Here is a 45,854-nt window from a genome sequence, read left to right as displayed (position 1 = left end):
AACCGGGACAACTTCCCCAATGAAGCGGGAGATTTGGGTCATGGACAACCGGAGTCTCCCGCTTCAACTCCTTTGATTTAGCGGACTACTCCGACGCCATCTGGCGATTCAACGCAGCCGATGAACCCAAAGAGGAAACTATCGATGACTTAGTTGTTTTGGGAAGGGCTGGGCCGGAATTAATCAGTGACGGCAGACACACTGTTTGTCTCGGTGGGTGGTCTGATTCTAAGGGATTTGTCAGAATCTATCCGACTCATCTATACACCAACCAGGCCAAGCGGTGGAACGTAATTAAGGTTCCTGCTGAACAGGACAAAAGTCACGATTGGAGGGATGAGAGCTGGAAGATTCAAGGATCCAAGGAAGATTGGGACGATCTCTATGAGAAAGTTGAAGAGGTGGATAGACTATCTCGTGAGGACCAGATTCAATTAACTAAAGACATGCCGAAAACGTGTCCGAATAAATTGAATGATGAAAAAAAGAGCATGGGGTTAGTAGAGCCGGAAGAAATCCATAATGTCTCGCTCAAACCCGTGGAAGACCCTGATCCCATTCAGACAGATATGCAGGGTCACGAATTGAAATCTAAAGGAAGCTATCCTCAGAAGCTCTACATAGAATATACCTGTAGTGACTGTCATGCAAAGGGAAACCATAACCAGCACTGCATCGAGTGGGGAATTTTCCGTTATTGGGACAAGAATCCAGATAATCCAGAAGGTGTCATAGATGCGCTGCGACTTCGTGATGACGATTATAAAAAATTCTTTTTCGTAGGGAATCAAAAAAACAATCCAACTGGGTTCATCATCATTAGTATACTACGCTGGAAAAAAGATGAAATGCTCCAAAGCCGGTTAGATTCCTGGTGACATTTAGGGTCTTGGCAAAGGTTGGTTGCTGGCATCTAAACGTCCTTCGAGATACCGAAGTCCGATTCCTGTAATATCGTAGTTCTCTCGTTCTTGAGTCAGCGGTTCAATCATCTTTGCTCGGGTTAAATATCGGCACCTCTCTTCAACGCGACCGATTGAAGCAAATAGTGACACCTTTCGAGCAATATAGGGTGGTGATGACCACCCCTCTGCACGGAGTATCTCTAAAATCCGTTCATCAAGCGGGACCATCCAGTCTGCTGGTTTGCGCGACATGATTGGAGGGATTCGAGTTAGCTGTTGATTCCGGGACCATCCGTAGCGCCAGCTTCCCCATCGTCTTCCGACGAGCCGCCGCCGTTGATAAAGCGGTGGTTTTCAGCATCGTACTTGCCTTCGAGATAGGCTTTCCCCTCATCGGTAATTACGTACACTCCATTACCGATTCTGCGGAGTAGGCCGTTTTCAGCAAGCTTAGAACATCGACGAGACACCTGTGATTGTCCTACTTGGATATTCTCGTGATTTTTGAGATTCGATACCTTTCCGATGCCGTCATCGTCTGATTGGATGATCTCCAAGATTCGGTCGTCCCAGATAGTCATCCACGATCCGGATTGTCTCATTTAGTGCATAACTAGGCTAATTAACCAAGTTTGCTGGTTATTGAGATTGTTTGCAAGTGTGTACCTAATATGGGTTAGCGATGGATTTATGCATAAGTGGTGAAATTGTGCTGATGCGAGGCCCTGACTCGGTTGGCGAAGACTCTCCTCGGTCAGTGAAGGCGGGCGGTGCTGGAACACCGCCCGAAAAGGGGCTTCGTGTGATCGCCATGCACGAAACCTCTACGGGGAACAATCCCCGCACGAGAGTAGACGCATCGCCAACCGAAAGTTCTGACGTTGCCGAGTGTACGTTGTGCGGCGCGGGGGCCGATGGACTCGACGCCCGGATCTCGGCGGCTGTCTGTACCCGGTGCGCCAACCAGCCCATCGTGCTGGCCGACGGGGGTGTCGTCCAGGAGCGCCCACGGCTGGCGAGCCTGAGCGCGTTCCAGCGGGACATCCTCTGGGTGCTGAACCACCACGGCGGACTGAAGGGACTCGCTATCAAGTCGAAGCTGCAGGAGTACTACGACGAGGACGTGAACCACGGCCAGCTCTACCCGAACCTCGACCAGCTCGTCGAAGGGGGCTACGTCGAGAAGGGTGAGCGGGACAAGCGGACGAACGAGTACCGGATCACCGCCGACGGCAAACAGGCGCTCTCTCGCCGGCGCACGTGGACCGAAGCCGCGGAGGTGACGGACGCATGAGCCAGGGCGTCACCCTCGAAAAGTGCCCGGACTGCGACTCCGAACTCGTCCGTGTCTCCGCGGACGACGACGCGAACCCGCACGGCGTCCCGGTGGTCGCGTGTCCGGACTGTCTGGATGTCGTCCGAAAGGAGGGTCCGGCGTGAGCGAACGCCCGCAGTTCCCCATCGGCGCGCTGAAGGAACTCGAATGGCCGACAATCAAGATCGGCGAGTGCCCGGTCACCGGCGACGAGGCGTTCGTCATCGTTCACGACGACGAGCCGGACGAGTGCTACCACTGCGGCGCGGAGGTGAGCGCGTCGTGAGCGACGATCTGGAGCCGCTCGAACCCCGCGAGGCGTTCGAGATGTGGCTTGACCGCCAGCGGACGGAGAAGTCCGAGGCGACGGTGCAGTCGTACTACTACCGCGTGAAACAGTTCGTGGAGTGGTGCGAGGACGAGGACCGCGGCGACATCCAGAACCTCAACAACCTGACTGGCCGCGACTTTTTCCGGTACGACAGCGACCGCCGGAGCGACGGCCTGACGATCAACACGATCAAGAACCAACTGAACACGACGCGGCTGTTCTTGGAGTTCTGCGTCAGCATTGAGGGCGTTCCCCAGGGGGTACCACAGAAAGCGAACGTCCCGAAGGTCTCCAAGGACGAGCGGTCCGACGACACGACGCTGCAGCCGGACCGGGCGGAGGAGATCTTGGAGAACCTGTCCCGGTACCGCTACGCCAGCCGGGACCACGCGATGTTCGCGCTCGCGTGGTACACAGGGGCCCGCGTCGGCGCACTCCGTGGGCTCGACGTGGGCGACTGCTTCCTGACTGAAGACGATCTCGTCCCGCTCGACATCGACGACGACGAGGATATCCAGGCGCCGTTCGTGTTCTTTCGGCACCGCCCGGAGGAAGACACGCCGCTGAAGAATCAGGAAGCCGGTGAGCGCCCGGTGAGCCTCCCCGACGAGGTGGGCGAGGTACTGCAGGAGTACATCGACATTCGACGGGAGGACATCACCGACGAGCACGGCAGGGAGCCGCTGTTCCCGGCGCCGAAGACGGGGAGCCGCGTCACGAAGGGCGCGCTTAGGACTCGGATGTACATCTTGACCCAGCCTTGCCGGTTCGGAGACTGTCCGCACGGCCGGGATCCGGACGAGTGCAAGGCGCTCGAACACGGCTAAGAGTCGCAGTGTCCGTCAGCTCGGTCACCCCATCCGATCCGGTCGGGGAGTATCACGCACCAGCGAGACCAGGGTATCCCGCCGGAGGTGGTAAGCGCGCGGGTGAACGCGTCGGCCGAGGTGATCCGGACCCACTACGACCGGCCCAACCACCTCCGCCGGATGGAATCGCGCCGCCGACACCTCGATAAATTGGAATAGTAACTATGGAGAAAGAAACTGACTCAGCGGTCCATACCGCGCAAAATCCGGCGCGCTCGGCTCGGCGGTCCCACTCCAACTTTCCCTCTTCGGGATTTCCGCACAGTCCGAACCCGTACTGTCGAGTCCAGATACGGCCAGCGACGGCGGCAGTACCGTCCGGTCGTGGCCCCAGCCAAGTCCCACAGTAGACGACATCACCGCCACTCGTCTCGCACCTGATCTCGCACGACTCCACGAACAGATAACTGATTGATGTGAACTGGAGCGGCGCCGAAGTGCCCGCGCTTGCCGACGGTTGGCGAGCGGCACTGACGGAAGGTCAACGTATTAATCTATCTGGTTGAATTATTGACTACTGCACTATTCTCCCTGGGCCGAAATCTGTTTTTCCAGGTATAAACTTTTTCGCGGCGGTTCAACGGTATCTTGATGCGATTGTCTTGCTGTGTAATAGCCCGAAACTCGGGACTGAATACACAATTAGCAGAAACGACAGGGTGTCTTTAATATGGTATCCGGATAGTTGCGAGTTGCACACATGCAGCTGAAGCAGCTACTCAACGACGACGACGCGGTGTCGCCGGTCATCGGCGTCATCCTGATGGTGGCGATCACGGTCATCCTCGCGGCCGTCATCGCGTCGTTCGTCCTCGGGCTGGGTAATCAGGCACAGCAGGGCGCACCGACCTCGACTATCGGCTTCGAGTACGAGCAGATTGACGAGAACACTGCTAGTGGTCAGAGCAATTGGGGTGTCCTGAGCGTCTCCCACGACGGTGGTGATTCGATCTCGAATGAAGAAATCTACATCCGCGGGAGTGGATTCAATTCGAGTGGGGCAAACTACGCACCGGGGGCTCCGTTCATGGACTCGGTTGGCAGTGGACCGAGCGAACCACTCGAAGATTGGATCATCGATCAGGGGGGCTCGCAGATCCACCACGTCGACAGCGGCGCTTGGAACGGTACTGCCAGCGGCGACGACAGTGCAGTCGTCTCGGGTGACCGCGCAAATGTCTACGTGAGCTCGGACTACGAGATCAGCGTCGTCTACCAGGCTCAGGAGGGGGACACCTCCTCGACGCTGAACGAGCAGGAAGGTCCCGACGCCTAATTCGCGTCATTTCTTCCGTTTTATCGACCGTCGACCGCGTAGTGACATCTCCATCGACGACAGCCTCAAAACCGTTCGAGAACGTCCTCTAGAGCGGTAGCCCATACACAGATACGACGACTCGAGTGGGACACTACCCGCTACAACCCTTCTCTCGCTCGGACGACACCGCAATACCCTACAGAAATCCAAACCCGCAGTCACTCCCCGTCCGGAATCTCCAGCTCGCGCTTCCGCACGCTCCCGTTGCCCCGCCGTTCCAGCGCGACCACCTCCTCGTCGGTCTCGACCAGCACGCCCTCGCCGCCGGGGGTCTCCAGATTCGCGCGGATCACGTTCTCGCAGACGACGTTGCCCTTCTGGACGGCCTGCTGCTGGCGGGTGTGGCCCACGATCTGCGGCGGCGCGGACTCGCTGAGGAACTGGAAGTCGAGCCAGGCGATGCCGGCGCCGAAGGCGCGGCCGCCGCCGCGGCCGATGCCGAGCACTTCGCGGTACTCGTCGACGAGCCGTTTCTGGGTCGCTTCGTCGTCGTCGGTGCCGATGGCATCGCGGAGTTCCGTCGCGGCCTCGACGAGGCGGTCGTTGAGCCGGGCGGCGTCGTAGTCGCTGACGCGGCCGGCGTGGGCGTAGGTGAACGCGTGGCCGTCGTAGGCGGCGACGACGTGGCCGTCGGCGATGGCCTCGCAGAGCCGGCGGCGGTCGTCGTCCGTCCGCCGGCCGGAGAACCAGCTGTCCCAGCCCACCAGGTCCTGGAAGAGGACGCCCCACTCGTGGTTGCCGAGGGTGACGCGGACGTGGCCGGGCGGGGCCTCGCGGGCGAGGCGTTCGACGAGGTCGACGACGGCGGCGTTGTCGGGGCCGCGGTCGACCAGGTCGCCGTTGAACACGAGGACGGACTCGTCGCCGCCGACCCAGTGGAGCCGGCCGTCGCCGTCGGTCTCGACGAGCGGGTCGAAGTCGGGGTGGTCGCCGACGGCCGCCAGCGCGGAGCGGGCGGCGTCGAGGTAGCCGTGGATGTCGCTGATGCTGACGATACGCGGGCTGGACGCGTCGAGCGTGCCGGCGCCGTCGCGGGCAGCGCGGGGCATCGAGTCGTCGGAGCCGGGAGTGAGATCGAGCATGGCGGCGAGGGGATCGTCTGTCAACTGCGGGATACACCGCAGGGTGTCAAAACGGCTTCGGAGGGAAGCGGCCCGTGGCCCGGCAAACACAAAACTCATATCGCGGGGCTGAAAGAACGTAACCAGATGGACAGAGTGCGGCAGTGGGCGCGCGGCGCGTACGAGCGGCTGCTGGAACTGGAGCTGTCGGGGACGCCGAGCCACGTCGCGGTCATCCAGGACGGCAACCGGCGCTACGCGCGCCAGCGGGGCGACGACGCCTCCGACGGCCACCGCGCCGGCGCGCAGACGACCGAGCAGGTTCTGGAGTGGTGCCGGGAGGTCGGCGTCGACGAGCTGACGCTGTACGCCTTCTCGACGGAGAACTTCGAGCGCCCCGAGGAGGAGACCGAGGCGCTGTTCGACCTCCTCTGCGAGAAGCTCCGGGAGTTCGCGGACGCGGACCGCGTCCACGACTCGGGGGTCCGCATCCGGGCGATCGGCGAGACGGGGAAACTGCCGGAGCGGGTGCGCGACGCGGTCGACTACGCCGAGCGCCGCACTGCGGGGTACGACAACCTCCAGCTGAACATCGCGCTGGCCTACGGCGGCCGTGCCGAACTGCTCTCGGCCGCGCGGGACGTGACCCGCGAGGTCGAGGACGGCGCCCTCGGGCCCGACGATATCGACGTCGAGACGGTCGAACGGCGGCTCTACGAGGGACCGACGCGGGACGTGGACCTCATCGTCCGGACCGGCGGCGACGAGCGCACGTCGAACTTCCTGCCGTGGCACGCGAACGGCAACGAGGCGGCGGTCTACTTCTGTACGCCCTACTGGCCGGAGTTCCGGAAGGTCGACTTCCTGCGGGCGATCCGGACCTACGAACACCGCGAGGAGTCCTGGCGGAAGACTCGCGCCCGGCGGGCGCTCGCGCTCGTCCGCGCGCTCGGCGGTGCCGAAGTCAACGACGCTCGCCGCGTCCTCCGGCGGTTCAAGGACGCGCTCCCGAGCGCCGAACGCGAGGCGGTCGAGGCGGAGACCGACGCCGAGTTCGAACGTACCGCCGACTGACTGTTCTCTCTTCCGGCCGGGTTCCGATCCGACCCGGCTCGTTCCGATCCACCCGGTCCGACTCGGTCCGATCCGACCCGAGCTGTCCCAGTCCGTTCCGGGGCGCTCCGACCCGGCGGTTCGGTTCCCGACCGCGTGTCACTTGCACCCGTGTGACGGTACGCTTAAGTACGGGTGGCGTGTGACATCATCTATCATGGCACACTCCGGGTCGGACGCCGACGCGTTCGTGACGCACGGCACGCGGCCGCGCAGCGTCGCGCGGGCGAGCCGTCGGCTGGGGCTCGCGCTCCTCGGCGCGGCGGGACCGGCGGTCGTGACGGCGTTCCTGGTGGCGCTGACCCGTCCGGGGACGGTCGGTCCGGTCGCCTGGGTCGGCGAGGCGATGGCGACGCCGCTGGTCGGCACGACCGGCCTCGCCTGGGCGTTCCACGTCGCAGCGGTCACCGGACTCGCCGGCGTGTGGATCGTCGGCTTCGCGCTCGTCGTCGAGGGGTACTTCGGCGTCGAGTAGCGGCAGGGAACATCGAACGTCGCCACGCGGATTCTCCCGTCTATCGGCCGGTCAGTCGTTGCTGCGCGCTTCCGCCTGCGCGTCCTCCGAGTCGGCGGCGGGGCCGGCCTCACCGCGGACGTGGAAGCCGCCCGTCTCGGCGCGGCCGGTCAGTTCCCGCTGAGGGAAGGGGATCTTGATCCCCTCGTCCTCGAACGCCGACTTCACGGCGGTGACGACGGCGGAGACGGCCTTCCACTTGCGCGGCGGCGTGGGGTGGTCGATCCAGAACCGGGTCTCGAGGACGACCGCCGAGTCACCGAACGCCTTGGGGAACACCTGCGGCGGCGGGGCGTCGACGACCTCGTTGCACTCGGAGATGGCCTCGACGGCGACAGTTCGGGCGTGCTCGGGGTCGGCCTCGTAGTCGATGCTCACGTCGACGCGGATGCGCAGCAGGCCCTTCTGACTGCGGTTGGTCACCGGGCGGTCGGAGACGCGGTCGTTGGGGATGATGACGAACTCGCCGTCGAAGTTCTCCAGCCTGGTGTGGAAGATGGTGATGTCGGTGACGATACCCTCCTGGTCGCCGATCTCCACCCAGTCGCCGATCGTGAACGGTCGGGAGAACATGAGGACGAACCCGGCGATGAGCGAGCCGAGGGTCTGGCGGGCGGCGAACCCGACGACGATGCCGAGGAAGCCGGCGCCGACGAGGAGGCCGCCGAGGTTGGTGTCCCAGATCCCGAGGATGACGATCCCGGCGAAGCCGAACAGGAACAGCTGGGCGGTCCGCAGGAGGATCTCCTCCTGGTGGTCGGTCAGCCACTCCGCGTGTTTGCCGAGGTTGGCGACGGCGTTCGAGAGGTACCGGGCGACCGCGTACGCGGCGAAGAACACCGCCACGGAGCCGATCGCCCGCCCGAGGACGCGCAGCTCCTGGTCGTTGGTCGCCTCGTCGGCCAGCGACGAGAGGGCGGGGCCGTACCCCCAGAGATAGACGAGCGAGAGGCCGCTGCCGACGAGCAAACACAGCTGGGCGGCGCGCAGCACCGCGCCGCTGACGGCCCACTGGATCGCGGAGTCCTGTGCCCCCTCGACGAGCCGCGGGGCCACCAGCCAGCCGAAGCCCGCGACGACGACGAGCACTAGCACGGTGACGCCGAGCCGGGCGCCGAGCGACTCGAAGCCGGTGAGGAACGACCGGGCGGCGTCGACCGGCGTCGCCTGTAGCATACACCGCCCATCGTGAGTGAACGGTATTGGGCGTTGCGTTTGTTTCCCCCCGAGCACGGTGCGGGATCCGCCACCGTCGGGACTCGATCCAGGAGCATCGACCGCCGTGTCGCCCACCGTCTCTCATCACGCCGCCGCTCACGTCGGCGACGGCGTGCAGTACCGGTCCGGACAGCGAACCGACAAACGGGTGGGCGTCGTCCGGGCCGTATGAACCGCCGGTCGGGGTCGGGGCCGTGGTGGGACAGGCCGATCGTGGTCGGTGTCGTCTACGGGCTGACCGCGACGGCGTACACGGCCGCGTACGTCACGTTCGTGAGTCCGTACGGGCTGTTTCTCGTCTCGGCCGGGATGCTCGTCGCCTCGGCGACCGTCGCGGCGTTCCTCTCGGGCATCGCGGTCCGCCGACTGGAGGCTGCCGTCGACCCCGTGTCGAGGGTGCGAACCGACGCGTTCTCGGGGACGTTCGTCGGCTGGCTGACGCTGGTAGTCGCGCCGGCGCTGGCGCTGCTCGGGATGACGATCCCGATGTACGCCGGTCCGGTGACGAACGTCTCGCCGATCACGCCCCTGCTGATCGCCGGCTATCTCGTTACCATCGTCGGATACGGACTCTTCGGGACGCTGATCGCGCTCGTCGCGACGCTCGGGACGCCGATACTCGTCACGGGCGCGGTCGGTCTCGCGTTCGGTCACCTCCGCCGCCGGTCGAGTGTCGTGTCCGCCGCCCCGGCGGACGGGTCCGACGGCTGATCGGGTGACGCCGCGATCCCCGGTTCGAAGACGGAGCGAGAACTGAGCCGACGGCCCCGCTCAGACGCCGCGGTCCTGCATCTTCTCTTCCTCGGGCAGGTCGACGTTGGCGTCGCCCTTCATGCCCGCCCCGGTGTTGGAGGCGATCTCGGCGAGTTTCTCGGGGTCGTCCCAGTTGTTGACGGACTCGACGATGGCACGGCCCATGGCCTCGGGGTCCTCGGCGCCGAAGATGCCCGAGCCGACGAAGATGCCGTCGCAGCCGTGGTGCATCATCAGGGCGGCGTCGGCCGGCGTCGCGATGCCGCCGGCGGCGAAGTTGACGACCGGGAGTCGGCCCATCTCGGCGGTCTCGTGGACCAGGTCGGCGGGCGCCTCGTTCTCGCGGGCCCACTTTTCGCGCTCCTCGTGACTCGCCCCCTTCAGCTCGCGGATGGCCGATTTGATGTTGCGCTGGTGGTGGACGGCCTGGTTCACGTCGCCGGTGCCGGCCTCGCCCTTCGTGCGGATCATCGCCGCGCCCTCGTCGATACGGCGGAGCGCCTCGCCGAGGTTGCGCGCGCCGCAGACGAACGGCGAGGTGAAGTCGCGCTTGTCGATGTGGTAGCGGTCGTCGGCCGGGGTGAGGACCTCGCTCTCGTCGATCATGTCGGCGCCGGTCGCCTCGAGGATCTGGGCCTCCTTGGTGTGGCCGATGCGGGCCTTGCCCATCACCGGGATGGAGACCTCGTCGATGATCTCCTCGAGCGACGCGGGGTCGGCCATGCGGGCGACGCCGCCGCGCTTGCGGATGTCGGCGGGGACGGCTTCGAGGTTCATCACCGCGACTGCGCCCACGTCCTCGGCGATGCGGGCCTGCTCGCGGTTCACGACGTCCATGATGACGCCGCCCTTCTGCATCTTCGCGAACCCGCGCTTGACCAGGTCGGTCCCGCGGCGGAGTTCCTCCAAGTCCGTTTCGTCGGTCATGACCGCGACTTGGCGTCGGAATCACTTAACGAGTATCTTTCCTGTCGCGTCGGCGGTCGCCCGCCGGAGTCACTCCTCAGTTGTCGACTCCTCAGTTGTCGACTCGCCCGTCGTCGACTCCCCGGGCTCGGCGAGTTCGGAGACGGCGATCAACAGTCGCCCGTCGTCGAGCGAGGTGACCATCTTGGACTCGGCGAAGGTGCTCCCGTCCGACCGGAGGCCCTCGCTCCGGCCGGTCCACTTCCCGCCGTCCTCGACCACCGGCAACACGTGCTCTCTGATGTGGTCGACCTCCGGTTCGGGGTGGAGTTCGGTCCAGTGTTTCCCGACGATCTCGTCCGCGCTGTACTGGTAGTACGACGCGTACGTGTCGTCGGCGGTGTCGAAGCGGTCGTCCGTCCCGACGACGCCGACGCCGTCGAGCTCCGTCTCCGCCTCCGGGTCGAACTGACCGTCGGAGTCGACCGCCCGCGCGACTCGCCGGACGAGTTTCGTGTACTGGTCGCTCCCGAACCCCTTCCTGAGGTAGTCGGTGACCCCGGCCCGGATGATCTCCGCGGCGATGTCGTTGGTCTCCTCGCCCGAGAACAGCAGGACCGGGAGTTCCGGGTGCGTCTCTCGGAGCGACTCGAGGAACTCGATGCCGTTCATCTCCGGCATGTTGTAGTCGCTGATGACGACGTCGAACGACTCGTCGGACCTGATGCGGGCCAGTGCCTCGACCGGCGACGTCTCGGTCGAGACCGAACAGGCGATGTCGTCGTTTCGCTCCAGGTACAGCGCGACGAGCTCGCCCAGGTCCGGGTCGTCGTCGACGTGGAGGATCGTGATCGGTCCGTCGTCGTCGGTCATACCGTCCGGAGGCGATCAGCTAGAATAAGCGTACTGGGCCAGCTATCAGGAGCGAGACCGAGCGGCCGCCGCCGCCGAGCGGTCGCCCTCGGGGTGGTAACCCGACCGCGCAAGGTCGAAGCGGGCGTGCCTGGGTGTGCGTTCGCCCGACCGCTACCGTTTTGCGCACGGCGTCCACAGGGTCGGGCATGTCGGCCGTCTCCCGCGCCGGACGCCGGATCGAGCGGGCCGTCGCCCGGTACTTCGACGCCTCTCTCCCCGAGTCCGAGGGGCTCCCCGTTTACGTCGCGCCGCTGCCCGACTGGCTGGAGGACCTGGGGCTCCGGCTGGCGTGGCCCATCGCCCTCGTCAACCTCGTCGGCACGCTCTTCGGCTTCTGGTACTACGCCGGCCGACCGCTCGAGTTCGCGCCGCCGCTCGTCGAGGGACAGCTCGGCGCCGCCCCGCTGCTCGCGTACCCGCTCGTCCCCGACTCGCCGGTCGCGACCATGTTCATCGGCCTCTCGCTCGCCGCGTGGAAGCTCGACGTCGACGCCGGGCCGCTGCACGCGCTGGCCTTCTTCGGCTGTATCAAGCTCGGCCTGTGGACGCCGTTCGTCCAGCTGGTCCTCAACGGGCCCGGCGGCATCGCCGCCTGGCTCTACTGGTTTCTCGTCCTCAGCCACCTCGCGATGGCCGTCGAGGCGTTCCTGATCCATCGCTACGCCCGGTTCACGGTGGGATCGGTCGCCGTCGCGCTCGCGTGGTACGGGTTCAACGACGTGGTCGACTACTTCTGGCCGGTGCTGGAGGGGCCCCACCACACGTGGCTGCGCGCCGAGCCGTTCGTCGCGCCCGGCGTCCCGGACCACGCGGTCCTCGCACACGACCTGGCCGCGGCCTGGGCGGTCGTCCTCACGCTGGTCGCGACGTTCCTCGCGCTGGCGACCCGCGTCGAGAAGGTCAAGCGCGGCGGGGCCTGAGGGTCCCGCGGCGGGGGCCTCTCCTTCCACGCACCTTCCGCGCTCCATCCCCTTCCTGTCCTCTCAGTCGTCCGCGAGCGGACGCGAGCCCGTCTCGCACCCGCCGCAGTACCGGTACGTCTCGGACGCAAGCGGCGCGCCGCAGTCACGACAGGCCGCGGCGGCCGCCTCGGTGCCGGCCGAGAGGTCGGCGAACGGGTTCGCCCGCTCCCCGTCGTCGTCCTCGAAGAAGTGCGTCCGCTTCGGTCCCGGTCGCCCGTGGCGCGCGACGGTCACGAGCGTCGATACGGCGGCGAGCGACAGGCAGACTCCGGCCGCGGTCGCGAGTGACATCAGTTGGTTCGCCCTTCGAGTGTAGGCGCCTGTGGGTTTCGAACCGGCCAAAAATTACGATTCGGACGATCGATCGGGTCGGTTCGGGTCGCCGGCCGCCCGCGGGATCCGGCGACTGGACGTCCGAGGCTCGATCTCTGTCGGGAACTCCGGGAAGGAGCTTCCGCGGTCCGAAGCTATACCTCCGGGTCGCCCATCTCTGAGGTATGGTATCGTTCACCGATTCGGAGCGCAGGGCGTTCGCGCGCGACGGGTTCCTCGTGCGCGACGACCTGCTGTCCGACGAAGTCGTGGCCGACGCTCGCGCGGCGGTCGTCGACGCGATGGACGCCGACCCGGACGACCCCGACGCGGTGCTCGGTCGTGGGTACGAGGTGGCCCTGGAGGGTGTCGACGGGGCGCCGCTGACGGCGGTCGCCGAGCGGCTCTACCCGGCCGCCGAGGCGCTCGTCGGCGAGGGCGTCCTCGCACCCCCGAGCTCGGGGATGCAGGTGGCACTCGCGTTCCCGGACGGCGACGCCGCGGACCCGGTCCCCCCTGCCAGGACCGTCGAGGGCCACCTCGACGGCTACGCGGCGTTCGACGAGAACCCCGAGGTGACGACCTTCCAGCTCGGCGCGGCGGTCTACTTCGACGACGTGGGACCCCGCGGCGGCGGGTTCACCGTCTGGCCGGGTTCCCACCGCGCGGCCGCCGCGTACTTCGCCGACCACGCGCTGGAGTCGGTCGGCGGGACGCCGAACAACGCACAGCTCCCCGCGACGGGCGACGAGCCCGGCGAGTGGGACTACGACCGCCGGCTGCACGACCAGTGGGACCCCTACGAGATCGCGGGGTCGGCTGGCACCGTCGTCCTCTGGCACGGATTGTTGACCCACGCGGCCGGGATCAACACCGGCGAGCGCGTCCGGATGGCCGGCATCGAGCGGTTCGCCCGCGAGGACATCGAGGACGTTCGTCGGGACGCCGCTGCCAACCTCTTCGAGTACTGGCCCGCGATGGCCGGCGTCCCGTTCGTCGAGGGCGGCGAGCCGGTCGTCCCGGAGTGAGTCGGGGTCGGTCCCGGTCGAACGGTCCGTCTCGGCCGACCGAACGGAACGCCTACGACACTCGCCCGGCTATCGGCCCGCGATGACCGCCACGCTCCTGACGCGCGACGGCGATCCAGTGGCCGGGGAGTTCGTCGAGCGGGCCAACCGCTTCGTGGTCCGCGTCGACTTCGGCGACGAGGGCGAGGTCACCGGCGTCGGCGACGCCTACCTCGGCGACCCGGGGAAGCTTCGGGACATCCTCGTCCCCGGCCACGAGATCCGCTGCGAGCCCGTCGACGACCCCGAGCGGGCCACCGACTACGACGCCGTCGCGGCCCGCGTCGGCGACACCTGGGTCAGCCTCCGCGCGGCGCTGGCCAACGACCTGTTCGCCGCGGCGCTGCACGACGGCCACCTCCCCGCGTTCGACTGGGCCGAGACCGTCGTCCGCGAGCCCGAACTGCCGGACCACGGCCGGGGCGACTTCCGACTCGAATCCACGGACGGCGAGCGCGTCGCCTACGTCGAGGTCAAGTCGACGACGCACGTCGAGGACGGCGTCGCGAAGTTCCCCGACCGACCCACGGAGCGGGGGCGTCGGCACCTCCGCAGTCTCGAATCGCTGGTCGAGGACGGGACCGAGGCGCATCTGGTCTTCGTCGTCCAGCGACCGGACGTGGTCCGGTGGGCACCGTTCCGCGATGTCGACCCCGAGTTCGCCGAGTTGCTCGGGCGGGTGGTCGAGTCGGGGGTCGACGTGCGGGCGGTCGCGACCGAGTTCGACCCGCCTCGATACCGGCTCCGGGAGACGGATCTGCCGGTTGAGACTGTCTGAAAGGACGGAAACGGAGCTGGCCCCGGTCAGCCGACGATCAGGACCGCCGACTCGGTCTCGATCATCTCGCCGTCGCCCGAATACGTCCGTTCCTCCTCGATCTCGTACATCTCCGAATCTAACTCGACGCCGGCGACGTGCAACCGGCCGTCGACCTCCTCGAAGTCGCCGGCCTCGATGGCGGCGTCGATGTCGCCGACCTCGCTGCCGTACTCGGGGCCGACCAGCGAGTAGTCGAGGTCGACGCCGGTAACCTCGGTGGTGACCTCGGGCGCCTCGTCGAGCGTCTCAAGCTCGGCGACGTGCATCGCCTCGGCGACGGCGTCCTCGAAGCCCGCAATGGTGCCGTAGACCTGGACGCGGTCGAGGTCGGCGTTGAGCGCCAGCCCGTTGTCGGTCTTGTAGCGGCGCAGCGCGGCGATGACCTCCATCGCCGTCTCGCCGGCCGCCAGGTCTGCCTCGTAGCCACGCGTCTTCGGCCAGTCCGTCGTGTGGATGGAGTCGAGGCCCTCAGCGCTCTCGGCCCCCGCATCACCGTCCGCGTAGAGGCGGTGCCAGATCTCCTCCGTGACGTGCGGGAGGAAGGGGGCGAACAGCTTCAGGAACGTGCGGTGGGCCGTCAGCAGTGCGTACTCGGTCGAGCGGGCGTCGGCCCCACCGTCTGCGTCGTCCAGCCGCTGTTTCGCGATCTCAAGGTAGTCGTCGCAGAAGCTGTTCCAGAAAAAGGACCGCAGTTCGTTGCGGGCCTTCGAGTACTCGTGGTCCTCGAACTGATCGGTGAGCGAGGCGACGGCGTCGTCCAGCTCGGCGAGCATCCAGCGGTCGACGGCCGCCAGGTCCTCGTCGGCCGGTTCCTCGACCGCGTCGGGCTCCGGGGTCAACTGGTCGATGAGCCGCGAGGCGTTCCAGAGCTTCTGGAGCAGGCGCTCGCCGGCTTCGAGGTCGCCTTCCTTGTACGGGAAGTCGTCGCCGACGGAGGCGCTGGCCGACCAGAAGCGGATAGCGTCGACGGGGTACTGATCCATCACCTCCTCGGGCAGGACGACGTTGCCCTTCGAGGAGGACATCTTCTCGCGGTTCTCGTCGAGGACGTGCCCGTTGATCATGACGCTCTCGAAGGGGACCTCGCCGGTGTGCTCGTAGCACTTGACGACGGTGTGGAACAGCCAGAAGGAGATGATGTCGTGGCCCTGCGGCCGCAGGTCGAACTGGTACAGCTCCGGCCGCTCCATCGTGAACTCCTCGCTCTCGGCGTCCCAGTCCCAGCCCGCGTTGATCAGCGGGGTGAGCGACGAGGTGGCCCAGGTGTCGAAGACGTCCTCCTCGGGGCGGAAGTCGCTCCCGCCGCACTCGGGGCAGGCGTCGACCGGCGGCTCGTCCGCGAGGGGGTCGACCGGGAGGTCGGCCTTCTCGGCCACGACCGTCTCGCCACAGTCGTCGCAGTACCAGACGGGGATCGGGATGCCGGAGTCGCGCTGGCGGGAGATACACCAGTCCCACTCCAGGCCCTCGATCCAGTGCTGGTACCGGGTGAACATCTTCTCGGGGTACCACTCCATCTGCTCGCCGGCCGCCAGGTACTCGTCGGTCCGGTCGAGCATCTCGACGTACCACTGCTCGGTGACGAGGTACTCGACCTCCGTCTCGCAGCGCTCGTGGACCTGGACGGTGTGGTCGTGGTCGCGGCTCTCGACGAGCGCGCCGGCGTCATCGAGGTCCTCGATGATGGCCTCGCGGGCCTCCTCGGTGGACATCCCCTCGTAGTCGCCTGCGAGGTCGGTCATCGTGCCCGACTCGTCGATGGCGATGCGCAGCGGGAGGTCGTGGGCCTGGTACCACTCGATGTCGGTCTGGTCCCCGAACGTACAGCACATGACGATCCCGCTGCCGGTCTCCAGGTCGACGCGGTCGTCCTCGATGATTGGGACCTCCTGGCCGAAGATGGGGACCCGCGCCGTGCCGCCGACGAGGTGGGCGTTGTCCTCGTCGTCGGGGTGGACAAACACGGAGACACAGGCCGGCAGGAGTTCGGGGCGCGTCGTCGAGATGGTGAACGTGGCGTCCTCGTCGGCGGGCCCCTCCCCGGTCTCGACCAGATCGAAGTGGATGTCGTTGAACTTCGTGTGCTTGTCGGCGTCCTCCTGTTCGACCTGGGAGATGGCCGTCTCGCAGTCCGGACACCAGATGGTCGGCGCGCGCTGGCGGTACTCGCGGCCCTGCTCGTAGAGGTCGATAAAGGAGAGCTGGGAGATGCGCTGGACGCGCGGCTCGATGGTCTTGTAGGTCTTCGTCCAGTCGATGGACATCGCCAGCGACTGCATCTGCTCGGTGAACTCCGCCTCGTACTCCTGGCAGACCTCGCGGCATTTCTCCTGGAACTCCCGGCGGGTGTAGTCCTGGTGGCGGATGCCCAGCTCCTTCTCGGTGAGCCGCTCGGAGGCGATGCCGTTGTCGTCGTAGCCGAACGGGAAGAAGGTATGTTCGCGGGCCATCCGGTGGTACCGCGCGGCGAAGTCCTGCAGTGTGTGCGCGTAGAGGTGGCCCATGTGCAGGCTCCCTGAGACCGTCGGCGGCGGCGTGTCGATGGAGTAGACGAGGTTCGAGTCGACCCCCGGCTCGGCGTCGTACTCGTAGGTACCCGCCTCGACCCAGCGGTCCTGCCACTCGGGCTCGACCGCCTCGGGGTCGTACTCGCCGGGGAGCGACCCCCCGGTCTCGCGGGACTCCGAGGCGTCGGCGTCCCCGGCGTCGCTGTCGGCGCTCATCGCTGCTCACTCCCGGGCGTCCCTCGTGCTCGGGGTCCGAGCGCGGCGGCTGTCGGGCGGTGCGTGCTGTCGGTCGGTATCGTGGTGTCGTACATCGGTCTGTCTGTCGGCCGGTCGTCGAACGGTGCGAACGCGGGGTCAGAATGGGGGTGGTGTGGGGCTAGGGAGCCCCTACACGTACGGCGGCTACGGACAGCCAGGGCTCGTTCGCGACGCGAGCGGCGGCTCCGTCGAACGGCCCTGTCATCGGTAGAGAGTGGACGAGGCTCGAAAATAACTCTTACGTCATCGCCACGGCCGCTCCGCCCGTGGTTCCCGCCGGCTCAGTCGTCCCCCGACGGGCTGGGGGTCCATCGCTGGGGACCGTCGTTCCCCCGCTCGTCGCGCTCCCCGCCGTCGTCGCCGCCCCGGTTGTCCCACCCCCCGTCGTCCGACGGCGCGACCGACTCGCTGCCGTCGCGCCGCGACCGATTGCTCTCCGGAGGCCCGAACGCGAGCGCTGACACCCCGTATCCCCCGCTCGCTTCGCGCCCGGGCCCGAACGCCGGGTCGGTCCGCTCTTCGATGAACTCGTGTCGGAGCAGTTCGCCTCGGTCGCAGTCGAACGACCGGTCGCCGCAGTGGAGCGTGGGCATAGCGGTATTTATAATGACAAAACATTATAGTTTTGGGCCCGGATTTAACCGGCTCTCGTCCGTACCGTCGCCCATGCGCGCTGCCAGGCTCCACGAGTACACCGAGGACATGGCGAACGGGCTGACCGTCGAGGAGGTCGACCGGCCCGAGGTGTCGGCAGGCGACGACGTGGTCGTCGAGGTCGAGGGCGCCGGCTGGTGCCAGACGGACAACCACATCATCGAGGGGATGTGGACCGACTACGTCGACCAGGACCTCCCGCTGACACTCGGTCACGAGAACGCCGGGACGGTCGTCGAAGTGGGGGAGGACGTGCGGACGGTCGAACCCGGCGACCAGGTGATCTGCCACCCGGTCCAGACCTGCGGGGTCTGCCGGCCCTGCCGCGAGGGCGAGACGATGTACTGCGAGAACCAGTCGTTCAACGGCCTCACCGTCGACGGCGGCTTCGCCGAGTACCTCCAGACCGGCGAGCGATCGGTCGTCCCGCTACCCGACGGCGTCGACCCCGCCGACATCGCGCCCCACGCCGACGCCGGGATCACCGCCTACCACGCGGCCAAGCGGGCCGTCGCCGACCTGAACCCCGGCGATACCGCGGTCGTGGTCGGCGTCGGCGGCCTCGGCCACATCGGCCTCCAGTGTCTCGACGCGATGTCGGCCGCCGACATCGTCGCCGTCGACCTCAAGGAGTCGGCCCGCGACCTCGCCGAGGACCTGGGCGCCCACCTGACCGTCGACCCCGAGCGCGAGGACGTGCCCGCAGTGGTCGACGACTTCACCGACGGCTCGGGCGCCGAGCAGGTGCTCGACTTCGTCGGCGCCGACGAGACGACCGCGCTCGCGCCCGACATCGTCACCGCCGGCGGCGACCACCAGATCGTCGGCTACGGCGGCCACATCCACGAGCCCTCGCAGGCGCTCGTCAACGGCGAGTTCGCCTACCAGGGCAACATCGTCGGTCAGTACACCGAACTGCAGGAACTCGTCGCACTGGTCGAGCGTGACGAAGTCGACCTGCACACCAGCCGCTACGACCTCGGCGAGATCAACACCGTCGCCGAGAAGCTCGAACACGGCGAAATCGACGGCCGCGCCGTCATCACGCCGTAAGTACTCACTCGAACAGCTTCCGCGGCGGGCGCTGTCGTCTCGGACGCTCACGGGCGGTGCCGTGTCGCGTCTCCCGGGGCGTGGGAGCTACCATTTTATCCGCGCCCTCCGCGTAGTCAGTCCATGCTCTCGCGAATACTCGTTCCGATGGACGACTCGGAGATGGCCCGGCGAGCGCTCGAATACGCCCTCGAGAACCACCCCGACGCGGAGATCACCGTCCTGCACGTCGTGGGCAAACCGTCCCCGTGGGGCCTGGAGGCCACGTCCCTCGCTCTCGAGGAGGACGTCGAAGAAGCCGCCGAGGAGCGCGCGGAGGACGTGTTCGACATCTCCCGGGAGCTCGCCGCCGAGTACGACGCCGAAATCGCCACCGAGATCGAACTGGGGCATCCCGCCCGGGCGATCCTGGACAGGGCCGAGGACGTCGACGCCGTCGTCGTCGGGAGCCACAGCGGTTCGCTGTCCGACCGGCTGGTCGTCGGGAACGTCACCCAGAAAGTGGTCCGCGGGTCGCCCGTCCCGGTCATCGTCGCCCGGTGAGTATCAGCGCCCCGGGTTCGGCGACTCCGCCGAAAGCCAGCGGATTCCCACGAACTGCCCCTTCTACACGGAGTCGACGAACGACTCGTAGGCCCGCTCGACCCGCTCCTCGTCGGGCATCCCGGAGTGGACCCACAGCCCCCAGGTCCACGACCGCGACTCCCCCTCTTCCAGTGTCTCCACGGTCCCCCAGGTCGGGTTCGCCGCCAGGAAGCCGAACGGCTCGTCCATGACGAACCAGTTGACCGGCTCGTCCCCGTTGTCGGGGTGGTCGAACATCGCGATTCCGGCCGACCAGGGGTCGCCGACTGCGGCCGCGCCGGGCCGCCCGTCCAGCGGTCCCGAGTAATCGCACCACCGAGCGGCGGGGCCACTCGCGGCCCGCGGCGGCGACGTTTCGCCCGGGTCCTGCCCGTCCGGCAAGAGGACGCGACCCTCGCGGAGGCTCCGCGCGAACCGCAGGCTCAGGCCGCTGTAGTGGCCGTGCAGCGTCTCGCTGGAGAGATGTCGCCGTTGCTCCAGCGCGGTCAGTTCCTGCTCCCACGTCAGCAGGTACCCTTCGTCGCCGGGCTCGCCGATCCGGATTGTCCGCTCGTCGTCGAGCAACTCCTCCCCGGCGTCGGTCCGCCAGGTGGCCTCCTGTCCGAACTCGACACCACCGTCGCTCGCTTCACGTACCTCGTAGTCGCCCGCTTCGGCGTAGCCGTGAGGGTTCCCGGCGGCGGCGCTGGGTTCGGACTCCCAGCAGTTGACCCCGTCGACGAGCTTCTGGCAGAAGAACAGGCCGAAGTGCCAGGGGTGGTCGTGTGGCGACGACACCACGAGGTTCTCGCCGGGCTTCGTATCCGCGCCGGGCGGCAGCGCCAGGGTGTCGAACCCCGGTTTGCTCCCCGCCGGCTCCGCGTCGTACCGGGCGATCAGCGTCCCGTCGACGGACACCGATACCGCACCGTCCGCGACAGCAGTCTCCAGCGTCATCGCGCGGCCTCCCGTGCGTCGGCCAGCACCTCGTCGGTCGCCACGCGCTCGCCGTCCCGCGCCGCGCTCCGGTAGATCGCCCGGATCGCGGCCATCGTCCCGAGGTTGTCCCGGCCGCTCGTGAGCGGCTCCGCGCCCGGCTCGACGCAGTCGACGAAGTGGAGGATCTCGTTGACGAACGCGTCCGAGGTGGGGAGGCCTGTCCCGCCGCCCTCGACCTCGTCGAAGTCCTTCCGCGAATCGGGGTCGTCCCGGGTGTTGATCCGCGGCGTCGGCGAGCCGACGTAGCCCTCCTGTTGCTGACCGTCCGGGAGCGTGTGGACCGTCCCGTCGTCGCCCAGCAGCCAGAACGACTCCGTGTAGGGCATCGCGGGCGCCGAGAGCGCGACCGAGAAGTCGGCGATGGCGCCCGATTCGAACTCCAGCATCCCCGTCGCGTAGTCCTCGGCGCCGTCGAACGCGTCGTCGACTGTTCGGGTCCACGCCGCGGCCCGTTTCACGTCGCCGAGGTAGTACCGCAGCAGGTCGAGCTTGTGGACGCTGTAGCCGATGACGCCCCCGCCGCCGGCCTTCTCCCCGTCGTAGAGCCAGTGACCCTCCGGGAACAGGTCGGCCTGGTTGACCAGCGCGTCACAGCGGGCGTGGCGGATCTCGCCCAACTCGCCCGCGTCGACACGCTCCTTCAGCGCGCGATACGGCGGGTGATACCGCTGCATCTGCCCGACCATCAGGGTCAGGTCGCGCTCGTCGGCCAGTTCGACGAGTTCGACGCAGTCGCTCAGTGAAGGCACCAGCGGCTTCTCGATCAGGACGTGCTTTCCGGCCTCCAGCGCGGCCTTCGCCACCGGGTAGTGGACGTGGTGGGGCAGCGCGATGTCGACCGCGTCGATGTCGGCCTCCGACAGGAAGGTCTCGTGGTCGGTCCAGGAGTCGACGCCGAAGTCGTCGGCCACCGCTTCGGCCTTCCCGGCGTCCACGTCGCAGACGCCCGCGAGCGTCGCCTGTTCGGGGTGGTCCTCGTAGGCCGGCAGGTGCAACTCCGAGATCCCGCCGGCGCCGATGAGTCCGATCCTCGTCATGGACTCCTCTCGGTCCCCGGCGGTCTTTACCCTTGTCGCGACGGCGGATCTCGCTCGGAAACGTCCACTTCAGTCGTCGGAGTGCGCCCGGACCCACAGCTCGCCGATCCGCGACAGCCGCGTCCGGTAGGACTTGCCGTGTTCCTCCTGTTCGATGTAGCCTTTCCCGCCCGGGCCCAGCCGGTCGACGTTGTAGATGACCTTGGATCGAAAACTGTCGGTGTACTCCTCGCCGAGTTCGCGGGCGAGTTCCTGGGCCAGCTCGGAGACGGACTCGAACTCGCCGTGCTCGCCGAGCGTGAAGAGGATCAGCTCCTCGAAGGGCTTGACGTTCGAGAACGACGCGACTGGAAGTTCGAGGATGTGCTTGCCGTCGAACTCCTTGGCGCCGATGGTGGTGCCGCGCTCGTCGAACTCCGAGAGCAGTTCCTCGGCCGCGTCGAGGCGCTCGTCGACGCGGTCGGCCAGGTCTGGGTCGTCGACCGCGCCCTCCAGGTCCGAGAGCAGGTCGATGCCCCGCCGGAGTTCCTCGGCGAGTTCGGTTTCGAGGTACTTCTCGGGGACGGTGTAGTAGGTGTGGATGCGCCCGCGGTCCTCCTCGCGCTCGACCATGATGGAGTGGGCGGCTGTCGCGAAGGCAAAGGAGACCGTGCGGGGCATCGCGGAGATGTTGACCCAGACGCCGGCGTCGTCCTCGCGGTCGAGTTCGGCGTTGATGAGTTCGAAGGCCTGCTCGAAGGCCTCGTCGTAGTCGTAGACATCCTCGACGACGAACCGCTCGGTCTCGGCGCCCAGGAGGTTGCGGTAGTCCTGCTCAAGCTTGGCGGCGAGATTGCGGGAGTACTCGACGTTGGCCTCGCTGCCGACCGCGCCCTCCAGCAGGACGACGCGGTCCACGTCGAGCCTGTCGCGCACCAGCGGCGCGATCAGCCGGTCGTAGTCGAACCCGACCGGGACGATGTGTGTCTGCATACCCGGTAGGTGGCTCCCGCGGCGTATAAAGTCCGTAGACTCGGCGGACCGGTGGGCTACCCCCCCGGTCGATCAGTCCGCGCCGGTGGCGTACACGGTCGCGTCCGCGTCGGGACTCGCGCTCGTCACCAGGGAGACGCCGACCGTCAGGACGAGCCCGAGGAGCATACACCAGACGGAGATGCTCCAGCCGAGCAACGAGCCGGGGACGAGTCGAACCGTCCCGACGACCGGGAGGTGGACGGGGACGGCCGGCAGTAGGACCCCGGCGACGTAGACGAGTTGGCTCCCTCCGATCCCGGCGTACATCCCCCAGCGGGTCGTCCGTCCCCAGTACAGCGCCACTCCCACGGGCAGCGCCAGTTGCGCGAACCCACCGAACGCGGTGTCGCCGATCTGCAGCAGCGACGCCGGCTGGAACAGGCTCGCGACGAACGCGAGGGTGGCGAAGACGGCGACGCCAACCCGACCCAGGAACGCCTCGCGCGCCTCGGAGGCCTCGGCGACGAGCGGGCGGTAGATGTCGCGGGTGAAATACGAGGAGCCCGATAGCAGCATCGAGTCGCTGGAGGACATCATCGCGGCCATCGCGCCCGCGATGACGAGCGCCGCGAACCACGCGGGCGTGTACTCCGCGAGCAGCAGCGGGAGGACGTTCTCGTTGGCGCCGGCCTGGATGCCAAGGCCCCGGGCCCACGACCCCAGCATGAACGCCGGGACGAACAGGAGCACCACGAGGACGGGCCACAGCGGGAGCGTGCGCTTGATGACGGCCTTCGACTCGGCGACGAAGAATCGCTGGTTGACCTGCGGGAACATCGTGACGCCGAAGGCGATGGAGATGGCCGTCGAGAGGATGTACTCGGGCGTGTACGTCCCGCCGCCGAGCGCGAGGAAGTTCCCCTCCACGTCGCCCAGCGTCGCGGTCGCCGAGCCGACGCCGCCGACCGCGCTCGCGACCCAGACGAACGCGGCCCAGACCATCAGGAGCATGAACCCGCCCTGAAGCGTGTCCGTCCATGCGACGCCGCGCATCCCCGAGAGGGCGACGTAGCCGATCATGAAGAGGGTGATCGCGCCCGCGCCGGCCCAGTAGGGGACGGCGCCGCCGGTCAGCGCCTCAACGGCCGTGCCGGCGCCCTGCTGCTGGAGCATCACGTACGGGAACAGCCAGAAGATGCTGACGCCGGCGACCAGCAGCCGGAGCCGGAGCGACCCGAAGCGGTCGCCCAGCATCTCGCCGAGGGTGACGTAGCCGTTGGCCTTCCCGACGAGCCACTGCTTGTACCCGAGGACGTACCACAGGATCGCGAAGATGACGCCGTCCATCAGGCCCATCACGAGGATCCACTCCGGGCCGGCGCCGTAGCTGATGTTCGGGCCGGCGAAGAACGTGAAGGCCGAGAGCAGCGTCGCGAACGTCGTGAACAGGAGGACGACCGTCCCGAGGGTCCGGCTCGCGAGGTAGTAGTCCTCGGCGGTCCGCTCGGTCAGGCGGTAGGCGACGACGCCGACCCCCAGCGCGACGAGCATGTAGGCCACGATGATCCCGATCTGCAGGGCGGTGTCAGCCATCGCGACCCACCCCCTCGACGCCGAGGCCCCACGCCCGCCGCGTGAACACCCAGAGGGCGACCGCGACCAGACAGAGCCAGCCGACGTGGTAGGCGACCCACACCGGAAGTCCCGCCACGACGCCGTCGGCGCCCCACATGAACCACGGGACCGCCAGCGCCGCCAGCGCGACCGCCACCGCTGCCCAGCCGACCACCCGCGTGCGCTCGTTCATGTACGCCCCTTTGGCTACTCCTCCCTTAACCTTTCGTCGATCGCCTACGAACGATACGTTCGAAGAAGATTTCTCTTCGACTTCGCGGAGGCGGGCGAGCCGCCGCGCCGCGGTGCGGAAATTTCGGGGGCATCGGCAGATATTACAGTCGTCGAGTGACAAGTTACGGGTTGTTCCATGGGCGGGTTCATGGACGGCGGTTCACCATCATCCACACCACCATCACCACGCCCCCGACCGGGGCAGTTCACCGATGTACGACTCAGCCAAGTATCTGATCCACGCGGACATCAGGACGGGCGGGGTGGTCGAGCGAAGTGACGTGGTCGGCGCGGTCTTCGGGCAGACCGAGGGCCTGCTCGGCGACGAGCTCGACCTCCGCGACCTCCAGGAGTCCGGCAAGCTCGGCCGCATCGACGTCGAGATCGAGTCCGAGCGCGGGAGTTCGTTCGGCGAGATCACGATCGCCAGCGGGCTCGACCGCGTCGAGACGGCGATCCTCGCGGCCGCCCTGGAGAGCATCGAGCGCGTCGGCCCGTCGACGGCCGACGTCGAGATACGCGACATCGAGGACGTGCGCTCCGCGAAACGGCGCCGCGTCGTCGAGCGCGCCAAGGAGCTGCTCGCCGAGTTCGACGCGACCACGATGTCCAGCGAGGACCTCGTCGAGGAGGTCCGCCGGAGCGTCCGCGTCGAGGACGCCACCGAGTTCGCCGGCATGCCCGCCGGCCCGCGGGTCGCCGACAGCGACGCCGTCATCGTCGTCGAGGGCCGCGCGGACGTGCTCCAGCTGCTCAAGTACGGTATCAAGAACGCCATCGCGGTCGAGGGGACCGACGTACCCGACGCCGTCGCCGAACTGACCGAGGAGCGGACCGTGACGGCGTTCCTCGACGGGGACCGCGGGGGCGACCTCATCCTGAAGGAGCTGTCGCAGGTCGGCGACATCGACTACGTCGCGCTCGCGCCGACCGGCCAGTCCGTCGAGGACCTCTCGCGCAGCGCGGTCATGGACGCGCTGCGCGACAAGGTGCCCTTCGAGGCGGTCCCGACCGACGACGCGGCCGAGATGGTCGACGGGACCACCGACGAGACGACGGGGCTGGCCGCCACCGACGGCTCCGCCCAGCCCTCGCCGCCGGACGGCGACACCGGGACGGCCGACCCCGAGTCGCCCGTCGAACCGGACGACCCCGGCGTCGAGGCGGCGGTCCCGCCGCTCGAGGCGGGAGCCCGGTCGGAGACCAGCGACAAGTCCGGTCCCGACGCCGCGGTCGGATCGGCCGACGACGCCTCCGACGACGTAGCCGAAACGAGCGAGCCGGTCGACGGTCCCGAAACGCCGGACGCGGGGGAGCGGTCCGCCGAGACGGCGGACACCGAGGCGCCGGACGCCGAGGCGTCGTCGAGCGGGGCGGCCGACGGGACGACCGACGAGACGGCGTCCCCCGGGGCGGAGTCGTCGGCCGAGTCCCGGCCGGACACGCTCGCGAGCCACGTCGAGGCGGTCGTCGACGAGGGAACGGGTCGCGTGCGGCTCCTCGACGCCGCCCACGACACGATCGCCGAGGGCGAGGCCGACGAGGCGTTCGACCTCGTCGAGGGCGCCGAGACGGTCCCGGCGTCGGTCGTCCTCGACGGCGAACTCTCCCAGCGCGTCCTCGACGTTGCCGCCCAGCGCGGTGTCGACCTCGTCGTCACCCGCCGTGAGGGCGAGTTCGTCAAACAGCCGGTCAACGTCCGGGTGCTCACCGCCGACGAGGTCTGAGCGCCGGCTCGTCGCGGGCATCGGCTTTTCCGCGGAACTCGAATCTCAGCCGTCGATCGGTCGCTCCAGCAGGAGCCCGTCCCCCCGTTCGTAGTGGTCGGACAGCCGCTCGACGCGCTCGAAGCCACGCTCGCGGTAGAACGCGCGGGCGTCGTCGTCCACTTCACGGACCGTCACGCGGAGCCGCTCCACCTCCGACGCGCGCAGTCGCTCGACGAGCGCGTCCAGCAGCGCCGACCCGTAGCCCTCGCCCTGGTGGTCCGGGGCGACCGCGAGTTCGGCGAGGTAGCCCGCGTCGTCGTCGCCGTCGGTGACCGCGAGCGCGTAGCCGACGGGCGTGGCCGTCCCGCCGCTCGCGGCCCCGGCGTCTCGGGGTATCGCGACCAGCAATACCGGCGGTCCGTCGGCGGCGACGGCCAGCAGTTCCTCCCAGGGTTCGGCGAGGACAGCCGCCTGGATGGCCCGGAGGGCGGGGAGGTCCGCGGACCGGCCCTCGCGGACGCGTGGGTCGTCGCTCATGCGACAGGGATGGGGAGCGCGGCGGCGGCGACGGCGGCCGCGGCGATCCCGGCCGCGAGCGTCGCGAAGAAGTTGACGCCCTCGTTCTCCAGGAAGACGCCCTCGACGGTGGCGCCCAGCAGGCTGTCGACGGTCATGCCGACGACGCCGCCGAAGACGACGATGCCGGCGCCGACCACGCCGATGCGGCCGAACGTCCCGAGCGCGATAGCCGCGATGAGGCAGGCGCCGGCGAGGCCGGCCACCTCGCCCTGCCAGGTGACCGCGCCGTCGGTGCCGGGTTCGACGCGCTCGAAGGTGGTGATCAGCCGCGGGTTGTCGAAGACGCCGCCGATCTCGCTGGAGAGGGTGTCGCTCATCGCGGCGGCGATGGAGCCGGCGAACGCGAACAGGAACAGCTCCGGGTCCAGCCCCGTCAGGGTCGGGCTCGCCGACCACCCGAGGACGGCGGCGAGTCCCACGAGCGAGTTGGCGAGGACGTTCCCGCTGCCGCGGGCGCCCTCGTTCTCCTCGGCGATGCCCCGGCGTTCCTTCTCCTCGTAGCGGAACTTCGTCGAGAGGCCGCCGACGCCGAAGAAGGTGACCAGCAGCAGGAACCAGCCGAAGTCACCGAGGACGATCGTCTGCAGACAGAGGAAGACGCCGGTGATCATCCCCGGGAGCGACGCCGTCTCCAGCGCGTAGGCGAGGTAGCCGAACAGGAATGCCACGGCGAGTGCGATCGCGACGCCCGTGGGGTCGATCGACAGCGGCAGGTCGGCGAACAGCCACAGCAGCAGGCCGATCGAGACCATCACCAGCGGGTCGTCGCGCTCGAAGAGGACGGCGCGCAGGAGCGCCCCGAGCAGGGCGCCGCTGGCGGCGAGGAAGGCCACGAGGGGCCACTCGGTCGGGGCGCCGAGCAGGACGGCGGCGGCGTACTGGCCGACGGTCCCCGCGAGGAAGCCCGCGAGGACGAACCCGGCGGTGGCGACGAACGGCTCGTCGCGCACCGAGCGGACGAGGTGGCCGCCGAGGTTGCCCCACGCGAGCAGGAAGACGGTGCCGACGAACACGGGCATCGGCAGGGTGAACCGCACGGACAACAGCGCCAGCGCCGCGGCGGCCAGCGCGAAGCCGGCGAGCCCGTACAGCCGGCCGTCGCGGCGGTCGCCCGGGCGGGCGAACAGCTCGAAGACCGGTCCCTCGTCGACGACGTACAGCGCCAGCGCGGCGACGAGGAGGAACGGGCCGGGCGCGGCGACGGTCGCGAGCGCCGCGCTCGTCCGGCCCGCGATCGGCGGGACTGCGAGCGCCAGCGTCCCGACGAGGGCGAACGCGCCCGCACGTCGGACTGTCGGTGTCACGCTATGTCCGGTATCCCCGGTGAGCTACTTACCGTTTCCGAACCACTTCGCCCGCTGGCGGTCGCGTGACACGTTCCCCGCTCCCGGCGGTGGTCGCGCCCGGCGGGCCGCCCGGCCGGGGACCGCGCTCTCCCCCGCGGCGGCCGAGCGTGAGATTTAGGACGCGTCCGGGGAAAGCCGGTGTGTGGGACTGTACGACCGCTATCTCGCCCTCCGCATCCGCTACAGCGACGCCGCCCTTCCGGAGACGGTCGCGGTCATCGTCACCGAGCGGGACCTGCTCGAGGCCGACGCCTACGAGACGCTGGAGGACTGCTTCGAGTGGGCCTTCGCGTTCGGCGCCGAGCGCGTCGTCGTCTACGTCAGCGTCCTCGACAGCGAGGTCGTCGACACCATCCGCCGGGAGCTCGCCGACGTGGACGCGCCCCGCGAACTGGCCGTCCGCGGCCCCGGAGACGACGAGCAGGCCGACGCGCCGATCCAGGTCGGCATCGGCCTCGGCGGCAAACACGAGTTCGCCGCCGCCGTCCAGGGGCTCGCCGAGGAGGTCGAGGCCGGCGAGCTGGCACCCGAGGACATCGACGAGGCCGCCATCGAGGGGGAGCTGGTCTTCCCCGTCCAGCCGGACCTGGTCATCAAGACCGGCGCCGAGCGCCTGTCGGACTTCATGATCTGGCAGTCGGTCTACTCCGAGCTGTACTTCACCGACGTGAACTGGCGGGACTTCCGCCGCCGGGACTACCTGCGGGCACTGCGCGATTACCAGAACCGCCAGCGGCGGTTCGGGCGGTAGCCCGCTCGCGGGCACGCACTCGAACCGCCGCTCAGAACCCGAACACCGGGACGAAGCGGAAGGTGAGGTACGCGCCCAGCGTCGCGATGGCCGGCACGACGTTCTGCATCAGGACGACGCGGGCGGTCGTCGCGGGGTTGAACAGGTCGCCGGGCTCGGGGATGTCCTCGGTGTCCTCCTCGCCGATGGGCGGCAACTCCTCGCCGGGTTCGTCGGCGGTCAGCGCGTCGACGGTGACCGGCGGCGTCTCCTCCGCGGAGACGGCCTCCGGGACGGTCACCGGGCGGGTCGCCCGGCCCCATCCGAGGCCGATGATGCTCACCGTCGCGATGATGACGAAACTGGCGGGGATACCCAGCGCCGAGAGGAAGACGACCAGCGCGGAGCTGACCGCCGCGACGACGATCGCGGCCGTCAGCGGCAGCTCCGTGATGTCGCTGCCCATCGTCTCCAGGGTCCGCCGCGCGATAGTGAACGCGCCGATGGTGACGGCGATCCCACCCAGCACGATCGCGGGATCCATCTCCAGTTCGCCGCTCCCGACCAGCGGCGCGACAGCGTTGGCGATGTTCGACGTGCCGGAGCTGAAGGCCATCAGACAGCCGATCGCGACGACCGTGACCGTCCCGACCAGCTCGCGGCGGTTCGTCGTCCGGTGGGCGCTCACCGAGGGGACGAGCCCGGAGCGCTCAACGTCTAGCAGCGGGCCGTCGCTGCGCTCCATCGCCACCAGCCGGTTGAGCCGGGCGTAGAAGTACCGGCCGATGATCAGCGACACCCAGAAGCCGATGATCGGGGAGACGATCCACCAGGTGACGATCTCCCCCATGACGGCCATGTCGAGCACGCCGCCGGCGAGCGCGAGCCCGGCGATCGCGCCGACCGCGGTCATCGAGGTCGAGGCCGGGACGCCGAAGACGTTCCCGACCAGCAGCGCGATCCCGATGAAAAACAGGACCGCGATCGACGATTCGAGCGTGAACACGGCGGGGTCGGTGACCAGCTCCGTCCCGAGCTTCGTCACGACGTTGCGGCCGATCGTCCAGGCACCCACGAAGAAGAACACGCCCATCAGCGCCGCGGCGGCCGTCTTCGAGATTGCGTCGGCGCCCACGGCCGGCCCGAACGCCGGCCCGGTCGTCGACCCCCCGATGTTGTAGGCGACGAACATCGAGACGAGCACGCCGACGACGAGGAGTAGCTCGACCATCAGTTCCCCTCGCCGTCGGTTTCCTCGTCGTCGCCGGTTTCGTCGGTCTCGGTCCCGTCGGCCTCGGTTTCGCCGTCCTCCAGCTGTTCTTCCAGCGTCTCCTCGACAGTGTCCTCGACCGTCTCCTCGACAGTGTCCTCGACCGTCTCCTCGACAGTGTCCTCGACCGTCTCCTCGACGGTCTTCTCGACTGTCTCGCCGACTTTCTCCTCGACGGTTTCGCCGACCGTCTCTTCGACGGACTCCTCGACGGTCTTCTCGACGGTTTCGCCGACCTTCTCCTCGACGGTCTCCTCGACGGTTTCGCTGACCGTCTCGTCGACCTTCGCCTCGACGGCGTCGCTGACGGTTTCGTCGACCGTCTCGCCGACCGTTTCGTCGACCGTCTCCTCGACGGTCTCCTTGACCGCCGTGGTCATCCAGTCGGGGTCGAAGCGGGCCATCTTCCAGACGACGTGGATGAGATACGCGAGCAGGACCCCAAATCCGAAGGCCAGCCCGACGGCGTTGTCGGCGACGACGATGAGCCCGACCGACAGCGCGATCAGCAGGCCGTAGGTCAGGTCGACCAGTGAGTCGACGCGGCTCGGGTTCATCGTCCACCCGAGCGAGGCGCGGGACACTCGGTTACACGTTCGGTTCGTCGGCCGTCGAGGGAGAGCGGAAACACGTATAGACGTATGGGCGGGCCCTCGGCTCAAGAAGCTTGGCAACGACGGCGGAGAACAGGCGGATCGGTCGCGAACCGACGGCGGTTCGTTGGGTGGTCTCATACGCATTATGCAAGTCGTTCCGGGATCGACCGGACGCAGTCGTGCGGTCGACCCGGGAACGGCTCCCAATAATCCGTATCACTGGTCGGCGAGCTGGACACCTCTGGCGACGACGTAGATGAGCACGACTCCCGTGCCGACGGCGAGCACGAACTGCGTCGCGAGGACGAAGACGAAGCCGAAACCGGAGGTGCCACCGAACAGGAACACGCCCAGAAACGGGACGAGCGCCAGTCCGGCGAACAGCCCGATCAGCCCCGCGAGCGGGCCCGCTTCGGTCCAGATCTGGTCAGTGTCTAACGTTCCCGACTGCTCGATGAACGGGGTGGAGGGCGGCGTCACACGTCGAAGTCGACGGCTCGGTTGAAGGTTCTGTCGGACTCCGGGCAGTCGGGGAAATCGGGGCCGGCGCGCTCGCTCAGTGGAAGGTCGCGCCCTCGCCGATCTCTGTCTGGTAGACCCGGGCCTCGATGCCCTCCTCGTCGAAGGCGTCGACCATGGCGGAGGCGATGGCCCGTCGGTCGCCCTCGTAACATGCGGCGATGACGCTCGGGCCGGCGCCGCTGATGGTGACGCCGGTGGCGCCGGCGTCGAAGGCCGCCTGCCGGACCTCGCTGTACCCGTCGATGAGTTCGGCGCGGGCGGGGGTGACGACCGAGTCCTCCATGCCGCGGCCGACGAGTTCGGGGTCCGAGCGGTGCATCCCGGTCGTCAGGGTCGCGGCGTTGCCGACGGTCTCGACCATGTCGCTCACGCGTGCACCGTCGGGGACGACCTCGCGGGCGTCGCGGGTCGAGACGACGATGTCGGGGAGGCAGGTCACCAGCGAGATGTCGGCGTCAACCTTCGCGATGCCGTCGGGGGTGGCGATGGTGAACCCGCCGAGGATCGCGGGGGCGACGTTGTCGTCGTGGGCGTCGCCGGAGACGACCGCCTCGCCCTCCGCGGCGATGGGGACCAGTTCCTTCCGGGTGAGGCCGCGGTCGTAGAGGCGGTTGAGCGCGACCGCGGCGGCCGCGGCGGAGGCGGCCGACGAGCCCAGGCCCGAGGCGGGGCGGACGCCCTTGTCGATCTCGATGTGGGCGGGGGCGTCCAGCGCCTCGGCGACCGCGCCGACGGTATTGTCCGCGGGGTCCTCCGGGATGAACTGGCTGCCGGCGCCCGTCACGTCGATGGTAGTCCGGGACGCCCGCTCGACGCGGACCACGTCCGCCGGTCTGTCCAGCGCCACGCCGAACACGTCGAAGCCACTCCCCAGGTTCGCGCTCGTCGCCGGCGCCCGCACCGTCACCATATCGAGCGATTTCCTCGACTGCGGGCAAAAAGGTAGCGGACTGTGGGGCCGGTCGCGGGCGCGGACGACGGGACGGTGGCGTGGAGGTCACCGGACCGCGGGCCCCGACCCCGCGGCGTGCGTCCCGGCCGGTGACGGCCTGCCACGTTGACGGCTCTGCCCCGGCGACGGCCTGCCCCGGTGACGGCCCCGACCCCGCCCCGGCTCCGGCGTTGTCTCACGTGATACTGCGCCAAAACGCATAATACGGACAAATTGAAACTACGGGGTCGTGAACCCGTCAGATGGCTGGTGAGGCGCTCGGTCCGGTGGTCGGGGCGACGGCGGTCGGCGGCGTCGTCGAACTCGCGCTCGCGGCGGTCGCGTACCGGAACCGCGAGCGGCCGGGGGCGCGTGCGTTCGGCTGGCTGTCGCTCGCCGCCGGCGGGTGGGCGCTGTTGCAGGTCGCGGTCCTGACGGCGCCGTCCCCGGCCGCCGCGAGCGCCGCCCACGCCCTCGCCGGCGCCGTCTCCTCGCAGGTCCCGATGCTGTGGCTGGTCTTCGCCGCCGTCTACACCGGCCACCGCGAGCGGCTCACTCCCGGCCGGCTGGTCGCGCTGTGGACCCCGCTGACGGCGTACGCGCTCGTCCAGTTGACGGCACCGGTCCACGGCGCCCCCCTCGCGCCGGTGCGGACCGTAACGGAGAACGGGATCACCGCCCCGGCGACGGCGGAGACGCTCCCGTTCGCGCTGTACTCGCTGGTCGCCTACGCCCTGGTTCTGGCCGGCTACGTCCTCCTGATCGCCTTCCTGCTCGACTCGCGGAACGTCTACCGCGCGGAGACGGGTGCGCTCGTCCTCGGGGGGTTGTTCCCGACCGCGGGGGCGGTCATGGTCTCCGTAGCGGGCGGGGTCCATCCCGGCGTCTCGGTCGCGCCCGTGCTGTTCGCCGTTCACGGCGTCGTCGCGGGCCTGGTGCTGTTTCGCTACAACTTCGTCGGGGTCGCTCCGGTCGCGACGGACCTGCTCGCCGAGAGACTCGACGACCCGGTGGTCGTGCTCGACGACGAGGGCGCGGTGATAGACCACAACCCGGCCGCGGGACGGCTCGTCGACGGTGACCTCTCGGGGCGCCACGTCGACGCGGTCGCCGACGGGTTCGCGGCCCGGCTGGACGACGGCGCGCAGGTCACCGTCGACGCCCCCGGCGACGACAGGGAGGTGTCCACCTTCTCGGTCGGGGTGACGACCGTCGACGACCAGTACGGGGCGACGAAGGGGCGACTCGTCCACCTGCGGGACGTGACCGACCAGCAGCGGCGGCTCGACCAGCTGACGGCGATGCAGGCGGCCACACAGCAGTTCATCGGCGCGCGGACCGCGGCGGAGGTCGCCGACATCGCGGTCCGGTTCGCCGGCGACGTCCACGGCCAGGCCTACGCGGCCCTGTTCCGGTACGACGAGGGGGCGGACGCGCTCGTCTCCGAGGCGGTCACCGACCGGCTGGCGACGCAACTCGGCGCCGATCCCGACGAGTCGATCCGGGTCCCGCGGGACTCCGGCCCGCTCTGGACGACCTACGAGGACGAAGAACGCAGGACCTTCGAGGGCGAGCGCGACCTCGTGGTCGGCCCCTACGCGTTCGGGTCGGCGTCGGCGCTGTTCCTGCCGCTCGGCGACCACGGCGTCCTCGTCATCGGCACGGAGGAGGCCGACGGGTACACCGAGACCGACGAGCAGCTCGGCGAGATCCTCGCGCGGACGACCGAGACGGCGCTGACCCGCGTCGAACACGAGGAGCAACTGCGGGCCAGCCGGGCCGCCGTCGAGCGGCGCAACCAGCAGATCGAGTTCTTCAACGGCGTCCTCCGGCACAACATCCGCAACGCAATGCTGGTCGTCGACGGCCACGCCGCGCACCTCCAGTCGCGCGTCAACGCCGACGACGCCGAGAAACTGGAGACCATCCGGACGTGGTGTTCGGACCTGACGGACATGACCGAGAAGATCCGGGCGGTCAACGACGCCGTGACCGCGAGCGAGGACGAGCGGCTCGAACGGGTCGACCTCTCGGCGGTCCTCCGGGAGCAGGCCCGCGAGCTCTCCGACCGCTACGACGTGACCGTGGAAGTCGACGTGGCCGACGACCTCACCGTCGCCGCCAACGAACTGGTCGCAGATGTCGTCGAGGGCCCGCTCTCGAACGCGGTCGAACACAACGACAGCGCCCGGCCGCGGGTGCGGGTCACCACCGACCCCCTGGGCGAGTGGGTCCAGGTCCGGATCGCCGACAACGGGCCGGGCCTCTCCGAGGAGATGCGGACGCAGGTCTTCCAGCGGGAGATGGCGACCAGCCAGACCGCCCACGGGTTCGGCCTCTACTTCGTCTCGGTGATGATGGACCTGTACAACGGCAACGTCTGGTTCGAGGACGGCGAGGGGGTCGGCTCCCCCGACGGGAGTTGCACGGACGGAGGGTCCGCGGACGAGGGATCCTCCGACAGGGAGTCCACGGACGGAGTCACCTCCGACGGGGTACCCACCGACGGAGACGGCCCCGACGGAGGTTCCGCGGACGCGGGGGGCGACGGCGGCCCCCGCGGGACCGTCGTCGTGCTGGAGTTCCGGCTGGCCGAGGAGGCGCCGCAGGTGTCGGCCGACGGGTGACGCCCCCGTTCGGGTCCGAGCGGGTCGGCGGACGGGACCGAGCGAAAGGGCTTTTCCGGTCACCGCGGAACGGTGGGTATGATCGGAGTCGTCGGCGGCGGCATCGCCGGCCTCGCGGCCGCGTACCGCCTCCAGGAGCGCGGCCGCGAGGTCCAGGTGTTCGAGGCGAGCGACGACGTGGGCGGACTGGCCGCCGTCTACGGGACGGCCGGCGACCCCATCGAGAAGTTCTACCACCACCTCTCGGCGTCGGAGGGCACCATCGTCGAGCTGATCGAGGAACTCGGCCTGGGCGAGGACCTGGAGTGGCGCTACAAGACCGACTCCTACTACGTCGACGGCGTCGTCCACCCGATGGAGAAGGCCTGGGAGATCCTCGCCTACCCGCACCTCTCCATCTACGACAAGTTCCGGCTGGCGATGCTCGTCAAGGAGATCGACGTGCGCGGCGGCGTCCCGAAGTTCGACACCTACGACGACATCACCGACTTCGAGGACGTGCCGATCAAGGAGTTCCTGCTCGACCACACCACCCGGCACGTCTACGAGTCGTTCTGGGAGCCGCTGCTGGACGCGAAGTTCGGCTCCCGGAAGGAGGACGTGTCGGCCGCGTGGCTGCTCGGCCGGGTGAAGTTCCGCGGCGAGCGCGACCCGCTGCGCGGCGAACAGCTGGGTTACCTGAGAGGGGGGTTCGGCGTCCTGCTGGACGAACTGCTCGCGGCGGTCGGCGAGGGGAACGTCACCACGGGCGCACGCGTGACGGCGCTGGACACGTCCGGCGGCGCCGTCGACTCGCTGACCGTCGAGCGGGACGGCCGGACGGAGAGCCACGACGTGGACGCCGCCGTCGTCGCGGCGATGCCGAACGTGCTGGAGGAGTTGACGGGCTACCCCTGCGAGATCGATTTCCAGGGGACGGTCTGCTCGGTCTGGAGCATGGCGGAGTCGCTGTCGGACACCTACTGGCTGAACATCAAGGACGACGCCCCCTTCGGCGTGTTCATCGAGCACACCAACTTCGTGCCGCCGGAACGGTACGGCGGCGAACACCTCTACTACACCGCGAGCTACATCCAGGACCCCGCCGAGGACCTCTGGCAGATGTCCGACGAGGAGGTCGAAGACCACTGGGCCGAGGGGATCGAGGGTCTGTTCCCGGACTTCGACCGCGACAGCGTCAACTGGGTCAAGACCGCCCGGAACCCCCGGACGGCGCCCATCTACGAGCGGGGCTACCTCGACATGGTCGTGCCCTACGACCTGGGCGATGAGGTGGCCGAGGGGGTCTACTACGCGGGGATGGCCTCCCGGGCGCAGTACCCCGAGCGCTCGCTCAACGGCGGGATCGAGGCGGGCTACGCCTGCGCGGACCTGATCGCCGACTAGCGGACCCGGCGGCCCGCCGACGGCTGTTCCGTGGTAACAATTGAAATAATCCCGCACGTAAGTGGACGTATCCGGCATTCTCATTCCGTGGGACTGGTGTGTACAGGGCACATACTGATTAGACAGTGAACCGTACGTTCCAGCTGGCGGTAACGAATGCAAGACGACCTCTCTCTGGCGGTCTCGAAGCGGCTCGACGCGGACGGGTACAAGTATCCGTCCGTCAGGATCCGGCTGACGGCGTACGGGGACGGTCCGGTCGCCGTCCGGCTCGCCGAGTCGCTCCCACAGGGCGTGGACGCGACCGCCGTGGGATTCCACGCGGACGAGGGGTACCAGCACTGGTCCGTGGCGGGTGAGGGTCGGATAGTCTACGAGGACGTCGTCGACGCGGGCGAGACGGTCTCGACACTCTACGGGGTCACCGACGCCGACGCGGCCGAACTGTCGGCGTGTCTCGACGAGCCGACGGTACAGGTCGCGCGGCGGGGCGACCTCGACGCGGTCGGACCCGACGAGTGGCGGACGGTCGGCGACGGGCGGCTCGAGCTATCCGTCCCCGACGACTCCCCGGACCCGGACCGACAGAACAGTCCGAGGGACGGGGATTGGGGCGATTCGAACACTACGATGAACGAGGACGATCCGAACGACCGGGGCGAACAGCGCGACCGAACGGAGCGGGACGAGCGGGCCGAACCGACGGGCGGTGACGGACGGACGGAGCCGACAGACGAGGACGGACCCGACGGGTCGACGGACGGGGACGACGAGGCGTCCGTCCTCTACCGCGGCGGGAGCGCCGCCCGGGAGACCGGCGAGCCCGCGGCGCCGTCCGCGGCCGTCACCGAGGGCCAGCCGGACGGCGCTACCGCCGGCGACGGCCAGTCGGACGGCACTGTCGCGGGTGACGACCACCCGGAGAGCGCTACCACCGGGGACGACCAGCAGGACGGGACCACCAGCGACGGGCAGTGGCCGGACGCGGCCCCCGGCGACGACCGGTCGGACGGGAGCGCCAGCGGCGACCGGCCGGACGGGAACGCCGGCGAGGGCGAGCCGGACGGCGTCGCCGGGACGGGCTCGGTCGCGGACCGGGTCGCGGCGGAGCTCCGGCGCGACGAGGCCTCGGCGCAGACGGTAGCGACGCTTCGCCGCCACCTGACGCCCGACAGGCCGGGGACCGTCGAGGCGAAGCTCGACCACTGCATGACACGCATCGGCGAGCTCGACGCGTACGTCGACGCGCTGGAGGAGTTCCTCGACGACGAGGGGACGGCCGAGCAGCTCCTCGCCGAGGTCCGCGAGGACCTCCAGCGGGTCGAGGCGCGGACCGAGGACGTGGCCCGGCGCGTCGAGGCGGTCGAGGCGGCCCAGTCCCGCCTCGACGACCGGCTGGCCGCCGTCGAGTCCGAACTCGACGACCTGGACGAGGAGGTGGAGTCGGTGGACGAGCTGTCGGCCTCGGTAGAGGAACTCGACGCGGGGCTGTCGGAGACGCGGGCCGAACTCACCGACGCAGTCGAGGCGGTCGAGTCAGACGTGTCGCGGCTCGACGACGACGTCGAGAGCATCGAGGAGTGGCGGTCGACGGTCGTGACCGCGCTCTCGGACGCGGAGACGGACCCGTCCGACGCCGACTGAGGGTTTCTCCGAGCCGGCCGACCACCCGTCTCCGGGGCAGTCGACAAGTGTCCCGGGGTGGCCGGGGACGGTGCCGCGGCACCGCCCCGCCAGTTGTCCGGTTACCGGTCGGACTCGCCGACGCCGGGCGCCTCCTCGACGTCCACGTCGTCGGGTTCGTCCTGTCCGCCGACCACGAGCTCGCCGTCGGCCGTCTCGACGTACACGTCGTCGGCGAACCCGCCCTCGGCGTAGGGGTGTTCGGGGTCGTCGAGTTTCCCGGGCGTCGACGGGGCGTCCGCGATCCCGTCGGCGGGCCGGAACTCGCCGAGCGGGTCGTCGATACTGATGTCGTAGCGCTCGAAGAAGTCGCGGTAGCGGTCGTAGTGGTCGCCGAGCTCGTCGCTGGGGAACTCCATCATCTCGGTCCAGCCGTGGTTGTAGAAGTCGAAGTTGGCCTGGATGTGGGTGATCTCCCGCGCTTCGGCCTCGGGGAAGCCGTCCTCGAGCGCGGCGACGTAGGTGTCCATCGTCGCGTCGAAGAAGTCGTCGAGGTGGTCCCGGCGCTCCTCGCGGCGGCGCTCGTCGGCCTTCTCGGCGAAGATGTCCGTGTGCATCCCGACCAGGTGGTCGTTGACCTTCTCCCCGACGACGGGCAGCGTCAACGCCTGCTTGGCGGCGAAGTGGCGGACGTTCTGGCGAATTTTCATCGTAGTATGTCGTTCGGACGCGACCGTATTCAACGTCTCGACCGAACGCGAGCGGATATCCCGACGGAACGCCGACCGGATCGGCGAACCGGTAGTGGTTTCGGCACCTGCCGGCGTTCGACATGGCGGAACGATCAGATATTTCGTTCGAGGGAATGGGTTTGCCAACCACTCGCATGGAGAGATAGCAACCCACATTAACCACGCTTGCGAATACCCTGGGCATGAGCGCATCCCACGTCATCATCGGTGATGGCATCGCGGGGAGTTCGGCGGCCGAGACGATTCGCGAGGAGGACCCCGACGCGGACATCACCGTCATCACCGATGAGGGTGAGGCGCTGTACAACCGCATCCTGATCAAGGAGTTCGCCAAGGGCAAGCTGCCCGAGGCGCCCATCTCGATCCACGAGCCCGAGTGGTACGAGGAACGGGACATCGACCTCCAGCTCAACACCCACGTCACGACGATCGATACGGAGGCCAACGAGGTCCTCACCCACGAGGGGACCGTCTACGAGTACGACAAGCTGCTCGTGGCGACGGGCGGGACGCCCGCGAGCCTGGCGAGTTTCGGCATCGACAACGCCGACGCCGACGGCATCGACCACTTCTGGACCTTCCAGGACGCCCGCTCGATCAAGGAGAACGTCGAGAACGCCGACCAGGGGATCATCGTCGGCGCGGGCCTGCTGGGCATCGACCTGGCGGCCATCTGCGGCGCCCAGGGTCTCGACGCCAACTACCTCATGCGCGGCGAGTGCTGGTGGCGCTACGCGCTCGACGAGGAAGGCGCGGAGATCCTCCACGAGGCGATGCGCGAGCGCGGCGTCACGCCCGTCTTCAACTCCGGCGTCGACGAGTTCGAGACCGACGACGACGGCCGCGTGGAGGCCGCCGTCGACCCCAACGGCGAGCGTTTCGAGGGCGACTGGGCCGGCGTCGCCATCGGCCTGAACTTCAACACCGAGTTCCTGCAGGACACCCCCATCGAGACCAACGACAACGGCGTCGTCGTCGACGAGTACATGCGGACCAACGTCGACGACGTCTACGCCGCGGGTGACCTGACGTGGTTCAACGACACGATCCTCGGCGAGATGGGCCAGAACGGGTCGTGGGGCTCGGCGAAGGAACAGGGCTCCATCGCCGCCAAGAACATGATCAAGGACGTCGAAGCCGGCGGCGAGACCGACGACCCCGAGGAGTTCCGCTGGGTGTCCTCTTACTCGATCACCCACTTCGACTTCCCGTTCCTCTCCTTTGGCCACCCGACCGAGGGCGACGACGACGCCGCCCGCAAGTACAGCGACACCGAGTGGCGCCGCCTGGCGTTCAAGGACGGCAAGATCGTCGGCGGCGTCCTCATCGGCGACCTCTCCCAGCAGTCCAAGTTCAAGAAGCTCATGCGCGAGGAACGCGAGGTCGCCCAGCACAAGGAGCTCCTCCTCGAGGAGGACGTGGACATGGACAAACTCGAAGAGGCCGCCCCCAAGCCCGAGTAACGCCCGGTTCGACGCCGTTTTTCCCCATCACCGATACCGCGTCCGTCCGTACCGTGGCATGCGCTCACCGCCGACGGACCCGGAAGCGCGCTCCTGTCGCTTGCCGGATCGTATCGTTTAAGTAACAGAGGCAAACACTCGGTGACATGTCAGTGTCAGTGGGTGACACGCTGGAAGACGCGGTCAGACGGATCGCGACCGTGCCGGGGGTACTCGTGTTGGTCCTGTTCGCTGTCTTCAGGCTCACGAACCCGGTGGTGTACAACACGTTCCTCGCGCGCGGCGTCGAGTTCGCCCTCGACCGGGCGGGGGGGTACACGCTCGCCGACGTGGAGGACGAACTGATCGAGCGGGGGTACACGGAGCTGCTCCCGGTCGTGGACATGGTCGACACGACGGGGATGGATATCCCCTTCGTCGCGGCGGTCGGCCTGCTCCTGACGCTCCCGTTCATCATGGAGTTTCTGCACGTCGTGGGGGTCCGGGCGCTCGCGGCGCGGGACCCCAACAGCGTCCCGGTCGACGAGATCGTCTCGGGACTTCCGAGCGCGTACGTCAAGTCGGTAGTCGCGAGCTTCCTGGCGCTGTTGCTGGTCGTACTCACGGCCCCGCTCCTCGTGGGGTTCGTGCTGGCGATCCTGTTCCTGTTCGTCCGCCAGCGGGTCGTGCTCGACGGCGACGGCGTCTTCGAGGCGATGTCGAACAGCTACGGGCTGGTGAAGGAGAACGCACTCCAGATGATCGTGCTCGTCGCGGTCTTCTGGCTGACCTGGGTCGTCGTGACGTTCATCAGCGGACTGGTCCCGCTGGGTGACCTGACCGGGCCGTTCAGGCGGACCGTCGAGACGACGGTCGTCGTGTTCGGCGTTTCGGTGTTCACGAGCGCGTACCTGCAGGCGGTCGGCGGCCGGGGGAGCGGGCGGGCGACGGCCGCGGCGACAGGGCAGAGCGATACGCTCGGGGCCTGATCGAAGCCGTTTTCCCCGGGCCAGTACCCGGATCGAGTATGGACAGCGGCGGCAGCAGCGACATGACCCTCGCCTTCGACCTGGAGGCGCTGAAGGCCCTGGCCTACCCCGACCGGGTGTTCCAGGACGCGCGCCAGTGGAGCGAGTACGTCGGCGTCGTCTCCGAGCAACCGACCTACGTGGTGACGAACTTCACGCGCAAACACCGCATCCGCCAGGACTTCTTCTCCGGGCCGCGCAGCCGGGCCGAGAGCCTCGAGAACGTACAGAAACAGTTCGGGACCGAACGGCACGTCTTCGTCGGGACCGGCGAGGCGGACGCGGAGCTGGCCGAGGAAGTCGGCTGGGAGTACCTCGCCGTCGAGGACGCGGCCGAGGCCGCAGAGTGGGAACTGGGCGAACCGGAGACGCCCGACGACGATGCGGGCGACGACGAGCGCGACGACTGGCCCTGAGTTGCGGGCCGCCGACCGCGACGCGGCGGGTCGGCCCAGCGCCGAGCGCTATCGCGGCGTTTAAACGGCTGACGGGGGTACACCGGGTAATGGCAGAGCCGCGCGTTCCCGGGAGCGAGGGGGCGGACATCGAGTTGCCCTGCGGGGAGACCGTCGCCCTCCACGACCTGGACATGGGCCTGCGGGAGTACGACTGCGCCTGCGGCGGGGCCCACGCGGTCGTGATGGACGTGCACCCGCTGGGCCGGTTCGTCCCCGAGTTCCTCGTCGAGGTGCTCACCGAGACCGTCGAGACAGCCGACGAGTTCCCCGAGTTCACGACCGCCCACGTCATGGGCATCGTGATGGAGGAGTTCCCCGAGGACGTGGTCAGCGAGGACCTCTCCGACCAGGGGGAGGTCGGCTACTCGCTGCTGTGGCTGACGGACTTCGACGCCCGCCGGCTCCACGAGGTCGTCGTCGAACTCGTCGTCGAGCTGATGGACCACGCGGTGAGCCACGCCGACGACGAGGCGGCGACCGCGCAGTTCGAGGAGTGGCTCCACGAGTTCGACGTGAGCGCGTTCGTCGACCAGTACCGCGAGGAGCGGGAGTTCGAGACGGAACACGACTCCGCGGTCTGAGCGCGCCAGGTCCCCGTCGGCCCCGCGGGTCTCCGGGCGTCCGCCGGCCCTGTGGGTCGCCGGGACTCTCGATTTTTGCGGAACGGCTGTCCGCGAATACCAAACACTCGTCCCGAACGTTCGGGTCAGTCGCACGTAGTTGCGAGGTGCGTATGACAGCGCCCGACACACCCGGCCCGGCGCCGTCCCGCGATTCTCAGAGATCGCCCGTCTGACGGCTGTCTGACGGCGTTTAATGGTGGGGGAGGCTGTACGTGTGTGTATGCGCGTACGGCAGCGCGACTTCGAGCGCATCCGGTCCGTGCTGGAGGAGGCCGACGCGGAGGGGCCCCTGACGGCCAGGGAGATCCTGAACCTGCTCGACGAGCACGGCGAGGAGTTCGACAGCGCTCACCGCGTGGCGACCGTCCTCGGGCGCCACGCCCAGTCCGGCGAGGTCGAGGTCATCCGCGACCAGCCGTATCGCTACGAGTTCACCGACCGCAACAACTGAGGCCGTGGCTTCTGGGGAGGAGGTCGCGCCGCCAGCCGCTGCCGTATCGTCGCCCCTAAATGTACCCTCGCAGTGTGTCCGGTAGATACCCGACCCCGACCGGGAGGAGACGCGCTCCCCGCGTTCCCAGTCGGCACGGTTCAGTCCCCGTCGGCGCCGTTCCCCGCGCTCCGCCCCCGCACGCGGACCGAACGGTCGGTACGATTTTCGAAACTCGATTTCGATTTCCGTATTCTTTCGCCGGGTTTATTACGATGAGCGGACTCCGCCCGAGTAATGACACAGGACGAGGACCGTACCATTCTGCTGATCGGGAGCGGGCCGATCAAGATCGGACAGGCGGCCGAGTTCGACTACTCGGGGGCGCAGGCGTGTCGCGCGCTCCAGGAGGAGGGCGCGCGCGTCGTGCTCGTCAACTCGAACCCGGCGACGATCATGACCGACCCGGAGATGGCAGACGCCGTCTACATCGAACCCATCAACACCGAGGCCATCTCGGAGATCATCCGGAAGGAGAACCCCGACGGAGTCATCGCCGGCCTCGGCGGCCAGACGGGCCTGAACGTCACCGCGGAACTCGCCGAGGAGGGCGTCCTCGACGAGCACGACGTCGATGTCATGGGCACCCCCCTCGATACGATCTACGCGACGGAGGACCGCGACCAGTTCCGCCAGCGCATGGAGTCCATCGACGAGCCGGTCCCCGAGTCGATCACCATCGAGTCCATGGACGAGGTCGAGGAGGCCGTCGAGGCCGTCGGCGGCCTCCCGGTCATCATGCGCACGACCTACACCCTCGGCGGTGCGGGCTCGGGCGTCATCGACGACATGGACGAGCTGAAAGACGCCGTCCGGAAGGGCCTGCGCCTCTCGCGGGACGACCGCGTGATGATCACGGAGTCCATCGACGGCTGGATCGAGCTGGAGTACGAGGTGATGCGCGACGCCGACGACTCGTGTATCATCATCTGCAACATGGAGAACCTCGACCCGATGGGGATCCACACGGGCGAGTCCACCGTCGTCACGCCCAGCCAGGTCATCCCCGACGAGGGCCACCAGGTCATGCGCGACACCGCCCTCGACGTCATCCGCGAGCTCGGGATCCAGGGCGGCTGTAACATCCAGTTCGCCTGGCGCGACGACGGCACCCCCGGCGGCGAGTACCGCGTCGTCGAGGTCAACCCGCGCGTCTCCCGCTCGTCCGCCCTCGCGTCGAAGGCGACGGGCTACCCCATCGCCCGCGTCACCGCGAAGGTCGCGCTGGGCAAGCGCCTCCACGAGATCGAAAACGAGATCACGGGCCAGACCACCGCGGCCTTCGAGCCGGCCATCGACTACGTGGTCACGAAGGTTCCCCGGTGGCCCAAGGACAAGTTCACCGACGTGGAGTTCGAGCTCGGCCCGGCGATGAAGTCGACCGGCGAGGCGATGTCCATCGGCCGCACCTTCGAGGAGTCGCTGCTGAAGGCGCTCCGGTCGAGCGAGTACGACCCCGCCGTCGACTTCGCGACCGTCTTCAACGACGAACTGGAGGAGTACTACCTCGAACGCCCCTCGCCGGACCGTCCCTACGCCATCTTCGAGGCGTTCAGCCGGGGCTACGACGTCGAGACGATCCGCGAGATCACGGAGATCCGCGAGTGGTACCTCGAACGGTTCCAGCGCATCGCCGACGCCGCCGAGGCCGCGGCCGAGGGCGACTATCAGGCCGCCGCCGACGTGGGCTTCACCGACCAGGAGATCGTCGCCCTGGCCGGCGGCGAGTTCAACGACACCCACGCCTCCTGGCTGCCGACCGTCGAGGGCCCCGACGCGCCCGACGACGACACCGCGATGGCCGACGGCGGCGCCGAAGCCGAATCCGCCGAGGCCGCGACCTCGCCCGGTCCCGACGTGACCGTCGACGAGGTCGAGAGCCAGACCTCCGACAGGGACTTCAAGCTCGTCGACACCTGCGCCGGCGAGTTCGCGGCGACGACGCCCTATTACTACTCCTCGCGTGACCCCATCTCGGGGCTCGGCCGCAACGAGGTGCAGGTCGACCGCGACGCCGAGAGCGTCGTGGTCGTCGGCGGCGGCCCGATCCGCATCGGGCAGGGCGTCGAGTTCGACTACTGTTCGGTCCACGCGGTCCGCGCGCTGGAGGAACTGGGCATCGACGCCACCGTCGTCAACAACAACCCCGAGACGGTCTCGACGGACTACGACACCTCCGACGGCCTGTTCTTCGAGCCCATCACCGCCGAGGAGGTCGCCGACGTGGTCGAGGAGACCGGCGCCGACGGCGTGATGGTCCAGTTCGGCGGCCAGACCTCCGTCGACATCGGCCACCCGCTGGAAGCGGAACTGGAACGGCGCGACCTCGACTGCGAGATCATGGGCACCTCCGTCGACGCCATGGATCTGGCCGAGGACCGCGACCGCTTCAACCGCCTGATGGACGACCTGGGCATCGCCCAGCCCCAGGGCGGCTCCGCCACCAGCGAGCAGGAGGCGCTGGACCTCGCCCACGAGATCGGCTACCCCGTCCTCGTGCGCCCCTCCTACGTGCTGGGCGGCCGCGCGATGGACATCGTCTACAGCGACGAGGACCTCAAGGAGTACATCGAGGAGGCCGTCCGCGTCAGTCCGGACAAACCCATCCTCGTGGACGAGTTCCTCGAGGACGCCGTCGAACTCGACGTGGACGCCGTCTCCGACGGCGAGAACGTCCTCATCGGCGGTATCATGGAGCACGTCGAGAGCGCGGGCGTCCACTCGGGCGACTCCGCCTGCATGATCCCGCCGCGCTCGCTCGGCCGCGACGTGAACCGCAAGGTCCGCCAGGTCACCGAGGACATCGCCCGCGCGCTCGACACCGTGGGTCTGCTGAACGTCCAGCTCGCGGTCAAGGACGGCGAGGTGTACGTCCTCGAAGCGAACCCCCGTTCCTCGCGCACCGTCCCGTTCGTCTCGAAGGCGACGGGCGTCCCCATCGCCAAGCTCGCCGCCAAGGTCATGGCCGGCGAGTCCCTCGACGAGCTGGACGTCAACGAGCAGGTGCCCGAGCAGACCTCCATCAAGGAGGTCGTCCTGCCGTTCGACCGCCTGCCGGGCTCGGACCCGCGGCTCGGCCCGGAGATGAAATCGACCGGTGAGGTCATGGGCACCGCCGACTCGTTCGGCAAGGCCTACCAGAAGGCCCAGATGTCCGTCGGCAAGCCCATCCCGCTGGAGGGGACCGCCGTGGTCGACCTCTCGGAGAGCGAGTTCCCCGGTCGTGAGACCGAGGCCGGCGAGGAACTGGTCGACCAGTACGCCGAGCACTTCGACCTGGTGACCTTCGACGACACCGAGGAGTTCGTCGACGCCGTCGAGAGCGGCGAACTCGACCTCATCGTCTCGCGCCAGCGCGAGCCCCTGGAGGCCGCTGTCGAGGAGGAGATCACCTACTTCTCGACGCTCGCCTCGGCCCGCGCGGCGCTGGAGGCCATCGAGGCCGCCGACGAGCCGCTGGACGTCCAGCCCGTCGGCGAGCGCGTCAAG

The 45,854-nt window shown here is 68.3% G+C and carries 46 protein-coding genes (1 of these 46 running past the window's edge); 25 read left to right on the top strand and 21 right to left on the bottom strand.

The annotated features are described in order from the left end of the window. Positions 1-158: 158 nt before the first annotated feature. Positions 159-878, top strand: a complete 720-nt coding sequence (locus ACMGFG_RS04745) for a DUF8758 domain-containing protein (RefSeq protein ID WP_436929204.1) — start codon at positions 159-161, stop codon at positions 876-878. 3 nt (positions 879-881) lie between these two features. On the opposite strand, the gene ACMGFG_RS24255 is transcribed toward ACMGFG_RS04745, so the two are convergent. Together ACMGFG_RS24255 and ACMGFG_RS04740 are read right to left on the bottom strand one after the other, a co-directional pair. Further along, complete coding sequence (locus ACMGFG_RS24255; RefSeq protein ID WP_495849346.1) at positions 882-1,133, bottom strand: winged helix-turn-helix domain-containing protein; 252 nt, start codon at positions 1,131-1,133, stop codon at positions 882-884. 41 nt (positions 1,134-1,174) lie between these two features. After that, positions 1,175-1,507 carry a winged helix-turn-helix domain-containing protein gene (locus tag ACMGFG_RS04740; RefSeq protein WP_436929203.1) on the bottom strand — a complete coding sequence of 111 codons (333 nt, stop codon included), beginning with the start codon at positions 1,505-1,507 and terminating at the stop codon, positions 1,175-1,177. A gap of 293 nt (positions 1,508-1,800) precedes the next feature. Here ACMGFG_RS04740 and ACMGFG_RS04735 point away from each other — a divergent pair, with 293 nt between their 5' ends. From ACMGFG_RS04735 to ACMGFG_RS04715, 5 genes are all read left to right on the top strand, one after another. Then, positions 1,801-2,199 (top strand): PadR family transcriptional regulator, encoded by a 399-nt coding sequence (locus tag ACMGFG_RS04735; RefSeq protein WP_436929202.1) that lies wholly within the window; start codon positions 1,801-1,803, stop codon positions 2,197-2,199. Then, the gene (locus ACMGFG_RS04730; protein ID WP_436929201.1) at positions 2,196-2,345 is read left to right on the top strand and encodes a hypothetical protein; all 150 of its coding nucleotides are present in this window, start codon (positions 2,196-2,198) and stop codon (positions 2,343-2,345) included. Before ACMGFG_RS04735 ends, ACMGFG_RS04730 begins: the two co-directional genes overlap by 4 nt. Further along, positions 2,342-2,506, top strand: a complete 165-nt coding sequence (locus ACMGFG_RS04725) for a hypothetical protein (RefSeq protein WP_436929200.1) — start codon at positions 2,342-2,344, stop codon at positions 2,504-2,506. The genes ACMGFG_RS04730 and ACMGFG_RS04725 overlap by 4 nt, the downstream gene beginning before the upstream one ends. Further along, positions 2,503-3,378, top strand: a complete 876-nt coding sequence (locus ACMGFG_RS04720; protein WP_436929199.1) for a tyrosine-type recombinase/integrase — start codon at positions 2,503-2,505, stop codon at positions 3,376-3,378. Before ACMGFG_RS04725 ends, ACMGFG_RS04720 begins: the two co-directional genes overlap by 4 nt. A gap of 742 nt (positions 3,379-4,120) precedes the next feature. Next, positions 4,121-4,696, top strand: a complete 576-nt coding sequence (locus ACMGFG_RS04715; protein ID WP_436929198.1) for a type IV pilin domain-containing protein — start codon at positions 4,121-4,123, stop codon at positions 4,694-4,696. A gap of 200 nt (positions 4,697-4,896) precedes the next feature. Here ACMGFG_RS04715 and ACMGFG_RS04710 read toward each other — a convergent pair whose 3' ends face one another. Next, positions 4,897-5,844 carry a metallophosphoesterase gene (locus ACMGFG_RS04710; RefSeq protein ID WP_436929197.1) on the bottom strand — a complete coding sequence of 316 codons (948 nt, stop codon included), beginning with the start codon at positions 5,842-5,844 and terminating at the stop codon, positions 4,897-4,899. Between the two features lie 102 nt (positions 5,845-5,946). Here ACMGFG_RS04710 and uppS point away from each other — a divergent pair, with 102 nt between their 5' ends. Next, a complete protein-coding gene (gene uppS / locus ACMGFG_RS04705; protein WP_436929196.1) occupies positions 5,947-6,873 on the top strand; it encodes a polyprenyl diphosphate synthase in 927 nt (308 codons plus the stop codon). A 196-nt stretch (positions 6,874-7,069) separates the two neighbouring features. After that, the gene (locus tag ACMGFG_RS04700) at positions 7,070-7,387 is read left to right on the top strand and encodes a hypothetical protein (protein ID WP_436929195.1); all 318 of its coding nucleotides are present in this window, start codon (positions 7,070-7,072) and stop codon (positions 7,385-7,387) included. A 51-nt stretch (positions 7,388-7,438) separates the two neighbouring features. Here ACMGFG_RS04700 and ACMGFG_RS04695 read toward each other — a convergent pair whose 3' ends face one another. Continuing rightward, a complete protein-coding gene (locus tag ACMGFG_RS04695; protein WP_436929194.1) occupies positions 7,439-8,602 on the bottom strand; it encodes a mechanosensitive ion channel family protein in 1,164 nt (387 codons plus the stop codon). A gap of 210 nt (positions 8,603-8,812) precedes the next feature. On the opposite strand from ACMGFG_RS04695, the gene ACMGFG_RS04690 reads away from it, so the two are divergent. Beyond that, a complete protein-coding gene (locus tag ACMGFG_RS04690; RefSeq protein ID WP_436929193.1) occupies positions 8,813-9,355 on the top strand; it encodes a hypothetical protein in 543 nt (180 codons plus the stop codon). A 60-nt stretch (positions 9,356-9,415) separates the two neighbouring features. Here ACMGFG_RS04690 and pdxS read toward each other — a convergent pair whose 3' ends face one another. Together pdxS and ACMGFG_RS04680 are read right to left on the bottom strand one after the other, a co-directional pair. Further along, complete coding sequence (gene pdxS, locus ACMGFG_RS04685) at positions 9,416-10,324, bottom strand: pyridoxal 5'-phosphate synthase lyase subunit PdxS (protein WP_436929192.1); 909 nt, start codon at positions 10,322-10,324, stop codon at positions 9,416-9,418. A gap of 69 nt (positions 10,325-10,393) precedes the next feature. Next, entirely contained in the window at positions 10,394-11,176 is a 783-nt protein-coding gene (locus ACMGFG_RS04680) for a response regulator (protein WP_436929191.1), read from the bottom strand. A gap of 188 nt (positions 11,177-11,364) precedes the next feature. On the opposite strand from ACMGFG_RS04680, the gene ACMGFG_RS04675 reads away from it, so the two are divergent. Then, positions 11,365-12,138, top strand: coding sequence for a DUF1405 domain-containing protein (locus ACMGFG_RS04675; RefSeq protein WP_436929190.1), 774 nt, complete (start codon positions 11,365-11,367; stop codon positions 12,136-12,138). A 63-nt stretch (positions 12,139-12,201) separates the two neighbouring features. On the opposite strand, the gene ACMGFG_RS04670 is transcribed toward ACMGFG_RS04675, so the two are convergent. Further along, complete coding sequence (locus ACMGFG_RS04670; protein ID WP_436929189.1) at positions 12,202-12,471, bottom strand: hypothetical protein; 270 nt, start codon at positions 12,469-12,471, stop codon at positions 12,202-12,204. A gap of 206 nt (positions 12,472-12,677) precedes the next feature. Here ACMGFG_RS04670 and ACMGFG_RS04665 point away from each other — a divergent pair, with 206 nt between their 5' ends. Beyond that, the gene (locus ACMGFG_RS04665) at positions 12,678-13,520 is read left to right on the top strand and encodes a phytanoyl-CoA dioxygenase family protein (protein WP_436929188.1); all 843 of its coding nucleotides are present in this window, start codon (positions 12,678-12,680) and stop codon (positions 13,518-13,520) included. A gap of 82 nt (positions 13,521-13,602) precedes the next feature. Further along, on the top strand, positions 13,603-14,337 hold the full coding sequence (sfsA, locus tag ACMGFG_RS04660; RefSeq protein ID WP_436929187.1) for a DNA/RNA nuclease SfsA: 735 nt from the start codon (positions 13,603-13,605) through the stop codon (positions 14,335-14,337). A gap of 26 nt (positions 14,338-14,363) precedes the next feature. On the opposite strand, the gene ACMGFG_RS04655 is transcribed toward sfsA, so the two are convergent. Together ACMGFG_RS04655 and ACMGFG_RS04650 are read right to left on the bottom strand one after the other, a co-directional pair. After that, entirely contained in the window at positions 14,364-17,102 is a 2,739-nt protein-coding gene (locus ACMGFG_RS04655; protein ID WP_436929186.1) for a valine--tRNA ligase, read from the bottom strand. 323 nt (positions 17,103-17,425) lie between these two features. After that, positions 17,426-17,737, bottom strand: coding sequence for a hypothetical protein (locus tag ACMGFG_RS04650; RefSeq protein ID WP_436929185.1), 312 nt, complete (start codon positions 17,735-17,737; stop codon positions 17,426-17,428). Between the two features lie 73 nt (positions 17,738-17,810). Here ACMGFG_RS04650 and ACMGFG_RS04645 point away from each other — a divergent pair, with 73 nt between their 5' ends. After that, the gene (locus ACMGFG_RS04645; protein ID WP_436929184.1) at positions 17,811-18,851 is read left to right on the top strand and encodes an NAD(P)-dependent alcohol dehydrogenase; all 1,041 of its coding nucleotides are present in this window, start codon (positions 17,811-17,813) and stop codon (positions 18,849-18,851) included. 123 nt (positions 18,852-18,974) lie between these two features. Further along, positions 18,975-19,394 (top strand): universal stress protein, encoded by a 420-nt coding sequence (locus ACMGFG_RS04640; protein ID WP_436929183.1) that lies wholly within the window; start codon positions 18,975-18,977, stop codon positions 19,392-19,394. Between the two features lie 63 nt (positions 19,395-19,457). Here the strand turns inward: ACMGFG_RS04640 and ACMGFG_RS04635 are convergent, their stop codons facing one another. From ACMGFG_RS04635 to ACMGFG_RS04615, 5 genes are all read right to left on the bottom strand, one after another. Beyond that, positions 19,458-20,372: a DUF6807 family protein gene (locus ACMGFG_RS04635; RefSeq protein ID WP_436929182.1), complete on the bottom strand. Its 915-nt coding sequence runs from the start codon at positions 20,370-20,372 to the stop codon at positions 19,458-19,460. Then, positions 20,369-21,451, bottom strand: a complete 1,083-nt coding sequence (locus ACMGFG_RS04630) for a Gfo/Idh/MocA family protein (protein WP_436929181.1) — start codon at positions 21,449-21,451, stop codon at positions 20,369-20,371. The genes ACMGFG_RS04635 and ACMGFG_RS04630 overlap by 4 nt, the downstream gene beginning before the upstream one ends. A 69-nt stretch (positions 21,452-21,520) precedes the next feature. Then, on the bottom strand, positions 21,521-22,423 hold the full coding sequence (locus ACMGFG_RS04625; protein WP_436929180.1) for an HFX_2341 family transcriptional regulator: 903 nt from the start codon (positions 22,421-22,423) through the stop codon (positions 21,521-21,523). 72 nt (positions 22,424-22,495) lie between these two features. Then, positions 22,496-23,998, bottom strand: coding sequence for a sodium:solute symporter family protein (locus tag ACMGFG_RS04620; protein WP_436929179.1), 1,503 nt, complete (start codon positions 23,996-23,998; stop codon positions 22,496-22,498). Next, complete coding sequence (locus tag ACMGFG_RS04615) at positions 23,991-24,212, bottom strand: DUF3311 domain-containing protein (protein ID WP_436929178.1); 222 nt, start codon at positions 24,210-24,212, stop codon at positions 23,991-23,993. The genes ACMGFG_RS04620 and ACMGFG_RS04615 overlap by 8 nt, the downstream gene beginning before the upstream one ends. 253 nt (positions 24,213-24,465) lie before the next feature. Here ACMGFG_RS04615 and dnaG point away from each other — a divergent pair, with 253 nt between their 5' ends. Continuing rightward, complete coding sequence (gene dnaG / locus ACMGFG_RS04610) at positions 24,466-25,980, top strand: DNA primase DnaG (RefSeq protein ID WP_436929177.1); 1,515 nt, start codon at positions 24,466-24,468, stop codon at positions 25,978-25,980. Positions 25,981-26,025: 45 nt separating this feature from the next. Here dnaG and ACMGFG_RS04605 read toward each other — a convergent pair whose 3' ends face one another. Both ACMGFG_RS04605 and ACMGFG_RS04600 read right to left on the bottom strand, forming a co-directional pair. Beyond that, entirely contained in the window at positions 26,026-26,499 is a 474-nt protein-coding gene (locus tag ACMGFG_RS04605; RefSeq protein ID WP_436929176.1) for a GNAT family N-acetyltransferase, read from the bottom strand. Next, positions 26,496-27,845 carry a DUF92 domain-containing protein gene (locus tag ACMGFG_RS04600; RefSeq protein WP_436929175.1) on the bottom strand — a complete coding sequence of 450 codons (1,350 nt, stop codon included), beginning with the start codon at positions 27,843-27,845 and terminating at the stop codon, positions 26,496-26,498. The genes ACMGFG_RS04605 and ACMGFG_RS04600 overlap by 4 nt, the downstream gene beginning before the upstream one ends. Before the next feature lie 184 nt (positions 27,846-28,029). Here ACMGFG_RS04600 and ACMGFG_RS04595 point away from each other — a divergent pair, with 184 nt between their 5' ends. Further along, positions 28,030-28,638: an undecaprenyl diphosphate synthase family protein gene (locus ACMGFG_RS04595; RefSeq protein WP_436929174.1), complete on the top strand. Its 609-nt coding sequence runs from the start codon at positions 28,030-28,032 to the stop codon at positions 28,636-28,638. 31 nt (positions 28,639-28,669) lie between these two features. Here ACMGFG_RS04595 and ACMGFG_RS04590 read toward each other — a convergent pair whose 3' ends face one another. From ACMGFG_RS04590 to ACMGFG_RS04575, 4 genes are all read right to left on the bottom strand, one after another. Continuing rightward, the gene (locus ACMGFG_RS04590) at positions 28,670-29,848 is read right to left on the bottom strand and encodes an inorganic phosphate transporter (protein WP_436929173.1); all 1,179 of its coding nucleotides are present in this window, start codon (positions 29,846-29,848) and stop codon (positions 28,670-28,672) included. After that, positions 29,848-30,444 carry a hypothetical protein gene (locus tag ACMGFG_RS04585; protein WP_436929172.1) on the bottom strand — a complete coding sequence of 199 codons (597 nt, stop codon included), beginning with the start codon at positions 30,442-30,444 and terminating at the stop codon, positions 29,848-29,850. The genes ACMGFG_RS04590 and ACMGFG_RS04585 overlap by 1 nt, the downstream gene beginning before the upstream one ends. 255 nt (positions 30,445-30,699) lie before the next feature. Then, positions 30,700-30,963 carry a hypothetical protein gene (locus tag ACMGFG_RS04580; protein ID WP_436929171.1) on the bottom strand — a complete coding sequence of 88 codons (264 nt, stop codon included), beginning with the start codon at positions 30,961-30,963 and terminating at the stop codon, positions 30,700-30,702. 76 nt (positions 30,964-31,039) lie between these two features. After that, positions 31,040-31,915 carry a homoserine kinase gene (locus ACMGFG_RS04575; protein WP_436929170.1) on the bottom strand — a complete coding sequence of 292 codons (876 nt, stop codon included), beginning with the start codon at positions 31,913-31,915 and terminating at the stop codon, positions 31,040-31,042. A gap of 284 nt (positions 31,916-32,199) precedes the next feature. On the opposite strand from ACMGFG_RS04575, the gene ACMGFG_RS04570 reads away from it, so the two are divergent. From ACMGFG_RS04570 to ACMGFG_RS04560, 3 genes are all read left to right on the top strand, one after another. After that, positions 32,200-34,563, top strand: a complete 2,364-nt coding sequence (locus tag ACMGFG_RS04570) for a sensor histidine kinase (protein ID WP_436929169.1) — start codon at positions 32,200-32,202, stop codon at positions 34,561-34,563. Positions 34,564-34,641: 78 nt separating this feature from the next. After that, positions 34,642-35,949 carry an NAD(P)/FAD-dependent oxidoreductase gene (locus ACMGFG_RS04565; protein ID WP_436929168.1) on the top strand — a complete coding sequence of 436 codons (1,308 nt, stop codon included), beginning with the start codon at positions 34,642-34,644 and terminating at the stop codon, positions 35,947-35,949. Between the two features lie 156 nt (positions 35,950-36,105). Next, the gene (locus tag ACMGFG_RS04560; protein ID WP_436929167.1) at positions 36,106-37,593 is read left to right on the top strand and encodes a hypothetical protein; all 1,488 of its coding nucleotides are present in this window, start codon (positions 36,106-36,108) and stop codon (positions 37,591-37,593) included. A gap of 101 nt (positions 37,594-37,694) precedes the next feature. Here ACMGFG_RS04560 and ACMGFG_RS04555 read toward each other — a convergent pair whose 3' ends face one another. After that, positions 37,695-38,282 (bottom strand): DUF6149 family protein, encoded by a 588-nt coding sequence (locus ACMGFG_RS04555; RefSeq protein ID WP_436929166.1) that lies wholly within the window; start codon positions 38,280-38,282, stop codon positions 37,695-37,697. A gap of 224 nt (positions 38,283-38,506) precedes the next feature. Here ACMGFG_RS04555 and ACMGFG_RS04550 point away from each other — a divergent pair, with 224 nt between their 5' ends. The 6 genes from ACMGFG_RS04550 to carB form a co-directional block, all read left to right on the top strand. Continuing rightward, a complete protein-coding gene (locus ACMGFG_RS04550) occupies positions 38,507-39,787 on the top strand; it encodes an NAD(P)/FAD-dependent oxidoreductase (RefSeq protein WP_436929165.1) in 1,281 nt (426 codons plus the stop codon). Positions 39,788-39,933: 146 nt separating this feature from the next. Next, positions 39,934-40,755 (top strand): DUF7847 domain-containing protein, encoded by an 822-nt coding sequence (locus ACMGFG_RS04545; protein ID WP_436929164.1) that lies wholly within the window; start codon positions 39,934-39,936, stop codon positions 40,753-40,755. Positions 40,756-40,793: 38 nt separating this feature from the next. Next, complete coding sequence (locus ACMGFG_RS04540) at positions 40,794-41,210, top strand: DUF7124 domain-containing protein (RefSeq protein ID WP_436929163.1); 417 nt, start codon at positions 40,794-40,796, stop codon at positions 41,208-41,210. An 89-nt stretch (positions 41,211-41,299) separates the two neighbouring features. Continuing rightward, a complete protein-coding gene (locus ACMGFG_RS04535) occupies positions 41,300-41,833 on the top strand; it encodes a DUF5815 family protein (protein ID WP_436929162.1) in 534 nt (177 codons plus the stop codon). Between the two features lie 262 nt (positions 41,834-42,095). After that, positions 42,096-42,326, top strand: a complete 231-nt coding sequence (locus tag ACMGFG_RS04530; RefSeq protein ID WP_436929161.1) for a hypothetical protein — start codon at positions 42,096-42,098, stop codon at positions 42,324-42,326. A 276-nt stretch (positions 42,327-42,602) separates the two neighbouring features. Further along, on the top strand, positions 42,603-45,854 hold the 5' portion of the coding sequence (gene carB, locus ACMGFG_RS04525) for a carbamoyl-phosphate synthase large subunit (RefSeq protein ID WP_436929160.1). It continues 36 nt past the right edge of the window; 3,252 of the gene's 3,288 nt are visible here — the first part of the coding sequence; the start codon lies at positions 42,603-42,605; its stop codon lies off the right edge, out of view.

The organism is Halosimplex halobium (genome assembly GCF_051414055.1).
Classification (GTDB): domain Archaea; phylum Halobacteriota; class Halobacteria; order Halobacteriales; family Haloarculaceae; genus Halosimplex; species Halosimplex halobium.
This window is presented reverse-complemented; position numbering and strand designations above follow the sequence as displayed.

What these genes read in the sequence shown, in the direction of transcription:
- ACMGFG_RS24255 (WP_495849346.1), bottom strand. Translation starts at nt 1,133, where the DNA reads ATGGTCCCGCTTGATGAACGGATTTTAGAGATACTCCGTGCAGAGGGG.
- ACMGFG_RS04740 (WP_436929203.1), bottom strand. Translation starts at nt 1,507, where the DNA reads ATGAGACAATCCGGATCGTGGATGACTATCTGGGACGACCGAATCTTG.
- ACMGFG_RS04730 (WP_436929201.1), top strand. Translation starts at nt 2,196, where the DNA reads ATGAGCCAGGGCGTCACCCTCGAAAAGTGCCCGGACTGCGACTCCGAA.
- ACMGFG_RS04715 (WP_436929198.1), top strand. Translation starts at nt 4,121, where the DNA reads ATGCAGCTGAAGCAGCTACTCAACGACGACGACGCGGTGTCGCCGGTC.
- uppS (WP_436929196.1), top strand. Translation starts at nt 5,947, where the DNA reads ATGGACAGAGTGCGGCAGTGGGCGCGCGGCGCGTACGAGCGGCTGCTG.
- ACMGFG_RS04700 (WP_436929195.1), top strand. Translation starts at nt 7,070, where the DNA reads ATGGCACACTCCGGGTCGGACGCCGACGCGTTCGTGACGCACGGCACG.
- ACMGFG_RS04695 (WP_436929194.1), bottom strand. Translation starts at nt 8,602, where the DNA reads ATGCTACAGGCGACGCCGGTCGACGCCGCCCGGTCGTTCCTCACCGGC.
- ACMGFG_RS04690 (WP_436929193.1), top strand. Translation starts at nt 8,813, where the DNA reads ATGAACCGCCGGTCGGGGTCGGGGCCGTGGTGGGACAGGCCGATCGTG.
- pdxS (WP_436929192.1), bottom strand. Translation starts at nt 10,324, where the DNA reads ATGACCGACGAAACGGACTTGGAGGAACTCCGCCGCGGGACCGACCTG.
- ACMGFG_RS04680 (WP_436929191.1), bottom strand. Translation starts at nt 11,176, where the DNA reads ATGACCGACGACGACGGACCGATCACGATCCTCCACGTCGACGACGAC.
- ACMGFG_RS04675 (WP_436929190.1), top strand. Translation starts at nt 11,365, where the DNA reads ATGTCGGCCGTCTCCCGCGCCGGACGCCGGATCGAGCGGGCCGTCGCC.
- ACMGFG_RS04670 (WP_436929189.1), bottom strand. Translation starts at nt 12,471, where the DNA reads ATGTCACTCGCGACCGCGGCCGGAGTCTGCCTGTCGCTCGCCGCCGTA.
- ACMGFG_RS04665 (WP_436929188.1), top strand. Translation starts at nt 12,678, where the DNA reads ATGGTATCGTTCACCGATTCGGAGCGCAGGGCGTTCGCGCGCGACGGG.
- sfsA (WP_436929187.1), top strand. Translation starts at nt 13,603, where the DNA reads ATGACCGCCACGCTCCTGACGCGCGACGGCGATCCAGTGGCCGGGGAG.
- ACMGFG_RS04655 (WP_436929186.1), bottom strand. Translation starts at nt 17,102, where the DNA reads ATGAGCGCCGACAGCGACGCCGGGGACGCCGACGCCTCGGAGTCCCGC.
- ACMGFG_RS04650 (WP_436929185.1), bottom strand. Translation starts at nt 17,737, where the DNA reads ATGCCCACGCTCCACTGCGGCGACCGGTCGTTCGACTGCGACCGAGGC.
- ACMGFG_RS04645 (WP_436929184.1), top strand. Translation starts at nt 17,811, where the DNA reads ATGCGCGCTGCCAGGCTCCACGAGTACACCGAGGACATGGCGAACGGG.
- ACMGFG_RS04640 (WP_436929183.1), top strand. Translation starts at nt 18,975, where the DNA reads ATGCTCTCGCGAATACTCGTTCCGATGGACGACTCGGAGATGGCCCGG.
- ACMGFG_RS04635 (WP_436929182.1), bottom strand. Translation starts at nt 20,372, where the DNA reads ATGACGCTGGAGACTGCTGTCGCGGACGGTGCGGTATCGGTGTCCGTC.
- ACMGFG_RS04630 (WP_436929181.1), bottom strand. Translation starts at nt 21,451, where the DNA reads ATGACGAGGATCGGACTCATCGGCGCCGGCGGGATCTCGGAGTTGCAC.
- ACMGFG_RS04625 (WP_436929180.1), bottom strand. Translation starts at nt 22,423, where the DNA reads ATGCAGACACACATCGTCCCGGTCGGGTTCGACTACGACCGGCTGATC.
- ACMGFG_RS04620 (WP_436929179.1), bottom strand. Translation starts at nt 23,998, where the DNA reads ATGGCTGACACCGCCCTGCAGATCGGGATCATCGTGGCCTACATGCTC.
- ACMGFG_RS04615 (WP_436929178.1), bottom strand. Translation starts at nt 24,212, where the DNA reads ATGAACGAGCGCACGCGGGTGGTCGGCTGGGCAGCGGTGGCGGTCGCG.
- dnaG (WP_436929177.1), top strand. Translation starts at nt 24,466, where the DNA reads ATGTACGACTCAGCCAAGTATCTGATCCACGCGGACATCAGGACGGGC.
- ACMGFG_RS04605 (WP_436929176.1), bottom strand. Translation starts at nt 26,499, where the DNA reads ATGAGCGACGACCCACGCGTCCGCGAGGGCCGGTCCGCGGACCTCCCC.
- ACMGFG_RS04590 (WP_436929173.1), bottom strand. Translation starts at nt 29,848, where the DNA reads ATGGTCGAGCTACTCCTCGTCGTCGGCGTGCTCGTCTCGATGTTCGTC.
- ACMGFG_RS04585 (WP_436929172.1), bottom strand. Translation starts at nt 30,444, where the DNA reads ATGAACCCGAGCCGCGTCGACTCACTGGTCGACCTGACCTACGGCCTG.
- ACMGFG_RS04575 (WP_436929170.1), bottom strand. Translation starts at nt 31,915, where the DNA reads ATGGTGACGGTGCGGGCGCCGGCGACGAGCGCGAACCTGGGGAGTGGC.
- ACMGFG_RS04570 (WP_436929169.1), top strand. Translation starts at nt 32,200, where the DNA reads ATGGCTGGTGAGGCGCTCGGTCCGGTGGTCGGGGCGACGGCGGTCGGC.
- ACMGFG_RS04565 (WP_436929168.1), top strand. Translation starts at nt 34,642, where the DNA reads ATGATCGGAGTCGTCGGCGGCGGCATCGCCGGCCTCGCGGCCGCGTAC.
- ACMGFG_RS04560 (WP_436929167.1), top strand. Translation starts at nt 36,106, where the DNA reads ATGCAAGACGACCTCTCTCTGGCGGTCTCGAAGCGGCTCGACGCGGAC.
- ACMGFG_RS04555 (WP_436929166.1), bottom strand. Translation starts at nt 38,282, where the DNA reads ATGAAAATTCGCCAGAACGTCCGCCACTTCGCCGCCAAGCAGGCGTTG.
- ACMGFG_RS04550 (WP_436929165.1), top strand. Translation starts at nt 38,507, where the DNA reads ATGAGCGCATCCCACGTCATCATCGGTGATGGCATCGCGGGGAGTTCG.
- ACMGFG_RS04545 (WP_436929164.1), top strand. Translation starts at nt 39,934, where the DNA reads ATGTCAGTGTCAGTGGGTGACACGCTGGAAGACGCGGTCAGACGGATC.
- ACMGFG_RS04540 (WP_436929163.1), top strand. Translation starts at nt 40,794, where the DNA reads ATGGACAGCGGCGGCAGCAGCGACATGACCCTCGCCTTCGACCTGGAG.
- ACMGFG_RS04535 (WP_436929162.1), top strand. Translation starts at nt 41,300, where the DNA reads ATGGCAGAGCCGCGCGTTCCCGGGAGCGAGGGGGCGGACATCGAGTTG.
- ACMGFG_RS04530 (WP_436929161.1), top strand. Translation starts at nt 42,096, where the DNA reads ATGCGCGTACGGCAGCGCGACTTCGAGCGCATCCGGTCCGTGCTGGAG.